The 55,191-nt window shown below is 71.8% G+C and carries 52 protein-coding genes, 2 tRNA genes, 1 pseudogene and 1 riboswitch; of the genes and pseudogenes, 21 read left to right on the top strand and 34 right to left on the bottom strand.

What is annotated here, in order from left to right; all coding sequences use genetic code 11:
- Positions 1-61: 61 nt before the first annotated feature.
- The 4 genes from I5Q34_RS35530 (at position 62) to I5Q34_RS16040 (ending at position 2,176) form a co-directional block, all read left to right on the top strand.
- The gene (locus I5Q34_RS35530) at positions 62-184 is read left to right on the top strand and encodes a hypothetical protein (RefSeq protein WP_267911948.1); all 123 of its coding nucleotides are present in this window, start codon (positions 62-64) and stop codon (positions 182-184) included.
- 217 nt (positions 185-401) lie between these two features.
- Complete coding sequence (locus I5Q34_RS16050; protein WP_199892848.1) at positions 402-545, top strand: hypothetical protein; 144 nt, start codon at positions 402-404, stop codon at positions 543-545.
- Positions 546-718: 173 nt separating this feature from the next.
- Complete coding sequence (locus tag I5Q34_RS16045; protein ID WP_199892847.1) at positions 719-1,675, top strand: radical SAM/SPASM domain-containing protein; 957 nt, start codon at positions 719-721, stop codon at positions 1,673-1,675.
- A gap of 141 nt (positions 1,676-1,816) precedes the next feature.
- Entirely contained in the window at positions 1,817-2,176 is a 360-nt protein-coding gene (locus I5Q34_RS16040) for a hypothetical protein (RefSeq protein ID WP_199892846.1), read from the top strand.
- Between the two features lie 69 nt (positions 2,177-2,245).
- Here I5Q34_RS16040 and I5Q34_RS16035 read toward each other — a convergent pair.
- Positions 2,246-2,458: pseudogene (locus I5Q34_RS16035) on the bottom strand (XRE family transcriptional regulator); the annotation flags it as partial.
- Between the two features lie 131 nt (positions 2,459-2,589).
- Here I5Q34_RS16035 and I5Q34_RS16030 point away from each other — a divergent pair.
- The 3 genes from I5Q34_RS16030 to mctP all read left to right on the top strand — a co-directional run bounded on the left by I5Q34_RS16030 (position 2,590) and on the right by mctP (position 6,008).
- The gene (locus tag I5Q34_RS16030) at positions 2,590-4,005 is read left to right on the top strand and encodes an MFS transporter (protein ID WP_234428781.1); all 1,416 of its coding nucleotides are present in this window, start codon (positions 2,590-2,592) and stop codon (positions 4,003-4,005) included.
- 120 nt (positions 4,006-4,125) lie between these two features.
- Positions 4,126-4,386, top strand: coding sequence for a DUF3311 domain-containing protein (locus I5Q34_RS16025; protein ID WP_199892843.1), 261 nt, complete (start codon positions 4,126-4,128; stop codon positions 4,384-4,386).
- Entirely contained in the window at positions 4,383-6,008 is a 1,626-nt protein-coding gene (gene mctP, locus I5Q34_RS16020; RefSeq protein WP_199892842.1) for a monocarboxylate uptake permease MctP, read from the top strand. The genes I5Q34_RS16025 and mctP overlap by 4 nt, the downstream gene beginning before the upstream one ends.
- A gap of 53 nt (positions 6,009-6,061) precedes the next feature.
- Here mctP and I5Q34_RS16015 read toward each other — a convergent pair whose 3' ends face one another.
- Positions 6,062-6,595, bottom strand: coding sequence for a hypothetical protein (locus I5Q34_RS16015; RefSeq protein ID WP_199892841.1), 534 nt, complete (start codon positions 6,593-6,595; stop codon positions 6,062-6,064).
- A 336-nt stretch (positions 6,596-6,931) separates the two neighbouring features.
- Positions 6,932-7,075, top strand: a riboswitch (cobalamin riboswitch).
- 157 nt (positions 7,076-7,232) lie between these two features.
- Here I5Q34_RS16015 and I5Q34_RS16010 point away from each other — a divergent pair.
- The 3 genes from I5Q34_RS16010 (at position 7,233) to I5Q34_RS16000 (ending at position 11,137) form a co-directional block, all read left to right on the top strand.
- A complete protein-coding gene (locus I5Q34_RS16010; RefSeq protein WP_199892840.1) occupies positions 7,233-9,632 on the top strand; it encodes a ribonucleoside-diphosphate reductase subunit alpha in 2,400 nt (799 codons plus the stop codon).
- Positions 9,623-10,657 carry a ribonucleotide-diphosphate reductase subunit beta gene (locus I5Q34_RS16005; protein WP_199892839.1) on the top strand — a complete coding sequence of 345 codons (1,035 nt, stop codon included), beginning with the start codon at positions 9,623-9,625 and terminating at the stop codon, positions 10,655-10,657. Before I5Q34_RS16010 ends, I5Q34_RS16005 begins: the two co-directional genes overlap by 10 nt.
- Before the next feature lie 114 nt (positions 10,658-10,771).
- On the top strand, positions 10,772-11,137 hold the full coding sequence (locus I5Q34_RS16000; RefSeq protein ID WP_199892838.1) for a YciI family protein: 366 nt from the start codon (positions 10,772-10,774) through the stop codon (positions 11,135-11,137).
- Here the strand turns inward: I5Q34_RS16000 and I5Q34_RS15995 are convergent.
- From I5Q34_RS15995 to I5Q34_RS15930, 14 genes are all read right to left on the bottom strand, one after another.
- Positions 11,098-12,405: an MFS transporter gene (locus I5Q34_RS15995; RefSeq protein WP_199892837.1), complete on the bottom strand. Its 1,308-nt coding sequence runs from the start codon at positions 12,403-12,405 to the stop codon at positions 11,098-11,100. The genes I5Q34_RS16000 and I5Q34_RS15995 overlap by 40 nt on opposite strands.
- 109 nt (positions 12,406-12,514) lie before the next feature.
- Entirely contained in the window at positions 12,515-13,027 is a 513-nt protein-coding gene (locus tag I5Q34_RS15990) for a hypothetical protein (protein WP_199892836.1), read from the bottom strand.
- Entirely contained in the window at positions 13,024-14,313 is a 1,290-nt protein-coding gene (locus I5Q34_RS15985) for a hypothetical protein (protein WP_199892835.1), read from the bottom strand. Before I5Q34_RS15985 ends, I5Q34_RS15990 begins: the two co-directional genes overlap by 4 nt.
- Before the next feature lie 84 nt (positions 14,314-14,397).
- Positions 14,398-14,553 carry a hypothetical protein gene (locus I5Q34_RS15980; protein WP_199892834.1) on the bottom strand — a complete coding sequence of 52 codons (156 nt, stop codon included), beginning with the start codon at positions 14,551-14,553 and terminating at the stop codon, positions 14,398-14,400.
- Positions 14,554-14,681: 128 nt separating this feature from the next.
- Positions 14,682-16,166 (bottom strand): SulP family inorganic anion transporter, encoded by a 1,485-nt coding sequence (locus I5Q34_RS15975; protein ID WP_199892833.1) that lies wholly within the window; start codon positions 16,164-16,166, stop codon positions 14,682-14,684.
- A 35-nt stretch (positions 16,167-16,201) separates the two neighbouring features.
- Positions 16,202-16,831, bottom strand: coding sequence for a carbonic anhydrase (locus I5Q34_RS15970; RefSeq protein WP_199892832.1), 630 nt, complete (start codon positions 16,829-16,831; stop codon positions 16,202-16,204).
- Between the two features lie 390 nt (positions 16,832-17,221).
- A complete protein-coding gene (def, locus tag I5Q34_RS15965) occupies positions 17,222-17,851 on the bottom strand; it encodes a peptide deformylase (RefSeq protein WP_199892831.1) in 630 nt (209 codons plus the stop codon).
- A 129-nt stretch (positions 17,852-17,980) separates the two neighbouring features.
- Positions 17,981-18,967 (bottom strand): tetratricopeptide repeat domain-containing protein, encoded by a 987-nt coding sequence (locus I5Q34_RS15960; protein ID WP_049716869.1) that lies wholly within the window; start codon positions 18,965-18,967, stop codon positions 17,981-17,983.
- Positions 18,968-19,277: 310 nt separating this feature from the next.
- Complete coding sequence (locus I5Q34_RS15955) at positions 19,278-20,501, bottom strand: metal-dependent phosphohydrolase (RefSeq protein ID WP_277965660.1); 1,224 nt, start codon at positions 20,499-20,501, stop codon at positions 19,278-19,280.
- Complete coding sequence (locus tag I5Q34_RS15950) at positions 20,498-21,805, bottom strand: HD-GYP domain-containing protein (RefSeq protein ID WP_199892830.1); 1,308 nt, start codon at positions 21,803-21,805, stop codon at positions 20,498-20,500. Before I5Q34_RS15950 ends, I5Q34_RS15955 begins: the two co-directional genes overlap by 4 nt.
- Positions 21,806-22,013: 208 nt before the next feature.
- Positions 22,014-22,346, bottom strand: coding sequence for a mycothiol system anti-sigma-R factor (gene rsrA / locus I5Q34_RS15945; RefSeq protein ID WP_199892829.1), 333 nt, complete (start codon positions 22,344-22,346; stop codon positions 22,014-22,016).
- Positions 22,343-23,041 carry a sigma-70 family RNA polymerase sigma factor gene (locus I5Q34_RS15940; RefSeq protein ID WP_199892989.1) on the bottom strand — a complete coding sequence of 233 codons (699 nt, stop codon included), beginning with the start codon at positions 23,039-23,041 and terminating at the stop codon, positions 22,343-22,345. Before I5Q34_RS15940 ends, rsrA begins: the two co-directional genes overlap by 4 nt.
- 251 nt (positions 23,042-23,292) lie before the next feature.
- The gene (locus I5Q34_RS15935) at positions 23,293-23,958 is read right to left on the bottom strand and encodes an alpha/beta family hydrolase (RefSeq protein WP_374193020.1); all 666 of its coding nucleotides are present in this window, start codon (positions 23,956-23,958) and stop codon (positions 23,293-23,295) included.
- Positions 23,955-24,773 carry an SOS response-associated peptidase gene (locus I5Q34_RS15930; RefSeq protein ID WP_199892827.1) on the bottom strand — a complete coding sequence of 273 codons (819 nt, stop codon included), beginning with the start codon at positions 24,771-24,773 and terminating at the stop codon, positions 23,955-23,957. Before I5Q34_RS15930 ends, I5Q34_RS15935 begins: the two co-directional genes overlap by 4 nt.
- Before the next feature lie 171 nt (positions 24,774-24,944).
- Between I5Q34_RS15930 and I5Q34_RS15925 the strand changes: the two genes are divergently transcribed.
- The 4 genes from I5Q34_RS15925 to I5Q34_RS15910 all read left to right on the top strand — a co-directional run bounded on the left by I5Q34_RS15925 (position 24,945) and on the right by I5Q34_RS15910 (position 28,538).
- Positions 24,945-25,658 (top strand): M50 family metallopeptidase, encoded by a 714-nt coding sequence (locus I5Q34_RS15925; RefSeq protein WP_199892826.1) that lies wholly within the window; start codon positions 24,945-24,947, stop codon positions 25,656-25,658.
- An 84-nt stretch (positions 25,659-25,742) separates the two neighbouring features.
- A complete protein-coding gene (gene aroA, locus I5Q34_RS15920) occupies positions 25,743-27,104 on the top strand; it encodes a 3-phosphoshikimate 1-carboxyvinyltransferase (RefSeq protein WP_199892825.1) in 1,362 nt (453 codons plus the stop codon).
- 18 nt (positions 27,105-27,122) lie between these two features.
- On the top strand, positions 27,123-28,127 hold the full coding sequence (gene rsgA, locus I5Q34_RS15915) for a ribosome small subunit-dependent GTPase A (protein ID WP_199892824.1): 1,005 nt from the start codon (positions 27,123-27,125) through the stop codon (positions 28,125-28,127).
- Positions 28,128-28,214: 87 nt separating this feature from the next.
- Positions 28,215-28,538: a multidrug efflux SMR transporter gene (locus I5Q34_RS15910; RefSeq protein WP_199892988.1), complete on the top strand. Its 324-nt coding sequence runs from the start codon at positions 28,215-28,217 to the stop codon at positions 28,536-28,538.
- A 47-nt stretch (positions 28,539-28,585) separates the two neighbouring features.
- Here the strand turns inward: I5Q34_RS15910 and I5Q34_RS15905 are convergent, their stop codons facing one another.
- Positions 28,586-29,218, bottom strand: a complete 633-nt coding sequence (locus I5Q34_RS15905; protein WP_199892823.1) for a TetR/AcrR family transcriptional regulator — start codon at positions 29,216-29,218, stop codon at positions 28,586-28,588.
- 109 nt (positions 29,219-29,327) lie between these two features.
- Here I5Q34_RS15905 and hisN point away from each other — a divergent pair, with 109 nt between their 5' ends.
- Positions 29,328-30,143, top strand: a complete 816-nt coding sequence (hisN, locus tag I5Q34_RS15900) for a histidinol-phosphatase (RefSeq protein ID WP_199892822.1) — start codon at positions 29,328-29,330, stop codon at positions 30,141-30,143.
- Between the two features lie 89 nt (positions 30,144-30,232).
- Here hisN and I5Q34_RS15895 read toward each other — a convergent pair whose 3' ends face one another.
- Positions 30,233-31,723 (bottom strand): catalase, encoded by a 1,491-nt coding sequence (locus I5Q34_RS15895; protein ID WP_199892821.1) that lies wholly within the window; start codon positions 31,721-31,723, stop codon positions 30,233-30,235.
- Positions 31,724-31,889: 166 nt separating this feature from the next.
- On the opposite strand from I5Q34_RS15895, the gene I5Q34_RS15890 reads away from it, so the two are divergent.
- Positions 31,890-32,306: a Fur family transcriptional regulator gene (locus I5Q34_RS15890; protein ID WP_199892820.1), complete on the top strand. Its 417-nt coding sequence runs from the start codon at positions 31,890-31,892 to the stop codon at positions 32,304-32,306.
- A 56-nt stretch (positions 32,307-32,362) separates the two neighbouring features.
- On the opposite strand, the gene I5Q34_RS15885 is transcribed toward I5Q34_RS15890, so the two are convergent.
- The 4 genes from I5Q34_RS15885 to I5Q34_RS15870 form a co-directional block, all read right to left on the bottom strand.
- Positions 32,363-32,436 (bottom strand) — tRNA-Met (locus tag I5Q34_RS15885).
- 72 nt (positions 32,437-32,508) lie between these two features.
- Positions 32,509-34,482, bottom strand: coding sequence for a tetratricopeptide repeat protein (locus I5Q34_RS15880; RefSeq protein ID WP_199892819.1), 1,974 nt, complete (start codon positions 34,480-34,482; stop codon positions 32,509-32,511).
- Positions 34,483-34,741: 259 nt separating this feature from the next.
- Positions 34,742-34,815, bottom strand: a tRNA-Met gene (locus I5Q34_RS15875).
- A gap of 41 nt (positions 34,816-34,856) precedes the next feature.
- Complete coding sequence (locus I5Q34_RS15870; RefSeq protein ID WP_199892987.1) at positions 34,857-37,715, bottom strand: UPF0182 family protein; 2,859 nt, start codon at positions 37,713-37,715, stop codon at positions 34,857-34,859.
- A 144-nt stretch (positions 37,716-37,859) separates the two neighbouring features.
- On the opposite strand from I5Q34_RS15870, the gene I5Q34_RS15865 reads away from it, so the two are divergent.
- On the top strand, positions 37,860-38,453 hold the full coding sequence (locus I5Q34_RS15865; protein ID WP_234428779.1) for a PPA1309 family protein: 594 nt from the start codon (positions 37,860-37,862) through the stop codon (positions 38,451-38,453).
- A 69-nt stretch (positions 38,454-38,522) separates the two neighbouring features.
- Here I5Q34_RS15865 and I5Q34_RS15860 read toward each other — a convergent pair whose 3' ends face one another.
- From I5Q34_RS15860 to I5Q34_RS15845, 4 genes are all read right to left on the bottom strand, one after another.
- Positions 38,523-39,614 (bottom strand): PDZ domain-containing protein, encoded by a 1,092-nt coding sequence (locus tag I5Q34_RS15860; protein ID WP_199892818.1) that lies wholly within the window; start codon positions 39,612-39,614, stop codon positions 38,523-38,525.
- 80 nt (positions 39,615-39,694) lie between these two features.
- Complete coding sequence (locus tag I5Q34_RS15855) at positions 39,695-39,901, bottom strand: hypothetical protein (protein ID WP_199892994.1); 207 nt, start codon at positions 39,899-39,901, stop codon at positions 39,695-39,697.
- Between the two features lie 180 nt (positions 39,902-40,081).
- Entirely contained in the window at positions 40,082-40,516 is a 435-nt protein-coding gene (locus tag I5Q34_RS15850; protein WP_234428778.1) for a molybdenum cofactor biosynthesis protein MoaE, read from the bottom strand.
- 175 nt (positions 40,517-40,691) lie between these two features.
- On the bottom strand, positions 40,692-41,813 hold the full coding sequence (locus tag I5Q34_RS15845; protein WP_199892816.1) for an SDR family oxidoreductase: 1,122 nt from the start codon (positions 41,811-41,813) through the stop codon (positions 40,692-40,694).
- A gap of 203 nt (positions 41,814-42,016) precedes the next feature.
- Here I5Q34_RS15845 and I5Q34_RS15840 point away from each other — a divergent pair, with 203 nt between their 5' ends.
- Together I5Q34_RS15840 and I5Q34_RS15835 are read left to right on the top strand one after the other, a co-directional pair.
- Positions 42,017-43,471 carry a zinc-dependent metalloprotease gene (locus tag I5Q34_RS15840; RefSeq protein WP_199892815.1) on the top strand — a complete coding sequence of 485 codons (1,455 nt, stop codon included), beginning with the start codon at positions 42,017-42,019 and terminating at the stop codon, positions 43,469-43,471.
- The gene (locus I5Q34_RS15835) at positions 43,468-44,007 is read left to right on the top strand and encodes an NUDIX hydrolase (protein WP_199892814.1); all 540 of its coding nucleotides are present in this window, start codon (positions 43,468-43,470) and stop codon (positions 44,005-44,007) included. The genes I5Q34_RS15840 and I5Q34_RS15835 overlap by 4 nt, the downstream gene beginning before the upstream one ends.
- A 7-nt stretch (positions 44,008-44,014) precedes the next feature.
- Here I5Q34_RS15835 and I5Q34_RS15830 read toward each other — a convergent pair whose 3' ends face one another.
- The 5 genes from I5Q34_RS15830 to I5Q34_RS15810 all read right to left on the bottom strand — a co-directional run bounded on the left by I5Q34_RS15830 (position 44,015) and on the right by I5Q34_RS15810 (position 51,213).
- Positions 44,015-44,632: a M48 family metallopeptidase gene (locus I5Q34_RS15830; protein ID WP_199892813.1), complete on the bottom strand. Its 618-nt coding sequence runs from the start codon at positions 44,630-44,632 to the stop codon at positions 44,015-44,017.
- Between the two features lie 268 nt (positions 44,633-44,900).
- Entirely contained in the window at positions 44,901-46,820 is a 1,920-nt protein-coding gene (locus tag I5Q34_RS15825; RefSeq protein WP_199892812.1) for a TniQ family protein, read from the bottom strand.
- 3 nt (positions 46,821-46,823) lie between these two features.
- On the bottom strand, positions 46,824-48,113 hold the full coding sequence (locus tag I5Q34_RS15820) for a TniB family NTP-binding protein (protein WP_199892811.1): 1,290 nt from the start codon (positions 48,111-48,113) through the stop codon (positions 46,824-46,826).
- On the bottom strand, positions 48,110-50,377 hold the full coding sequence (locus tag I5Q34_RS15815; RefSeq protein WP_199892810.1) for a transposase: 2,268 nt from the start codon (positions 50,375-50,377) through the stop codon (positions 48,110-48,112). Before I5Q34_RS15815 ends, I5Q34_RS15820 begins: the two co-directional genes overlap by 4 nt.
- On the bottom strand, positions 50,377-51,213 hold the full coding sequence (locus tag I5Q34_RS15810) for a TnsA-like heteromeric transposase endonuclease subunit (protein ID WP_199892985.1): 837 nt from the start codon (positions 51,211-51,213) through the stop codon (positions 50,377-50,379). The genes I5Q34_RS15815 and I5Q34_RS15810 overlap by 1 nt, the downstream gene beginning before the upstream one ends.
- 380 nt (positions 51,214-51,593) lie before the next feature.
- On the opposite strand from I5Q34_RS15810, the gene I5Q34_RS15805 reads away from it, so the two are divergent.
- Both I5Q34_RS15805 and I5Q34_RS15800 read left to right on the top strand, forming a co-directional pair.
- The gene (locus I5Q34_RS15805; protein WP_199892984.1) at positions 51,594-52,718 is read left to right on the top strand and encodes a ThiF family adenylyltransferase; all 1,125 of its coding nucleotides are present in this window, start codon (positions 51,594-51,596) and stop codon (positions 52,716-52,718) included.
- 41 nt (positions 52,719-52,759) lie between these two features.
- The gene (locus tag I5Q34_RS15800; RefSeq protein ID WP_199892809.1) at positions 52,760-54,136 is read left to right on the top strand and encodes an AarF/ABC1/UbiB kinase family protein; all 1,377 of its coding nucleotides are present in this window, start codon (positions 52,760-52,762) and stop codon (positions 54,134-54,136) included.
- Positions 54,137-54,176: 40 nt separating this feature from the next.
- Here the strand turns inward: I5Q34_RS15800 and I5Q34_RS15795 are convergent, their stop codons facing one another.
- From I5Q34_RS15795 to I5Q34_RS15785, 3 genes are all read right to left on the bottom strand, one after another.
- A complete protein-coding gene (locus I5Q34_RS15795; protein WP_277965663.1) occupies positions 54,177-54,386 on the bottom strand; it encodes a hypothetical protein in 210 nt (69 codons plus the stop codon).
- A gap of 117 nt (positions 54,387-54,503) precedes the next feature.
- Positions 54,504-54,806, bottom strand: coding sequence for a hypothetical protein (locus tag I5Q34_RS15790; RefSeq protein ID WP_199892808.1), 303 nt, complete (start codon positions 54,804-54,806; stop codon positions 54,504-54,506).
- Entirely contained in the window at positions 54,803-55,165 is a 363-nt protein-coding gene (locus I5Q34_RS15785; RefSeq protein WP_199892807.1) for a WhiB family transcriptional regulator, read from the bottom strand. The genes I5Q34_RS15790 and I5Q34_RS15785 overlap by 4 nt, the downstream gene beginning before the upstream one ends.
- Positions 55,166-55,191: the final 26 nt, after the last annotated feature.

Below are 55,191 nucleotides of genomic sequence, written 5' to 3'. Positions count from 1 at the left end.
CACCGACACGTCAAGTGGCCGTATCGGCAAGGTAGTTGCATGGGACGGGTCGTTGGGCAGGGTGACACTCCGTCCCCTGGTCGGCGGGGAGTTGTGGCACACCGCCGAGTACCGCCCCGCCAACAACAACGACCGTCTGCGCGCCCGCGTCGTGGTCCTCAACCGTGAGGGGCGCGGGTGGTGACCCGTTCGGTTTCCCGGATCGTGGACCACACGATCACCATTCACCCAGACCACGTGACCTATGGCGCTGACTGCCTCGGGTGCGACTGGAAAATCAAGGGCGAGTCCGAACCGGAGCCCGTACAGGACGCCTGTATGAAGCACACCGGGAAGTCTGGTCACCGCCAGTTCCGCCTGATCTGCCAGTCCCTCGCGTTCGTGGTCAGGAAGGGGGAGCGGTGACCCGCCGACGGCACCGGACGCCCCGCCCCTGGTTCGACTGGGCGGGCCTGGGCGAAGGACTGATCATCGCGGGCGGTCTCGTGTTCGCCTGCTGCGTGGTCGTCTGGCTGGCCGTCCACGGCAGACCCAGCCACTTCTAGACCCCTGCCTCTCTGTCGGCGCCACCTTCCCACACCCCTTCCGCAGAGGGGCAGGAACCACGCCCGTCCGGTCGTCCTCGTGGCAGAAGTCGGCCGGACGGGTGCACCATCGATCGGCAAGCAGAAGAGCACAGCAGCAAGGGCAACATACGATCTCTCACTCAGGAGGATCTATGAGCGCGCTCCCTCTCCGGCTGATGTTTGCATGGCTGGAGATCACGGGGTTTTGCAACCTTGAGTGCGTGCAGTGCTACGCGAATTCGTCCCCGCAAGGCGACCACGGCACTATGACCGACGCCGACTGGTTCCGGGTCATGGACGAACTGGCGGCAACCGGCGTCCGCGATGTGCAATTCATCGGCGGTGAACCGACGTTGCACCCAAGCTTTCCCGCCTACGTGCGTCACGCCCGGACGAAGGGCATGCGCATCGAGGTCTTCTCGAACATGACCCACATCCGGGATGAAGCGTGGGAAGTGCTCCAACTACCCGAGGTGCGGCTAGCGTTCAGCTACTACTCAGACTGGGCACAAGACCACGACGACGTAACGAAGTCGAAGGGGTCGCACGCCCGGACGCGCGCCAATGTCGAAAAGGCAAAACAACTCGGCATCCCCATGCGCGGCAGCATCATCCGCGTCCTGACAGACCAGCGCAGCAAGCCAGCCGAAACCGATCTCTTGGAGATCGGAATCCGTGACGTGCGCACGGACAAGCTCAGGCCCTTCGGGCGAGGGGCGGCAGGAAAAAACCCCGACATCAAGAAACTCTGCGGGCGTTGCGGCCGGGGCAAAATCGCTATCGGCCCGGACGGCGACGTATGGCCCTGCGTCTTCGCCCGATGGATGAGCATCGGGAACGTGCACGAAAAGAACGTCGAAGAAATCTACTACGGCGTTCCGAACCGGTTAGTGCGCGCCGAACTCGAAGAGGCATTCCCTCACACAATTGTCGATGGCAAGCCGAAGTGCCTGCCCGACTGCAACCCGTCCTTTGAGACCTGCTCTCCGCAGACGGTCTGTGCGCCTGACGCGGCATGCGGTCCCACGAAGAAGAAGAATGAGGTCCAACTATCGCCGACGCGATCTGTCCGGTACGCCAACCCCGGGGTATCCGGCACGGACTGCTGACCTGAGTCCGTGAGTGCTCGTGAAGCTGCACAGGCGGGGGAACTACGCCCATACGCCGGTGATCAAGGGGTGGGCGCCGGTAGCGTGGCGACGCCCGAGCCAGACGGGCTCAAAGAGGCTCACCGAGTACGGAGTAACCGCATGCTCGAAGCACCAACCGTCACGCTCTACCTCGCACGCCGTGACGCGTACGCCGAATTCCTCTCTGCCGCAGACACCGAATCCCAAGTCGCCTGGTTCCGCAGTGACGGCCGGTACAAGGATGAAGTAGAAGCCATCGCAGCAGTGGACGCGGCTTACGCGGCAACGCGCACCAAATTCAACGTCATCGACGTTGAAGGCGTGGGCCCCATCAAAGAGGCTCGCGCGGTTCTCGAACAGCTGCAAGCCATGCACAAAGACGGCGGGAAGTCCCCGGACTGGCACGACTTCAAGCAAGCACGCGAAGAGTTCGTGAAGTCGGCCGGGGACTTCCTCCGGGAGATGACGGGAGGGCAGTAGCCTCCCCGTCCAGCCCCGTCCGTGCATCCTCCCCCGAGGCGTGCGGACGGGGCTTCCTGCTGTTCAGGCGACCGCTTGCCCTGTCGTATCCCGAGGGGTGTACCGTTCGATCCACGTGTACCAGGTGATGCTGACACCGGAGAGCAGCGCGGCCTCCTCGCGGCGCAGCCCGGGCGTGCGGCGGCGCGGTCCGGCCGGCAGGCCGACGTCGGACGGGCGGAGCCGCTCGCGGCGCGAGCGCAGGAAGTCCGCGAGCGCGCGGCGCTGTTCATGCTCCGCCATCGCATTCCTCACGCCTCGTCCGTCCGCCCGGGGGCTTGGGCCCCAGGACCGGCCGACCCCACGGGGGTACCGCCGCCACCAGCATAAATTCCGTCTGGAGCGGACCGGTTGCCCGGGCGAGCGTCATGGTCATGAAACGGACTCCACGCTCTCCCGCCGCCGCCCTCGCCGTCCTGCTCACCGGCGTCTTCATGGCCGTCCTCGACACGTTCGTCGTCCTCGTCGCCGCTCCCGCGATCCAGCGGGACCTGCGCGCCTCCGACGCCGACGTGCAGCTGGTCCTGGCCGGCTACCAGCTCACCTACGCCGTCGCGCTGATCACAGGCGCCCGGCTCGGCGATCTCCTGGGCCGCAGACGGATGTTCCTGACCGGCATGGCCGTCTTCACTCTGGCCTCGGCGGCCTGTGCCGCCGCCCCCGGGGCCGGTGCCCTGATCGCCGCCCGGCTGGTGCAGGGGCTCGGCGCGGCGGTGATGTTCCCCCAGGTCTTCTCGCTGATCCAGGTGCTGGTGCCGGCGGAGCGGCGCCCCCGGGCGCTCGGGGCGCTCGGCGCCGTGATCGGCGCGGCGGGCGTGGCGGGCCAGCTGCTCGGCGGACTCCTCGTCGCGGCGGACCTGTTCGGCACGTCGTGGCGCCCGGTCTTCTGGGTGAACGTACCGGTGGGCCTGGCCGCGCTCGTCCTCGCCGCCGCGTACGTACCGGAGTCGCGCGCCCCGGAGGCCGGGCGCCGTCCCGACCTGCCCGGCGCGGCCGTGCTGACCGTCGCCCTGTCCCTGCTGGTGGTGCCGCTCGTCGAGGGGCGGGAGCGCGGGTGGCCGCTGTGGACCTGGCTGAGCCTGTGCGCGGCGGCGGGGGCGTTCGCGTGCTTCGCCGCCGTCGAGCGGCGGGCCCGTACGCCGCTGCTCCGCCCGGGCCTGCTGCACGAACGCCCCTTCGCCGTCGGCATCGTGCTCGTCCTCCTCGTCTACTCGGGCGTCAACTCCTTCTTCCTGGTGCTCTCGCTGACCGTCCAGGACGGTCTGGGCATGGGCACGCTCGGCGCGGGCCTGGTGTACCTCCCCTTCGCCGCCGCGTTCTTCGCGGGGAGCGTCGCGGCGGGCCGGCTCGCGCGGCACGGGCGGCGGCTGCTGTCGTACGGCGCGCTGGTCTCCGCCCTGGGCCATGCGGCCGGCATCGCGACGGTCCTGCTCGCGGGTGCCGCGCTCTCCCCCTGGCAGCTGGCCGCCGCGCTGACCCTCGTCGGCGCGGGCAACGGCCTCCTGGTCACGCCGCTGATCGGCACGGTTCTCTCCCGCGTGGCCCCCGCCGAGGCCGGCATGGCCTCGGGCGTCCTGTCCACGGGCCAACAGGTGGGCGGTGCCGTCGGCGTGGCGGTGGTGGGGGTGCTGTGCTACGGGACGCTGGGCGGCGCGGGGCGCGGGGACGCGATGGCGTACGGGCACGGCCTGATCGCCGCGTCGGTCTTCGACGGGGTGCTGTGCGTCGTCGTGTCGGCCCTGTTGCCGTTGTTGCGTGAACGGCCGGCGATCGCGCCCCGGGCGACTTGACGTTCTCATTCCGATATCCGGACGGGGGGTGACGCCCGGAGGGTCCCTCCCCTAGATTTCGTGCGCATTACGCGAGTGATCGCGCCATGCACGCTCACCACACGGGGACGGAGCCATCGCATGTCCGAACCACCTGCCGGGGACAGGCGCAGACCTGTCGTGACCCTCCCACTGATCGTGGCGGGCGTCTGCCTCGCCCTGCCCTTCGGGGCGATGCTCTGGGTCGGTTCCTACGCCCGGCTGACGCCGGAGTTCATCGGCATTCCGTTCTTCTACTGGTACCAGATGCTCTGGGTGCTCATATCCACGGCACTGACGACTGTCGCCTACGTCCTCGTCCGCCGGAACGAACGGACGCGGAAGGGCGGTGAGCCGCGATGAGGCACGGCGTCAACGGAGTCGCCCTGACCGTGTTCATCGTCTTCTTCCTCGCCGTCACGGTCATGGGGTTCATGGCCGCGAAATGGCGGCGGGCGGAGAACGCGGACAACCTCGACGAGTGGGGGCTGGGCGGGCGTTCCTTCGGAACCTGGGTCACCTGGTTCCTGCTGGGCGGCGACCTGTACACCGCGTACACCTTCGTCGCCGTTCCGGCGGCCGTCTACGCGGGCGGGGCGGCGGGATTCTTCGCCGTTCCGTACACCATTCTCTGCTATCCGCTGGTGTTCACCTTCCTGCCGCGGCTGTGGTCGGTCTCCCACCGGCACGGCTACGTCACCTCGTCGGACTTCGTGCGCGGCCGGTTCGGCTCCAAGGGGCTTTCCCTGGCCCTCGCCCTCACCGGCATTCTCGCGACGATGCCGTACATCGCGCTCCAACTCATCGGCATCCAGGCGGTGCTGGACGTGATGGGCGTGGGCGGCGGCTCCAACTGGTTCATGAAGGACCTGCCGCTGCTCATCGCCTTCGGCGTACTGGCCGCCTACACCTACTCCTCGGGGCTGCGGGCGCCCGCGCTCATCGCCTTCGTCAAGGACGCGCTGATCTACATCGTCATCGCGGTGGCCATCATCTACATCCCGATGCGGCTCGGCGGATTCCACGACATCTTCGCCAAGGCGGGCGAGGCGTTCTCGGCGGAGAATCCCGCGACCGGGAAGCCGCGCGGCTCGCTCGTCTCCGGGCCGGACGCGCAATGGGCCTACGCGACCCTCGCGCTGGGCTCGGCGATGGCGCTGTTCCTCTATCCGCACTCGGTGACGGCGGTCCTCTCCAGCAAGAACCGGAACGTCATTCGCCGCAACACCACGATCCTGCCGCTCTATTCGCTGATGCTGGGCCTGCTGGCCATGCTGGGATTCATGGCGGTCGCGGCCGGGATCAAGGTGAAGAACGGCCAGCTGGCCATTCCGCAGCTCTTCGACGACATGTTCCCCGACTGGTTCACGGGCGTGGCCTTCGCGGCCATCGGCATCGGCGCCCTGGTCCCGGCCGCCATCATGTCCATCGCCGCCGCGAACCTCTTCACCCGCAACATCTACAAGGACTTCCTGCGCAAGGACGCGACGCCCGCACACGAGGCGAAGGTCTCCAAGCTCGCGTCCCTCCTCGTGAAGGTGGGCGCCCTGGTCTTCGTCCTCACCATGGACAAGACGGTCGCCATCAACTTCCAGCTGCTGGGCGGCATCTGGATCCTCCAGACCGTCCCCGCCCTGGTCGGCGGCCTGTTCACCCGCTGGTTCCACCGCTGGGCCCTGCTGGCCGGCTGGGCGGCCGGCATGGCGTACGGGACGTGGCGGGCCTATGACACCCCCAGCGCCACCCAGGACCACTTCGGCAACACCAACCTCATCCCCTTGATCGGGGAGAAGGGCTACATCGGCCTGACGGCCTTCGTCCTCAACGTCGCGGTGGCCGTCGTCCTGACCCTCGTCCTCAAGGCGTTGAAGGCCCCGGACGGCGTGGACGAGACCAAACCGTCCGACTACACGGCCGACGCGGGCGACCCCGCCGTCACCGTGGACCTGCCGCCCGCCACGGCGGGCTCACCCGGCGGCCACTGACGCGCCCCCGCGCGGCGGGCGGACCACCCTCCGGTCCACCCGCCGCCGGGCCCTCAGAAGGGCAGGCTCATCCCGACGCAGACCAGGAAGCCGTACGCCGGGACCGAGGCCACCGCCGCGAGCAGCAGCGTCCGGAGGACGAAGCCCACGGTCAGGGGACGGCTCGCCCGCGTCGGGCACTCGGGGTCGTAGCTGAGCGCGACCTCCGCGCCGGGGGATCTACCGCGGGACAGGCACCAGATCGTGACGACCGACGGGACGTCACGCACCCGCCGCCCGTCCAGCGTGGTGAAGGACATCGTCGAGAACTCCCACAAGTGCCCGCCCTTGTCCCAGATATGGACGTGGCCGGTCACCCGGCCCACCACCCCGATTCCCCGCTCCCGCAGCAACCACAGCGCACGCACCCGACGCGCCACCCACACCAGCGGGACACCCCCGGCCAGGCCGAGCGCACCGCCCACGCCCAGGAGGAAGCCGACGCCGTCCTCACGCGGGCTGACCAGGGCGAGCAGCGCCAGGGCCGGGGCGTACCACCGGAGCGCCCGGGCGATCCGCATCGCCTCCTGGGCACGCGGGCTCAGCACGGAGGGCATCCAGGTGCGCCGCGCCCGCGTCTCCACCCGGACCAGCGCGTGCCCGTCCGCCCCCGGACGATCCGCAGCCGCGCCCCGTCGAAGCGGGCGAGCGTCCCGCCCCTCGCGAGGACCACCTCGGGCCCGCCGTTCATCGATCTCCCGTTCGACATGCCCGGATCATAGGCGGCCCCCTCGCCACCACCCCCTACGCTTCCGTGAAGCCGGCCGCCCCTCCCCCGTGCCCGGCCGCGCCCCCGCCCGTCGCACCCGCGAACACGCCCCGCCGTTAGCACATTCCGCGACCGCCCCATGACGCCACGACACAACATGTGGGGGCACGCGCGACCGTCGCCACTAGATGTATGCTCGTCCTCGCTGTCGCCGCAGGGGAATCCGGTGGAAGTCCGGAACTGTCCCGCAACGGTGTACGTGTAGGCACATAACGCCCACTCTGCAGTCCGAGGACCTGCCGACAGCACGCCCTCGCCGGTCCACCGGCGTGCGGTGTCGAACACGTCCGGGCCTCGAGGGTTGGGCCGGTGGACGCCTGCGCGCATGCTCCCGTACGGCTCGTACGGCGCGCATGCCCGTGCGCGGCCCCGTGCGCCTCCCGAGCGGCCTCCAGCCGAGTGAGGGAGAGCAACACGTGACGATCGCGCCCGTCGATCCGGTCTCAGCGCAGGCGGCGGATTCCGCCGACGGCCCCGGGACCGCGCTGCTGCGCACCCTGACGGAACTCACCGTCGATCTCCCCGCCACCGACCCCGGCAAGGTCGCCGCCGCCGCGCTGCGCGGCCGGCACGCCGGGTCGGACGAGGCCGAACTGCGCTCGCTGGCCACCGAGGCCGCGGCCGGGCTGATCGGCGAGGAGCCCGAGTACTCGCGGCTCGCCGCGCGCCTCCTCACGCTGGCCATCGCCGGGGAGGCGGCCGGGCAGGGCGCGGTCTCCTTCTCCGCGTCCGTGGAGACCGGGCACCGCGAGGGCCTGATCGCCGACGGCACCGCCGCGTTCGTGCGCGCGCACGCCGAGCGGCTGGACGCCCTCGTGGACGCCGCCCTCGCCGACGGCGCCGACGACCGCTTCGGCTACTTCGGACTGCGCACCCTGCACAGCCGCTACCTGCTCCGCCACCCGATCACCCGGAACGTGATCGAGACGCCGCAGCACTTCCTGCTGCGCGTGGCCTGCGGTCTCGCGGAGACCGCAACCGATTCAAAAGAAGCCTCCGTCCGCGCGCTGGAGGACGTCGCCGAGCTCTACCGCCTCACCAGCACGCTCTCGTACCTCCCCTCCTCCCCCACGCTCTTCAACTCCGGTACGCGGCACCCCCAGATGTCGTCCTGCTACCTGCTGGACTCGCCGCTGGACGAGCTGGACTCGATCTACGACCGCTACCACCAGGTGGCCCGGCTGTCGAAGCACGCCGGCGGCATCGGCCTGTCGTACTCGCGCATCCGCTCGCGCGGCTCGCTGATCCGCGGCACCAACGGGCACTCCAACGGCATCGTGCCGTTCCTGCGCACCCTCGACGCCTCGGTCGCGGCCGTCAACCAGGGCGGCCGGCGCAAGGGCGCGGCCTGCGTCTACCTGGAGACCTGGCACGCGGACATCGAGGAGTTCCTGGAGCTGCGCGACAACACGGGTGAGGAGGCGCGCCGCACGCACAACCTCAACATCGCGCACTGGATCCCGGACGAGTTCATGCGCCGCGTCGAGACGGACGCCGAGTGGTCGCTGTTCTCGCCGGCGGACACCCCGGACCTGGTGGACCTGTACGGCGACGAGTTCGACGCCGCGTACCGCAGGTACGAGGCCGAGGGCAAGGCCGTCAAGACCATCCCGGCGCGGGTCCTCTACGCCCGGATGATGCGCACCCTGGCGCAGACCGGCAACGGCTGGATGACGTTCAAGGACGCCGCCAACCGCACCGCCAACCAGACCGCCGAGCCCGGCAAGGTCGTCCACTCCTCCAACCTCTGCACGGAGATCCTGGAGGTCACGGACGACGGCGAGACCGCGGTCTGCAACCTGGGTTCGGTCAACCTGGCGGCGCACCTGGGCGAGGACGGCGACATGGACTGGGAGCGGCTGGACCGCACCGTCCGCACCGCCGTGACGTTCCTCGACCGCGTCGTGGACATCAACTTCTACCCGACCGAGCAGGCGGGCGCCTCCAACTCCCGCTGGCGGCCGGTCGGTCTGGGCCTGATGGGCCTCCAGGACGTCTTCTTCCGGCTGCGCCTGCCCTTCGACTCCCCCGAGGCGAAGGCGCTGTCCACCCGGATCTCCGAGCGGATCATGCTCGCGGCGTACGAGGCGTCGGCCGACCTCGCCGAGCGGCACGGCCCGCACGAGGCCTGGTCCGCCACCCGCACCGCGCGCGGCGTGCTGCACCCCGACCACTACCCCAACACCGAGCCCACCTGGGCGGGGCGCTGGGACGCGCTGCGCGCCCGGATCGCCTCCGTGGGCATGCGCAACTCGCTGCTGCTGGCCATCGCGCCGACGGCGACGATCGCGTCCATCGCGGGCGTCTACGAGTGCATCGAGCCGCAGGTCTCCAACCTGTTCAAGCGCGAGACGCTCAGCGGTGAGTTCCTCCAGGTCAACACCTACCTGGTGGAGGACCTGAAGAAGCTCGGCGTGTGGGACCGCACCACGCGCGACGCGCTGACGGACGCCAACGGCTCGGTCCAGGACATGCGGTGGATCCCGCAGGAGGTGCGCGACCTCTACCGCACCGCCTGGGAGGTCCCGCAGCGCGCCCTGATCGACATGGCCGCGGCCCGCACGCCGTACCTCGACCAGAGCCAGTCCCTGAACCTGTTCATGGCCGCGCCCACCATCGGCAAGCTCAGCTCGATGTACGCGTACGCCTGGAAGCAGGGCATCAAGACCACGTACTACCTGCGTTCGCGCCCGGCGACCCGGATCGCGCGGTCGGCCGGCTCCGCCGCCGCCGTCCCCGTGCAGCAGTCGGCCCCCGACGCCGACGCCATCGCCTGCTCCCTGGAAAACCCCGAGTCCTGCGAGGCATGCCAGTAATGTCCACTGCTCCTGAGCGCACCACGAAGAACCTGCTCGACCCCGGCTTCGAGCTCACCCTCCGCCCCATGCGGTACCCGGACTTCTACGACCGCTACCGTGACGCGATCAAGAACACCTGGACCGTGGAGGAGGTCGACCTCCACTCCGACGTGGCCGACCTCGCCAAGCTCTCCCCGGGCGAGCAGCACCTGATCGGCCGTCTCGTCGCGTTCTTCGCGACCGGCGACTCGATCGTGGCCAACAACCTGGTGCTCACCCTCTACAAGCACATCAACTCCCCCGAGGCGCGGCTGTACCTGTCGCGGCAGCTCTTCGAGGAGGCCGTGCACGTCCAGTTCTACCTGACGCTGCTGGACACCTACCTGCCCGATCCGGACGACCGCGCCGAGGCGTTCGCGGCGGTGGAGAACATCCCGTCCATCCGGGAGAAGGCCCAGTTCTGCTTCAAGTGGATGGACTCGGTCGAGAAGCTCGACCAGTTGGAGTCGAAGGCCGACCGCCGTCGCTTCCTGCTCAACCTGATCTGCTTCGCGGCCTGCATCGAGGGGCTGTTCTTCTACGGCGCCTTCGCCTACGTGTACTGGTTCCGCTCGCGCGGTCTGCTGCACGGCCTGGCGACGGGCACCAACTGGGTGTTCCGCGACGAGACCATGCACATGGACTTCGCGTTCTCCGTGGTGGACACCGTCCGCGAGGAGGAGCCGGAGCTCTTCGACGACGAACTCCAGAAGCAGGTCACGGACATGCTCGCGGAGGCCGTCGAGGCGGAGCTCCAGTTCGCCCGTGACCTGTGCGGCGAGGGCCTGCCGGGCATGAACACCGAGTCCATGCGCGAGTACCTCCAGTGCGTGGCCGACCAGCGCCTGATGCGCCTGGGCTTCGCCCCGGTCTACGGCTCGGAGAACCCGTTCTCCTTCATGGAGCTGCAGAACGTCCAGGAGCTGACCAACTTCTTCGAGCGCCGCGCCTCCGCGTACCAGGTCGCGGTCGAGGGCACGGTCGCCTTCGACGACGAGTTCTGATCCCGTCCCGCCTCGCGGAGCCCCGCCGGACCCGGTCCGGCGGGGCTCCGCGTTTGTCGCCGTACGTCCGGTAAAGGTGGGAGCTGTCAGGACCGAGCGACGCCAGGAGGGCCCATGCGGGTCATGATGATCGTCAAGGCGACCGAGGACTCCGAGGCCGGCGTGCTGCCGACCCGGGAGCAGTTCGCCGAGATGGGGAAGTACAACGACGAACTCGCCAAGGCGGGCCTGCTGCTCGCCGCCGACGGGCTGCGGCCGTCCTCGGAGGGCGCGCGAGTGGTGTTCGCGGGCGGCGCGCCGAGCGTGATCGACGGGCCGTTCTCCGAGATCGGCGAACTGATGGCCGGCTACTGGGTGATCCGGGTGGATTCGATGGACGCGGCCTTCGACTGGGCGAAGCGGATCCCCTTCCGGGACGGGGTCGTCGAACTGCGCAGGATCTACGAGGAGTCGGACTTCCCCGCGGAGTCCGCCGAGTAGGCGGGGACGGGGCGGGGCCCGGCCGGGGCGGGGCGGTCCCGCACGGTCAGCACGGCCAGCGGCACGATCGCGAGGGCGACGGCGCCGCCCACGGCGGCCAGGACCGGGAAGCCGGCACCCGCCACGACCGGGCCGGAGACCAGGGCGCCGGTGGCCCCGGCGACGGAGATGCCGACGTCGACCATGCCCTGGGTCGAGGCGCGGCGGGCGAGCGGCACCGCGTCCGTGACGATGGCGGTGCCGCTCACCAGGGCGAAGTTCCAGCCGAGGGCGAGCAGGACGAGCGCCGCTCCGAGGAGGAAGGCGTCGTCCGCCGGGGCGAGGGCGACGAGCAGGCAGGACACGAGCAGGGTGAGGCCCGAGGCGACCGCCGTCGGCACCTGGCCGTACCGGTCCACCAGCACCCCGGTCAGCGGCGAGGGCAGGAACATCGCCCCCACGTGGACGGCGATGACCATCGCGGTCGCCTGGACGCCGTGGCCGTGCGCGTTCATGTACACGGGCGTCATGGTCATGATGGCGACCTTGACCAGCTGGTTCAGGACGAGCACGGAGGTGCCGAGGGCGACGCGCCGCCCGGCCGCCCGGGGCTCGGTACGGCCGGAGGCGGCCGGGGACGCCTCCGCCGGTGCCGCCGGCGCCCGGTCCGCCAGCTCCTTGGCCAGCCGGAGGGGGTCCGGGCGGAGGCCGGCGAAGAGGACCAGCGCGGCCACCGCGTAGACGACGGAAGCGAGGAGGAACGGTCCCGTGAGCCGGGGAAGGCCCCAGTCCCGGGCGAGGTCGCCGGTGACCGTGGCCAGGGTGGGGCCGACCACCGCGCCCAGGGTCATGGCGAGCAGGACGGCGCTCACCGCGCGGCCCCGGCGCTCGGGCGGGGCCAGGTCGGCGCCCGCGTACCGGGCCATGAGGTTGGCGGACGTGCCGGCTCCGTAGACCAGGAGCGAGAACATCAGCGGCGCCACCAGTTCCGCCGTGGCCGAGAGCACCACGCCGACACTGCCGAGGGAGGCCAGCGCGTGGCCCACGGCCAGGCCCGGCCTGCGGCCCCAGCGCTCGCACATCCGGCCGACGGCCACCGCCCCGAAGGCGGACCCGCCGGTGAACAGGGCGCTGGGCAGCCCGGCCAGTCCGGTGGAGCCGAGGACCTCCTCGGCCAGCAGGGCGCCCACGGTGATCCCGGCGGCGATCCCCGCGCCGCCGATGATCTGGGAGACGGCCAGCACCATGAGGGTGCGTTTCTGCACGGCCGCGACGCGCGTCATGGTCATGGGCTAGTAGGACTTCGTTAGCTCTTCCCGATCAAGCGTTCCGGTAGCACGTTGAACGCCACCCGCCAACGCGAACGCACCAGAACCAGCCCGACCTAACGGAGTCCTACTAGGCCGCCTGCGGGACCCCGAGCGCGGAGATCTCGTCCAGGGACATGTCCATCCGCTCGCGGAGGAAGCGGACGACCGTCCAGTGCGGGAGGACGCCCTCGTCGAAGGGGCCGAACTCCCGGCAGTAGAGCGGGATCCAGCGCAGCGCCTCCTCGGCGGCCCGCTCGCGTCCGGGCTCCTCCTGGTAGTCCTCGTAGGCGATGCTGCGGTGGTGGATGAAGAAGCGTCCCGGCAGGCGCTCCTCGCACAGTTCCCGGTACTCGCGGGTCTGCAGGATCAGGTAGTGCCAGATCTCGTCGATGTCCTGCTCGACCGGGAGGAAGAGCCCGCCGAGCCGCTCGCGGTGGCGGGAGACGAGATAGAGGTAGCGCAGGGCCTCCAGCACCTGTCGCTCGGCGTACGCGCGCTCGACGCCCGTGCGGTCCATGGCGTACCGCACCACCTCGTCGTGGAGCCGCTCGCCGAGCAGGGCCCTGAGGTCGTCCGGGGAGACGGCCGGCCGTGTGGTCATCGTTGTCCTGTCGTCTGGTCGGTTGCCTGGTCGGTGGCCTGGTCGGTTGCCTGGTCGGGGACGAGCCAGGCGTACTTGCCGGATCTGCCGATGGCGATGTGCTCGCGGTGCTCTGCCGTGCAGCGCAGCCCGGTGAGCCGGGAGACGGCGTCCTCCAGGGCGGCGGTCTCCGCCGGGGTGAACGTTTCTCCGTCGAAGGTCGTGCAGAGCAGCCGCGCGGTGCCCGGTTCCGTCGGCCGCAGTTGGTGGAGGAAGACCCGGGGCGAGGCGGCGGCGACGGTGTCGTCGAGGTCGCCCTGGGCGACGGGGCCGTGCGGGGCGGCGAGCAGTTCCTTCTCCCGGCCGCAGAAGCTGCGGATCGCGGTGGGGTCCGGGGTGCCGTCGAGGGTGCGGACGCAGTCGCCCGAGCGGTAACGGACCAGCGGCATATGGGGGTTGCGGACGCTGGTGACGATCAGGGAGAACAGCTCGCTCCCCGGCGTGACCGGCAGCAGCTCGACGCTCATCCCGTCCAGGTACGGGCGGTAGCGGCCGTGCCGGTCGGAGAAGTAGAGGTAGCCGAGTTCGGTGCTGCCGAAGAGGTCGACGACCGGGCAGTCGAAGTGCTCACGCAGGTACCGGCGGACGTTGTGCGGGGTGTACTCGTAGGCGTGGATGATGCTGTCCGGCCGGGGGAAGTCGCCCCACAGGCCCCACTGTTCGGCCTTGCGCACCAGATGGGCCAGGTGGTAGCCGGAGCAGTCGAGGTGGTAGCGGCCCCGCGGGTGGGCGCGGCGGGCGGTGTCGATCTCCGCGATCATCCGCTCGACGTCCTCGCGGGTCCACAGCGCCGGGTCCAGGCGGAGGTTGAGGTAGAGGGTGCGCTCGTCGAGCCGCCGGTCCTCCAGGGACGGGAGCGGGGCGGGATCGGTGCCGCGCTTGCGGGCGTTCACCCGGGCCACGTGCTCGGTGGCGAGCACCGTGGTCAGCGAGAGGCGGGGACAGCCCTCGTGCCAGGTGCGGGCGATGTCGGGGTGCTCGCTCCAGAGCCGGTAATAGGACCTCAGCAGGAAATAGGGCGGCCGGATGAGCTGCATGCGGGCGTGATTGGTCCCGGTGGACAGGACGTACTCCGCCTCACCTGCCTCCAGCGCCTCGGCGAGGGCCGGCGTCATCCAGTTGTCCGGGAATCCCCGGGCGATTTCGGGCTTCTCGAGTACGGGGAAATAACCGCGCTCGACGGAGGCACGGTACAAGGGAATATGCCTGACCCGCTCGACGACGTCGGCCGTCGGCTGACCGTCCATGAACACCTTCCGGTGGACCGGGGATGAATGCACGGAAACGGGAAGCGGAAGCCCCGGCAGAAAGGGGCTTCCGCTTCCCGGATTTCAGGAGATACAGCCCGACTTGGGCGCCGCGCTGATGCAGCCGCCCTTCGGGGCGGCGCTGATGCATCCGTTCTTCGCCTCGGCGGACGCCGAGTTGGCGGCGACCCAGCCGCTCCAGTACTCGTCCTGGGTCATCTTCTTGATCAGCTGTTCCATGACGGACCTCCGGCATTCGCGGGGTGACGGCGACGGACGCCGCGCACCGTTTGACAGCGGTGCACGGGACCGTAAAGCGTTACCCAAGGGATTGTCAACGGTTCGCCATGTGCGGCCGGTTGGGACGGTCAGGCTCCGGCCACGGTGGACGCCGCGTGCCGCAGCAGGACGGGCTCCGTGTCGGCGTCGTTGTGGCGGGCGGCCCAGTTCTCCAGGGCGGTGCGGCAGGCGTGGTCCACGTGCCGCAGCCCGGAGAGGTCGAGCTCGATCGGACGGTCCTTGGGCAGCGCCTCCAGCGGTTCCAGGATGCGCGGCAGGCGCAGGAACGTGGCGTTGCCGGTGAGGCGCACCCGCACCTTGTCGCCGGCGTCGTGCACCTCCACATGGACCTTGGAGGTCTCCCAGGCCGACTTCACGACCGCGAGGAGGATGCCCAGCAGCACGCCCTCGAACATGCCGGTCGCCACGATGCCCACCGCCGTGACCGCCAGGACGGTCAGCTCGCCGCGGTGCTCGCGCCACAGCCCGGGAATCTCCTTGACCGGGATGAGCTTGCAGCCCGCGTGCACCAGGACGCCCGCCAGCGCGGCCATCGGAAGGACGCCGATGGCCGCCGGCAGCGCCGCCACGAACACCAGCAGCCATACGCCGTGCAGGACACGGGAGAGCTTCGTGCGCGCACCCGCGTGGATGTTGGCCGAACTGCGGACGATGACCGCGGTCATGGGCAGCGAACCGAGCACGCCGCACACCATGTTGCCCACGCCCTGGGCCAGCAGCTCCTTGTCGTAGTGGGTCCGGGGGCCGGAGTGCAGCCGGTCCACCGCCGCGGCGCTGAACAGCGTCTCGGCCGAGGCGATCAGCGTGAAGGTCAGGATGGTGAGGAGCAGCGCTCCGCTGCCGATCGACGAGAAGTCGTCCAGGCCCGGCACCTGGATGGCGTCGCCCAGGCCGCGCACCTGGACGGTGGCCACGTCCAGGCCCGTCATCACGGTGACGAGGGTGGCCAGGGCGACCGCCGCCAGGGGCGCCGGGAGCAGCTGGGCCACCGCCGGCAGCTTCTTCCACAGGACCAGCACCGCGATGGTCCCCAGCCCGACCGCGAAGGCGGCCAGGGCGTCGCGGTCGGCCAGGACGTCCCCGATGAACCCCGGGGTGCCGGCGATCTTCTCGATGCCGGTGCGCGGCGCCTTGAGCCCGGCCATGGTGTACATCTGGCCGAAGATCAGGACGAGTCCGATGCCGGCCAGCATGCCCTGCACGACCGAGACCGAGATGGCCCGGAACCAGCGGCCGAACCGCAGGAATCCCAGGATGAGTTGGAACATGCCGGTGGCCAGCACGATGACACCGAGCATGCCGAGGCCGAACTCCCGCACGGCCTCGAACACGAGCACCGTCATACCCGCCGCCGGACCACTGACCTGGAAGGTGCTGCCCGGCATGCAGCCCACGACGATGCCGCCGACTATGCCGGTGATCAGGCCGAGCTCGGCCGGTACGCCACAGGCCACGGCCACGCCGACGCACAACGGCAGGGCCACGAGGAAGACGACGAGAGAGGCGAGGACGTCCTGGCGCAGGACGTCTGGTTGTTTCAGGGCGGAGAACATGGGTGAGGGTCCCTTGTCTGTCGCTTCCGGGCGGTTCACAGGGGTGGGAACGGCAGGACGCCGTCCTCGGGTCGGTGCGCGCTGACGACGCCCGTGTGGACCTCGTAGTACCAGGCGTGCAGGGAGAGTTGGCCCCGCGCGAGGCGCCGCTGGACGCAGGGGTAGGAGCGCAGGGTCTCGAGCTGGGCGACGGCGTGCCGCTGCGCGGCCTCCGTCACGGCTTCCGTGAGGTCGCCCGAGCCACGCCCCACCGTACGGGCGGGGGCGTCGGACGGCAGGGCGTGTTCGAGCCAGCCCCGCACGGCCGGCACGGAGGAGAGGTCGTCGCCCCGGACGACAGCTCCTATGGCGCCGCACTGCGAGTGCCCGCAGACGACGATGTCGCGGACGCCGAGGACACTGACCGCGAATTCCACGGTCGCGGCCTCACCGGTGGGGCGGTCACTGCGATACGCGGGAACAATGTTGCCCGCGGTGCGCAGTTCGAAGAGTTCACCGGGGTGCGCTCCGGTGATGAGCGCCGGCACTACGCGGGAATCCGCGCACGAGATGAAAAGGACTTCCGGGGACTGTCCTGACTCCAGAGCCCGGAAGCGCTCGGCGCGCTCGGGGTCTGCAACGAGTGCAGTCGCGAAGGATCGGGCGTTGTCGACGAGTGATTTCATAGTGGCCTGCCTCGTGGGGCACCACGGCCTGTCGGCCTGATGCGACGCGTGGTCGGGTCATCGTTCGAGCTTGTCGAGCCTGGGAAGCGGCATACCGGTGCCCGGCAGCGCCGCAGGGACACCGGCGGTCCGCAGTATTCTGCGCAGCCGCTGGAGACCATTACTTTACCCGGGGATTACCGCTTCGTAAAGCCATGAATAATTCCCCAAAAATGGGACATTGAACGTTACTTGACCGCGTTTGGTACAGCGTTACACCGTTCGATTCCCTGGAAGAAATCATTCCAAGGAATACGGGATTTACTCCCGGACATTCCTGGGAAAAAAGAGCGGCCGGCCCGCACACCATGCGGTGTGCGGGCCGGCCGGCTCGGTCTGACTGAAGACCCGTCAGTCGTTGGCGACCACGGGATAGCGCGGAGTGCCCTCCGCCATCTGCCGCAGCGCGTCCTTGCGGTCGCGCTTGGAGAGGCGGTCGATGTAGAGGTAGCCGTAGAGGTGGTCCGTCTCGTGCTGGAGGCAGCGCGCGAAGTAGCCCGTGCCCTGGACCCTGACCGGGTTGCCCTTCATGTCCTGGCCGCGGACGACCGCGTAGTCGGGGCGGGCCAGCGACGCGTAGGCGGTCGGGACCGACAGGCAGCCCTCGTTGGAGTCGTCGAGGATCCGGCGGTCGGCCGGCAGGTCCTCCAGGACCGGGTTGCAGACGTGGCCCACGTGCCGGACGCCCTCGTCGTCCATGCAGTCGTAGACGAACACCTTGAGGTCGACGCCGATCTGATTGGCCGCCAGGCCGACGCCCTCCGCGGTGCGCTGGCTGGCGAACATGTCGTCGATCAGCTGGGCCAGCTTCTCGTCGAACTCCGTCACGTCCTTGCACTCCCGGTGCAGGACCGGGTTGCCGTGGACGGTGATCGGGCGGGAGGTGCCCCGCTCCCGGTGCGCGGTCTCACGCTCCTCGCAGTCCTCGGTGTCCACGATGAATTCGTCGTTCACCGACTGGTCGGTGTCTTGCTGCGCCATGACCGCCGTAAGCCTCTCTCACAACCCGAATGCCGTATCGGCCCCTGGATCCCGTGCCGGCCCCGGGTCCACCGGGATCGTCCCCGGGTCCGCAGGGCCGTTCCAGGGTAAGGGGACGCCGCCGGGCGCTCAGCAGACCTCTTCCAGATCGCGCCACTCGCGGGTGTCGGGACTGTCCGCGACCCAGCCGTCCAGCAGGCCGCGCACCAGCCCGGCGGGCGCCGCGATGCCGCACTCCCGCTCGGGCACCCACAGCAGCCCGGAGCCGGCCGTGCGGTGGCCGAGCGGGCCGGGGTGACCGGGCTCGCTGTGGTCGTGCGGGTCCAGGTGCTCGCCGTCGCCCTCGTCGCTGGGCATCCGGCTCTCCGAGCACGTGCGGCACAGCAGCCGCACCGAGGACGACCAGTCCTCGGCGGCGAAGCCGGCGTCGGCGGCCAGCCGCTCCAGGGCGTCCCGGTCGGCCTCGGTGGCGGCCTCCAGGAGGACGACCCAGGTCGGCACGGGGGACGGGGCCCACAGCTCGATCTCGTCGAAGACCGGGTAGGACGGCCCGGCGGCGGTCACCCGCTCGCCGTGCGGGACGCCGTCGTGCAGCACGACCTCGCCCCAGCGCCGGCCGGACGACGGCAGCGGGATGGACAGCACCTCCATGCGGGCCGGGTCCAGTCTGCGGCCCCAGACCACCTCGGCCTCGCCCTCGGGCGAGAGCCGCACGGCCGCGCTGCCCAGCTCCATGCCGGCCGGCTCCCCGGCCGGGCCGCCCTCACCGGGCACCCGCAGCCCGTAGGCCTGCCAGGCCCGCCGGGCCAGCGGCCAGTCCTGGAGCGCGGTGGCGGCGATGCCCACGTTCCACCAGTCGGGCGCGCCCGCCTCACGGTCCAGCAGCGCCACCGCCCGCAGCCCCGCGGCGCGGGCCTGCTCCCAGTCGTGCCGGAACTTGTGCAGCAGCGCGAGATTGAACCACGACTCGGACAGCCACGGCTCCATGTCGGCGGCGCGCGTCAGCAGCGCGCCGGCGTCCTCGTACCGGCCGTCGCCGATGAGAGTGAAGGCACGGTCGGTGGCCTGCCGCCACGAAGGGGAAGGCCGGTGCCGCACCCTGCCGAAGATCCTCACGATGTCCGCCTGCTGTTTTCTCGACGTCCCGCGTGCACCCACGCCGGATGGCCCAGGTGGCCGGCCCCGTCCTCCCTGACGGCGGCCCGCCACTCCTTGCTCACGACCCCGCCCGTGAGCCGGGTCGTCTCCTCGGGGAGCCGTGCCCGCCACGACCTGACATCCGCGACAGCGCTCATGACACCCCCCGGTTCCCGCGTCCTCGTCATGTTCTTCGTCGCTCTTCTTCTCTTCGCATCCAACCATGCCCCGTCGGACGCCCGCTCATTACCCGTGGGTTAGCCGCGGTACCCGCGCCTCGCCGGGCGGCTCACGCCTCCGCCCGCCCCGGCGCCTCCCGCGCGAGCACCCGCGCGAGCGCCTCCACCACCCGGGGCTCGTGGTCGTGGCTCCCCGCGGAGACGGCCCGGCGCAGCAGCTCCAGCGCGGCCGCCGGGCCGCGTCCCGCCCCGCACGCGAGGTCCTCGTAGGCGTTGACCGTGCGCACCACGCGGGCGGCGAGCGGCTGCTCCCGGTACGGGTCGGCCTGGCGCTCCACCGCGGCCGCGACCTCGGCGGCGTCCGCCCCCTCCAGCGGGGCCAGCCGGGCCACGGCCCCGCCCAGCCGGGCGAGGCGCCGGCGTTCCTCGGGCGGCAGCGGCTCGGTGGCCCCGGCGGGCACCGGGTCGACGAGCGAGAGCTGACCCACGTCGTGCATGAGCGCCGCGTACTCGACGACGCTGAGACCGGACTCCGTCATGCCGAGCTCACGGCCGACGGCACGGCTGAGCCCGGCTACGCGTCCTGCGTGACCGGCGGGTGTGCACCCGGCGAGCTCCGTCGCCCGGGCCAGCGAGGCGGCGGTCCGCCCGCAGGTGCTCCGGGCCGCCTCCCGGCGGCGCGCGGACAGCTGGACGACCAGCAGCGGCAGGCAGCACAGCGGCAGCACCCACAGTCCTGCGACGGCCGGCGCCAGCGCGGCGGTGACGCCGGTCGCGCAGACCGCGGGGCCGACGCCGGGCAGGGCGCGCAGCTCGGCCCGCAGGGCCGCCCCGTAGCGGCCGCCGGCCCGGGAGCGCTCCAGCGCGGCGGCCAGCGCGGCGTCCGAGACGGCGGTCAGCGCGAGCAGGAGCAGCAGCGAGAGCACGTAGTACGGGCACGGTCCGGCGCAGTGCAGCGACTGGAAGCAGACGGCGGCCAGGGCGGTGCCCGCCATGCGGCGCGCGAGCCGGTCGGGCGCGGGCGGGCGGCCCGCGGCGCCGGCCAGGGTCGCGCCGAGCACCACGGCGACCACCTGCGGCACGCCGTGGGTGGCGGGCTCGCCGCCGACCTCGCCGAGGAGGGCGTAGGCGAGCGCCCCGGCGGCACTGACGGGGGCGGCCTCGCGGACGTCTCCGTGCGCTCCCGGCCGGTGGCGCATGGCCTCGCCCACGGCGATCAGCACGCCGTAGGCCACGGCGACGCCCGGCTGGGCGACGCCGTGCCGGGCGGTCCAGCCCAGCGCGAGCAGCGCGCCGGCGGCCGCGGCCAGGTGCACGGCACGGGCGAGGCTCACCGGTCGCCCCCGCGGAGGGGTGCGGGCAGCGCACGGTCCGGCCGTACGCCCGGACCGTGATCAGGAGGGACGTTTCCGCAGTCCGGAACTGCGGTTTCCCACGTCCCGTCGACCGTCTCCCAGCCCACCCGGGCGATCGCCCGGGACAGCGCCGCGACCATGCGCGGGTCGAAGTGGGAACCGGCGCAGCGGCGCAGCTCCGCGAGGGCGGCGGGGACCGGGCGGGCGCGGCTGTAGGTGCGGGTGGAGGTCATCGCGTCGAACGCGTCGGCGACGGCCACGATCCGCGCCGCCTCCGGGATCTGATGACCCGTCAGACCGTACGGGTAGCCGGTGCCGTCCATGCGCTCGTGGTGGTGGAGGATCGCCTCCCGCGCCTCGCCGGGGAAGCCGATGCCGCGCACCAGCTCGTGCCCGTACTCGGGATGGCGCTGGACGATCCGCCGCTCCTCGGCGGTCAGCGGGCCCGCCTTGCGCAACAGCCGGGTGGGGACGCCGAGTTTGCCGAGGTCGTGCAGGACGCCGGCGATGCGCAGCGCCTCCAGCCGCTCGCCGCTCACGCCCAGTTCGCGGCCGATCAGCACCGCGGCCCGCCCGACGCGCTCGCCGTGGCCGCAGGTGTAGTGGTCCTTGAGGTCCACCGCCCGCACCAGCGCGTGGACCGCGGCCCGGCGGTCGGCGCGGTCCCGGCGGAGACGGTCCAGCAGCCGTGGGGAGAGGGTGACGGGGAGCAGCACCAGCAGCGCGGCCGGCGGCCCGTAGACGCTGTTCCACAGGACCGCCGCGAGCAGCGCGGTGGTGCCGTGGACCAGCGCCGGGGCCAGGGCGGCGGGCCACGGGCCGGGGCGGACGCCGCGCACCCCGGCGTCGAGGACGGCGACGACGGCGGCCAGCGCCAGCGCGGCGGCGAGCGCGGCGGGCAGCGCCCCCGCCGGGCCGGCCGGCAGGAGGTGGCGGGCGCCGGCGAAGACCCCGGCGGCGCAGGCCGCGGCGAGGGAGTACAGCGCGGCGTGCCACAGCCGGCGCAGCCACGTGGGACGTCCGCCGGGCGGCCCGGCGAGGGCCCCGGGCACGGCGGCCAGTCCGGCGGCGGCCGGCGGCAGGAGAAGGGCTCCGGTCAGCAGCACCGGAAGCACCGACGAGCGGTGGGGCAGCCGTTCGCCGGCGACGAGGACGGCGGCGATCAGGGCCGCGGTCGCCCAGTCGACGGTCCGGCCGGCCCACAGGGCGGGTGCGTCGCACACGGCCGCCGCGGCCACGGCGCACGCGATCCAGCCGCGCGCGGCCACCGGAACTGCCTCCATGACATGTCCTCCCCATCCGAAGCTCCCTGCCGGGATGGGGAGAATAGGGTGGCCGACGGCCCGCGTCGGCCGCATCCGCCCGAACCGCCGTCCGTTCGGGTGACGTTCGGGCGACGGCCGTTTTGATCCACGGAAACCACGAAGACGCGGGAAACACGAAAACGCCGCGGGGAACGGCCGCGGCGGGACGGGAGGGCCGGCCTCCGGGCTAGTCCCGGTCCGCGCCCCGCGCGTCGGCGCGCTCGGCGACGGCCTCGGCCACCACGTCCTGCTCGGGGACGGGCTGGCCGGTGCGGATGAGCTCGATCCGGCCCATCACCTTGGACCGCAGGTCGGCGGGGACGTCGTCGTGACCGCAGCAGCGCTTGACGAGCTTCTTGACCGCCTGCTCCAGGCCGTAGGTCTCCAGGCAGGGCGAGCACTCGTCGATGTGCACCTCGAACTTGGCGCACTCGCCGTCCGGCATCTCGCGGTCGAGGTACTCGTAGAGGTGGTCGAGGACTTCGGAGCAGTCCGTCTCGTGCGGGTCACCGCAGCTCATGAGTCCGAGCCCTTCCGATTGTGCGACGCGTCGGAACCGTTCGGCGCGGCGGCCCCGGCCGGGACCAGGCCGCGCTCGCGGGCGTAGTCCTCCAGCAGACCGCGGAGCTGTCGCCGGCCCCGGTGGAGACGGGACATCACCGTGCCGATGGGGGTACCCATGATGTCCGCGATCTCCTTGTAGGCAAACCCCTCGACGTCCGCGAGGTAGACCGCTATCCGGAATTCCTCGGGAATGGCCTGAAGGGCCTCCTTGACATCGGAGTCGGGCAGATGGTCGAGCGCCTGCGACTCGGCGGACCGCAATCCCTGGGACATGTGCGACTCGGCACGCGCCAGCTGCCAGTCCTCGATCTCCTCGGACGCGCTGCGCAGCGGCTCCCGCTGCTTCTTGCGGTACGAGTTGATGAAGGTGTTGGTCAGGATGCGGTAGAGCCACGCCTTGAGGTTCGTGCCGTCACGGAACTGGTGGAAGGACGCGTAGGCCTTGGCGTACGTCTCCTGGACCAGGTCCTCCGCGTCCGCCGGGTTGCGGGTCATCCGCAGGGCGGCCGAGTACATCTGGTCGAGGAAGGTCAGCGCGTCACGCTCGAAGCGCGCGTTGCGCTCCGCCGTGCTCTCCGCGTGCCGGCTCTCCTGGGCGGGAGGGAGCCCCTCGCCGTTCGACCCCGCGTCGGTACCCGCGACCGGACCCACCTCCTCCAGAACCTTGGCCGGGCCCTTGTCGGACCCGCTCGTTTCGGAGAATAGACGACGATCGGCCAGGCCCGCCGCTCCAGCCGCGGCCGCCCGGCCCATACCCATGGGCAGCAGGCCCCGGTCGGCCGTGTTCGGGCGGGACAGGCATGCGATCGAACCCATTGCGCGGGTCTCCCGTTCCTTTGTCATGTGCCGGTGCGTTGTCGTACGAGTACGTGAACAGCGAAGGACCCCCGCGCATTCCCGGATCAGGGCAGGTCGGCGAGCCGGTCCCCCACCGCGTCGGTGATCAGGGCGAGTGCGTCCTCCTGGGTGACGCCCGCGGACCGGGCCACCGCGAAACCGTGGTCCGCGCCCGGCACGGCCACCGGCTCGAAGCCCGCCGGGAACTCCTCGGGCCGCCCGAACGGATCCCGCGCGCCCTGCACGACGAGCACCGGGACACCCGCACCGAGCAGCTCCTCCGCCCTCGTACGTTCCGGCTTCCCCGGCGGATGGAGGGGGAAACTCAGCGCGAGGACGGCCACCGCGCCCAGCTCCGCGGCCGTGCGGCAGGCGACCCGCGCCCCGGCGCTGCGCCCGCCGGCCACCACGGGCAGGCCGGGCGCCGCGAGTTCGGGCCACAGGGCGCGCCACGCCTTGTCCAGCGTCGCGGGCGCGGGGGCCACCTTCTTCCCGGCGACGCGCCAGGGCTGTTCGACGAGGGCGACGGTCACGCCGCGCGGGGGCAGGGCGGCGGCCAGCGCCGCGAGGTCGCGGGCCTCGACGCCGCCGCCGGCGCCGTGCCCGAGGGCGAGGACGAGGCGGGGCTCGCGGGCGGGGTGCCAGTGGATGCGGGCGTCACCGGCGGGGGTCGGTACGGTCTGCGTGCTCACCCGTCCATCCTCCCGCGCACCACTGACAGTACGGCTCAGAACAGCGTCGACTCCTCCGGCGCCGCCAACTCGGTCAGCAGCTCGGGCCCGTTGTTGCGGACGTCGCTGACCGCCGTCGTCACGGGGTGGGCCCGCACCAGGCCGGGCGGCGGCGGGGCGAGCAGCGGGTGCAGCTCCTCCGGGTCGGTGCGGGCCGGGTCGAGCCAGTCCGCCCACCGGTCGGGGGTGAGGACGAGCGGCATCCGGGGGTGGATGTCCGCGAGCGCGCGCGGGCCGCCCTCGGTCCCGCCGCCCGCGAAGGGCTCCGGTTCGGCCTCGGTCGTTATCACCGAGCAGGTCGCCCACCAGGCCTGCGGGTGGTCGTCGGGCAGCGTCCGGTCGCGCCAGAACTCGTAGAGCCCGGCCATCGCCATCACGGAACCGTCCGCCGGTGTGACGAAGTAGGGCTGTTTCCTGGGCCGCTTCCTGCGCCCCTGGACCTCCAGTTCGCGCTCCTGCGCGCCGGTGACCCACTCGAAGTAGCCGTCCGCCGGGAGCAGGCAGCGCCGCGCGGCGAAGGCCCGCCGGTAGGACGGCTTCTCGTGCACCGTCTCCGCCCGGGCGTTGATCATCCGGGCGGCGCCCTCCGGCGAAGTGGCCCAGGGCGGCACCAGCCCCCAGCGCAGGGTGCGCAGCTGACGGACCGGGCGCGGGTCCCCGGACCCCTTCAGGGGGCGTTCGAGGATCGCGTGGACGCTCTTGGTGGGCGCCACGTTCCAGTCGGGCGCCAGGGTCTCCCGCGGCTCCCACACCTTGACGTCGAAGAGCCCGACGAGGTCCTTTGGCCTCCGGCTCGCCGCGTACCGCCCGCACATGTCCGACCGCCCCTCGGTTCACCCTCGCGCTGACCATGGTGCCCCATCCGCCCCACCCGTCCATGAAACCTTCCGGAACCCCGGCCCGGGGAACCACCGTCGAGTTCCGGCCGTCCCTCTGCACGAACCACGCAGCGCAGATCAGAAAAACGTGCGAGGAGCGGCACAGCCATGGACAGCACCAGCACCGCGGGACTGTGGGACCGGCTGGCCGGCTCCCAGCCCGGGCCCTCCCTGTGGACCGTCGTGGTGACCGGGCTGCTCGCCCTCGCCGCCGTCGCCCCGCCCCGGGTCTGGCGGATGACGCGCAACGCCGTCACCATCGCCCACGAGGGCGGGCACGCCCTGGTGGCGCTGCTCAGCGGGCGGACGCTGAGCGGCATCCGGCTGCACTCGGACACCTCCGGACTGACCGTCTCGCGCGGCCGGCCCACCGGAATCGGCATGGTCCTGACCGCCGCGTCCGGCTACCCGGCCCCCTCGCTGCTCGGTCTCGCGGGAGCGTGGGCGCTGTCCACCGGGCACGTCACGGCGCTGCTGTGGGGTGCCACCGCGCTGCTGGCGGCGATGCTGGTGATGATCCGCAACGCCTGGGGGGTGCTGACCGTGGTGGTCTCCGGCGGCGCCTTCGCCCTGGTCTCGTGGCTGGCGGGCGCGGAGCTGCGGGCGGCGTTCGCGTACGGGGTGGTGTGGTTCCTGCTGCTGGGCGGCGTGCGGCCGGCCTTCGAGCTGCAGCGCAAGCGCCGGCACGGCCACGCGTCGGACTCGGACGCCGACCAGCTGGCCCGGCTGACCGGCGTCCCGCCGCTGCTCTGGCTGCTGCTGTTCCACCTCGTCTCGCTGGTCTGTCTGGTGGCCGGCGGGCGCTGGCTGCTCGGGACGTGAACCCTGGTGGACGGGCGTCAGGGGTCCGTTCACCTCCACCGGGGAGCCCGTTCGCCGCGGGCGGCGAGGCCGTAAGGTAAGGGCATGACCCAGAGCCCCGCGCCCACCGACCTCTGGCCCGCTCCGACCGCGACCGGGGCCGTTGACGCGACCGTCACCGTGCCCGGCTCGAAGTCGGTCACCAACCGCGGCCTCGTCCTCGCCGCACTGGCCGCCGAGCCGGGCTGGCTGCGCCGCCCGCTGCGTTCCCGCGACACCCTGCTGATGGCCGAGGCGCTGCGCGCCATGGGCGTCGGCATCGAGGAGACCGTCTCCTCCAGCTCCGAAGGCGACCACGACGGCACCGGCGAGGCCTGGCGCGTGATCCCCGCCCAGTTGCACGGCCCGGCCACGGTCGACGTCGGCAACGCCGGCACGGTCATGCGCTTCCTGCCCCCGGTGGCCGCGCTGTCCGACGGCCCGATCCGCTTCGACGGCGACCCCCGCAGCTACGAGCGCCCGCTGCACGGCGTGATCGACGCCCTGCGCGCCCTGGGCGCCCGCATCGACGACCAGGACCGCGGCGCCCTGCCGCTGACCGTGCACGGCTCCGGGGCGCTGGAGGGCGGCCCGGTGGAGATCGACGCGTCCTCGTCCTCCCAGTTCGTCAGCGCCCTGCTGCTCTCGGGCGCGCGCTTCAACCAGGGCGTCGAGGTCCGCCACGTCGGCTCCGCGCTGCCCTCGCTGCCGCACATCCGCATGACCGTGGACATGCTGCGCGCGGCCGGTGCCCAGGTGGACACCCCCGAGGCGGGCGGCGAGCCGGACGTCTGGCGGGTCTCCCCCAGCGCCCTGCTCGGCCGCGACCTGGTCGTCGAGCCGGACCTGTCCAACGCCGCGCCGTTCCTGGCGGCCGCCCTGGTCACCGGCGGCCGGGTCACCATCCCCGACTGGCCCGAGCACACCACGCAGCCCGGCGACGCGCTGCGCGAGATCTTCACCGCCATGGGCGGCACCTGCGAACTGACCGACGCCGGGCTGACCTTCACCGGCACCGGCCGGATCACCGGCCTCGACGCGGACCTGCACGAGGTCGGCGAGCTGACCCCGGTCATCGCCGCCGTCGCCGCGCTCGCGGACTCCGAGTCCGAGCTGCGCGGCATCGCCCACCTCCGCCTGCACGAGACCGACCGGCTCGCCGCGCTCGCCAAGGAGATCAACGAGCTCGGCGGCGACGTCACCGAGACCGCCGACGGCCTGCACATCCGCCCGCGCCCGCTGCACGGCGGCGTCTTCCACACCTACGAGGACCACCGGCTGGCCACCGCCGCCGCGGTGCTCGGCCTCGCGGTTCCGGGCGTCCAGGTGGAGAACGTGGCGACCACCGCCAAGACGCTGCCGGACTTCCCGGAGCTGTGGCACGGAATGCTCGGGTCCGTCGCGGAGGCGGCGGCACCGAGAGCCTGAGAGACCCGGGAACAACCCATGCGCCGCTACGGCAAGCACACCGACGAGGACGACGTCCGCGTCCGCCCCAACCGCAAGGGCAACCGGCCGCGGACGAGCATCCGGCCCAAGCACGAGGACGCCACCGAGGGCTTCGTCCTCACGGTCGACCGCGGCCGGCTGACCGTCCTCGTCGAGGACCGCGCCGTCACGGCCATGAAGGCCCGTGAACTGGGCCGCAAGAGCGCGGTGGTCGGCGACCGGGTCGCGGTGGTCGGCGACCTCACCGGCAAGAAGGACACCCTGGCCCGGATCGTCCGGGTCGAGGAGCGCCGCTCGGTACTGCGCAGGACGGCCGACGACACCGACCCGTTCGAGCGGGTCGTGGTCGCCAACGCCGACCAGCTCGCCATCGTCACCGCGCTCGCCGACCCGGAGCCGCGTCCCCGGCTGATCGACCGCTGCCTGGTCGCGGCGTACGACGCGGGCCTCGAACCACTGCTCGTCCTGACGAAGTCGGACCTGGCCCCGGCCGAGAAGCTGATGGAGTCCTACGGTTCGCTGGGCGTGCCCTACGTGGTCACCAACCGCGAGGAACTGACCGAGGGCGCCGCGGCCGACCGGGTCCGGGAGCGGCTGGCCGGCCGGATCACCGCCTTCGTCGGGCACTCCGGCGTCGGCAAGACGACCCTGGTCAACTCGCTCGTCGAGCGGCAGCGGGCCACCGGCCACGTCAACGCCGTCACCGGCCGCGGCCGGCACACCACGACGTCGGCGCTGGCCCTGCCGCTGCCGGACGGCTCGGGCTGGGTGATCGACACCCCGGGCGTCCGGTCGTTCGGGCTCCACCACGTCGACCCGTCCCGGGTCATCCACGCCTTCCCCGACCTGGAGCCGGGCACCGAGGGCTGCCCGCGCGCGTGCAGCCACGACGAGCAGGACTGCGCGCTGGACGCCTGGGTGGCGGAGGGCCACGCCGATCCGCAGCGCCTCTACTCGCTGCGCAGACTTCTGGCCACCCGGGAGCGGCGCGAAGGCGATTGATCGCCTACGTTTGCGAATGACCGTCGGCGGCAAGTGCACCCAGCACACCGGACGCGCGTGGCGGTCCTCGACACGGGAGGCAATCTGATGGCGTGGCTGCTGGTCGTGGTCGCCGGACTTCTGGAAACGGGCTTCGCCGTCTGTCTGAAACTCTCGCACGGCTTCACCCGGTTGTGGCCGACGATCGCCTTCGCGGCTTTCGCCCTGGGCAGCTTCGGCCTGCTGACGCTCTCGCTCAAGAAGCTGGACGTGGGGCCGGCGTACGCGGTGTGGACGGGGATCGGGGCGGCGGGCACCGCGATCTACGGCATGGTCTTCCTGGACGACCTGGTCTCCACCCTCAAGCTGGTCTCGATCGCCTTCGTGATCGTCGGCGTGATCGGGCTCCAGCTCTCCGGATCGGCGCACTGACTCGGTGCACTGAGGGGGCGCGCCGAGGGGCCGCCCGGCGCCCGGGCTCAGCGCACGGGAGCGTCCAGCAGCGCCCGCACGAGACGCGCGACCTGTCCGGCCGCCTCCACATCGGACGCGGCCGGGGCGACCACGTACGACAGGGTCACCCGCACAGCCGCCTCGCAGGCCCGCCGTATCGCCTCCGCGTCCGCCGCGTCCGGCCCGGCCGTCCTGCCGACGGCCTCGGCCGCGCTGTCGCGGATGCGCTCCACCAGCACGGCGGGCACCGGGGCGCCCCGCGCCGCGGAGGGCGGCGGGGTGCGCGGCACGGGCACGGCCGGGGCCGCCTGGGCGGGCAGCCGCTCGCCGCGGCAGCCGGTGAGGGCGGCGCGCACCAGCGGGTTGGCCCGCGCGGCGCGCAGCGTCCACACGGCGGCGGCCGCGCAGCAGTCCCCGGCGTCCGCGTCGCCCCGGTCGGCGACGTCCGCCAGCGACCGGTCCACGCCGGCCAGGAAGGACTCCGCCTCGCGCCGCACCAGCGCGCGGGCCAGGCCGTCCTTGCTGCCGAACTCGTTGTACAGGGTCTGCCGGGACACCCCGGCGGCGGCCGCCACGTCGACCATTCGGACCCCGTGCCAGGGCCGGGTGCCGAGGGCCGTGAAGGCCGCGTCCAGCAGGAGCTCTCGTGCCGCGGGCATCGTCGCCTCCCGGGCCTTGCGGCCGCACGACGGTTGTGGCCACAGAATTGACGCACCACCAGACGGTGTCAAGAGCCCGGGGAGACCGATCGCGGGTAGTGTTCCGGTTATGTCCGACTACCACGATGATCTGCGCCTGGCCCACGTCCTGGCGGACGCCGCCGACGCGGCGACCATGGACCGGTTCAAGGCCCTTGACCTCAAGGTCGAGACCAAACCGGACATGACCCCGGTCAGCGAGGCCGACAAGTCGGCGGAGGAACTGATCCGCGGCCAGTTGCAGCGGGCCCGCCCGCGGGACGCCGTCCTCGGCGAGGAATTCGGCAGCGAGGGCCTGGGTCCCCGCCGCTGGGTGATCGACCCGATCGACGGCACCAAGAACTATGTGCGCGGCGTCCCGGTGTGGGCGACGCTCATCTCCCTGATGGTCCAGGTCGAGAGTGCCGGCCGGGTCGAGTTCGAGCCGGTGGTGGGCGTGGTCTCCGCCCCGGCGCTGGGCCGCCGCTGGTGGGCGGCGAAGGGCTCCGGCGCGTACACCGGGCGCAGCCTCTCCTCCGCGAGCCGCCTGGGCGTCTCGCGGGTCGAGCGGATCGCGGACGCGTCGTTCGCCTATTCCTCGCTCTCGGGCTGGGAGGAGCGCGGGATGCTGCCGGGCTTCCTGGATCTGACCCGGGACTGCTGGCGCACCCGCGGCTACGGCGATTTCTGGCCGTACATGATGGTCGCCGAGGGCACCGTGGACATCTGCGCCGAGCCGGAGCTGTCGCTGTGGGACATGGCGGCGAACGTCGTCATCGTCGAGGAGGCGGGCGGCCGCTTCACCGGCCTGGACGGCCGGCCGGGCCCCCACAGCGGGAACGCGGTCGCGTCCAACGGGCTGCTCCACGACGAGCTGCTGGGCTACCTGCGCCCGAGCCGTCCCTGAACGGCCGGAGCTGAACGGCCGTCCCTGAACGGCCGGAGAGGCCGGAGCCCATTGGCGTCCGGCCTCTCCGGTTTCTTACGGCAAGCGCCCTAGCCGCGCAGGGCCTGGACCGCGGCCTCCAGCCGCTTGCCGTAGTCCTCGTCCGCCTTGCGGAAGTTGTCGATCGCGCGCTCGGCGATGTCGTCGCGCGACACCTTGGCGATGAAGCCGGCGAGGTTGGCGATCAGGCGCTCCTTCTCCCCCTCCGACATCAGCCGGTAGAGGTTGCCCGCCTGGACGAAGTCGGTGTCCTCGGCGTGCGAGGGGGCCACGTGGTTGCCCGTCGCGCCGGAGACGGCGCTGGACTGCCACAGCGGGCGGTCGGTCTGCGCCGGGCCGCCGAAGCTGTTCGGCTCGTAGTTCTTGGCCCGGCCGTGCCGGCCGTCGTACAGGTGGCCGTCGCGGCCGTAGGTGCGGGCCTCGGTGGCGTGCGGACGGTTCACCGGCAGGTGGTCGGCGTTGATGCCAACGCGGTAGCGGTGGGCGTCGGCGTAGGCGAAGAGCCGGCCCTGGAGCATCTTGTCGGGGGACGGGCCGATGCCGGGCACGAAGTGGGCCGGCGAGAAGATCGACTGCTCGACCTCGGCGAAGATGTTCTCCGGGTTGCGGTTGAGCTCGAGCTTGCCGATCTCGATCGGCGGGTAGTCCGCGTGCGGCCACACCTTGGTGAGGTCGAACGGGTTGAAGCGGTAGTTCGCCGCGTCCTCGGCGGGCATGACCTGCACCTGCACGGTCCAGGTCGGGAACTCGCCGCGCTCGATGGCCTCGCGCAGGTCGCGCTGGTGGCTGTCCGGGTCCTCGCCGGCGAGCTTGTCGGCCTCGTCCTGGGGGAGGTTCTTGATGCCCTGGTCGGTCTTGAAGTGGTACTTGACCCAGAAGGCCTCGCCGGACTCGTTGGTCCACTGGAAGGTGTGCGAGCCGTAGCCGTTCATGTGGCGGTACGAGGCGGGGATGCCGCGGTCGCCGAACAGCCAGGTCACCTGGTGGGTGGCCTCCGGGCTCAGACCCCAGAAGTCCCAGACGTTGTCCGCCTCCTGCGAGCCGGTGTACGGGTCGCGCTTCTGGGTGTGGATGAAGTCCGGGAACTTGATGGCGTCCTTGATGAAGAACACCGGGGTGTTGTTGCCGACGAGGTCGTAGTTGCCCTCCTCGGTGTAGAACTTCAGTGCGAAGCCGCGGGGGTCGCGCACCGCGTCGGGGGCACCGAGGTTGCCCGCGACGGTCGAGAAGCGCAGGAAGACCTCGGTCTCCTTGCCGATCTCGGCCAGGAAATTCGCCCGGGTGTACTTCGTGACGTCCGCGGTCACGGTGAAGGTGCCGTAGGCGCCGGCGCCGCGGGCGTGCACCACACGCTCCGGGATGCGCTCGCGGTTGAAGTGCGCGAGCTTCTCCATCAGCAGCTGGTCCTGCACCAGGACGGGGCCGCCGATGCCCGCGGTCTCGCTGTTCTGGTTGTCCGCGACCGGAGCACCGGACTCCGTGGTCAGCGGGCCCGTCGTCGTCTTGACCTCGTCCTGAACCGACACGTACGCCTCCGTCATTCCATCGTCTCGCCCTGCCGCGCCAGGCCCTCGGCCTTGGCAGGAACCGAAACCGATCCTACATTGGACTTTGTCCAAGTCAAGATGCGATCGACGGGAGAATCCTCTCCATTGATGGACAAAACGCGCTGCTAGGCTGGGGTTATCTGACTGATGGGTGAATGGCATGAGTGATCTGCTGGATCGACTCCGGGGGCGCGGCTGGCGACTGACCGCGCAGCGGCGCGTCGTCGCCGAGGTCCTCGACGGGGACCACGTGCACTACACGGCCGACGAGGTGCACGCGAAGGCGGCCGAGCTGCTGCCGGAGATCTCCCGGGCGACCGTCTACAACACCCTCGGGGAGATGGTCACGCTCGGCGAGGTGCTGGAGGTGAGCACCGACGGCCGGGCCAAGCGCTACGACCCCAACGCACACCACGCGCACCAGCACCTGGTGTGCTCGCGCTGCGGCACCATCCGCGACGTGCACCCCTCGGGGGACCTGCTCGCCGGCCTCCCGGCGGAGCAGCGCTTCGGCTTCCAGGTCTCGGCGGTCGAGGTGACCTACCGCGGCCTGTGCCCCGGCTGCACGGCGGGGTGAGGACGGGCGGGAAAGACATCGGGCCCGGATCCTGAGGATCCGGGCCCGATGATCAGTAGCGGGGACAGGATTTGAACCTGCGACCTCTGGGTTATGAGCCCAGCGAGCTACCGAGCTGCTCCACCCCGCGTCGATGGGCCAACTGTAACCCGGTTACGTCACATCGTGCAAACTCGGTGCCTTCCGGGACGGCCGGGACACGCTATGCCGACAGCTCCTGCTGGAGCGCGTCCCGCAGCCGCGCCGCCCGCTCGGCGACCTCGGCCGGGCCGTACTCGACGGCTTTCGCGCACCACAGCTGAGCCTGCGTCAGTTCGCCGTGCCGGGCGGCCAGCAGGGCCAGCCGCAGGGCCGCGCGGCCGTGTCCCGCCTCGGCCGCGCGGGTCCACCACAGCGCCGCCTCCGGCTCGCTGCCCTCCCGGGCCAGGAGCAGTCCGAGGTTGAAGGCGCCGTTGCTGCTGCCCGCCTCGGCGGCCTGGCGGTACCAGCGCGCGGCCTCGACGACGTCGCCCCGCGCCGCGACCAGCATGCCGAGCCGCACCTGGGCCCGCCGGTGGCCCTGGCGGGCAGCCTTGGCGTACCACTCCTCGCACTCGGCCGCGGACGCCGCGTCGTGATCGTCCCCGGCTTCCCTGTCGAGCAGGGAGCCCAGCCGGAAGGCCGCCTCCGCGCTGCCGCCCCGGGCGGCCACCCGCAGGTGGCGCTCGGCCTCCTCGGCGTCGTCCGGACCGCCCTCGCGCAGCAGGACCATGGCGACCTGGAGCGCCGCCTCGGTGTGCCCGGCGGCGGCGGCCCGCTCGTACCACTGCAGCGCCGCGCGCTCCTCGTTCCGCCCGGCGTGGAGGATGCCGAGGTTGAAGGCGGCGTCGACGCTGCCCGCCTCGGCGGCCTTGGAGAACCACGGCTCCGCGCCGGACGCGTCGCCCGCCTGCAGCAGCAGGACGGCCAGCGCGTTGGCGGCCTCGCGGTGGCCGGCGTAGGCGGCGCGGCGGTACCACTGCTCGGACTGGGCGGTGCGGCCCTGCTCGGCGCACAGCAGGGCGAGGTTGTACGCGCCGTTGACGTCCCCGGCGTCGAGCGCGGTGCGGTACCAGCGCTCGGCCTGCTGCGACTCGCCTCGGTCGGCGTGCAGGGCGCCCAGGGCGTTGGCCGCGTTGCCGTCGCCGTCCTGGGCGGCCCGGCGCCACCAGACTGCGGCGCTGTCGCCGTCGCCGGCGTCGCGCAGCAGGAAGCCGAGGGCGCACGCGGCCCGGGACTCGCCGTCCTTGGCCGAGGTCAGGTACCAGCGCGCGGCTTCCTGGATCTCGCCCCGGGCCTCCAGCAGGGTGCCCAGATGCAGGGCCGCGCGGCGGTGCCCGCGGGCGGCGGCCTGGCGGTACCACTGCTCGGCCTCGTCGGCCGGGCCCTTCTCCCGGCCGGCCGCGGCCGCCCGCAGGTCACGCACGGAGGTGTCGCCGCCGCCGACGGACGCGCGGCGGGCGCCGGTGGCCGGGCCGAGCCCGGCGGCCAGGCCGCCGGAGCGGGCGGCCGAGCCGGGCGCCCGGCCGTCGAGGATGCGGGCCAGGCGGTACGCCGCCTCGCGGTGCCCGCGCTCGGCGGCCGAGCGGAACCAGCGCTCGGCGCCCACGTCGCTGCGGTGCTCCAGCAGGTCGGCGAGGGCGTACGCGCCGAGGGCGTGCCCGGACTCGGCGGACTGCCGCAGCCAGTACTCGGCGGCCGGCTCGTCGCCGCGCTCGCGGTGATAGCGGCCCAGCGCGTGGGCCGCGGGGGCGGAACCGGCGACGGCGGCCACCCGCCACCAGCCGGCCGCCTCGTCGGCGTAGCCGCGCTGGTGGAGCAGGACGCCCAGGTTGTTGGCCGCGGAGCGGTCGCCCTCGGCGGTGGCGGCGCGCAGGTGCTTCTCGGCCCCGTCGAGGTCGCCGCGGCGCAGCAGCAGGGCGCCGAGCATGCTCAGGGCGGCGGGGTCGCCGGACTCCTCGGCGCGGCGGCGGGCGGTCTCGAGCTCCAGGTCGGCCGCTTCCGCGGCGACCGCGGAGGGCGCCGGTGCCGGGGCCGACGGGGCCCGCGCAGGGTCGTACGGCGCCGGAACCCGTACCTCCGGAACGCTCCCCGTGGCGGGAGCCTTTACAAGCCGACCTGTCTCCACCAGCCTCGCCTTGTCCCCCATACGTCCCATCGTCGCACTCCCGCAACCTGCGTACACCTGGAATACCGCAGCCAGTGAGGTCACTTCAGCGTTTTGTCGACTTCCCGACTTCCCGACACAACGGTGCTCCAAACTCTAATCAAAAGCCCCGCACATAACCCGCACAGAGCAGCGTGGCGTCCGATGCGAACAGTGGTCCCGCCGGTCACTCCGGCAACGGGTGCGTCCCGTCGGCGACTTGGAAGCACGACAAGGCCCGGAGTCCGAGACTCCGGGCCTTGTCTTCCAGTAGCGGGGACAGGATTTGAACCTGCGACCTCTGGGTTATGAGCCCAGCGAGCTACCGAGCTGCTCCACCCCGCGCCGTTGTGGAACAACCGTACCACGGCGCGGGACGGGCGGGGTCAGCTCCCCGGTTTGCCCCCGTTCTTCTCCTCGGCCTGGGCCTCGGCCTTCGCCAGCCGGTCGAGGGCGTCCTTGAGGTCCTTCTGGGCCTTGCCGTACGCCTCCCAGTCCTGCTTCTCCAGCGCCTTCTGCCCCGCGCTGTAGGCGTCCTGAGCGTCCTTCACGGCCTGCTTCACCGTCGGGTTGCCGGCCGGTGGCTGCTTCGTCCCGTCCGGCGGCTGCTTGCCGCCCGGCTTCTGCTGCCCGCCGAACACCTCGTCCAGAGCCTCCCCGAGGGTGTCCTTGAACGCGATCTTCTCGCCGTAGGTGACGAACACCTTCTTCAGCAGCGGGTAATTGGTGCGCGCGCCGCGGACGTAGACCGGTTCCACGTACAGCAGGCCGCCGTTGACCGGAACGGTCAGCAGATTTCCGTACTCGATCTCCGAATCGCCGCCCCTGAGGAGTTTGATCTCGCTCGCGGCCGCCGGATCGCTGTTGAAACTGCTCTGTGCCTGCGACGGGCCCCAGATCGTGGCCTTGGGCTGGAGGATTCTGATCCGGCCGTACTCGTCGCTCCGCGCGTCGGCGTCGACGGCCATGAACGCGCCCAGGTTCAGGCGGTTCTTCGGCGTGAACGTCGTGGTCAGCGAGAACGTCTGCTTCCGCTGGTCCGGCATCTTCATGCTCAGGTAGTACGGGGGAACCGCGTTGCCCTTGTTGGTCGGGTCGTCCGGCACCTCCCAGCGCTGGCTGCCGGTGTAGAACGCCCCCGGGTCGGTGACGTGGTACCGGGCCAGCAGTTCGCGCTGCACCTTGAACAGGTCCTGCGGATAGCGCAGATGGTCCTTGAGCTTGGAGCCGATCTCGCTCTTGGGCTTCACCGTTCCCGGGAACGCCTTCATCCAGGTCTTGAGCACCGGGTCCTCGGTGTCCCACTGGTAGAGCTTGACGCTGCCGTCGTACGCGTCGACCGTCGCCTTCACCGAATTCCGGATGTAGTTGACCCGGTTCTGCTGGGCCACCACCGCGCGCTGGCCGGTGGTCAGCGAGTCGGCCGTGGTGTCGCCGAGGGTCGTGCGGGAGGCGTAGGGATAGCCGTTGGTCGTGGTGTAGGCGTCCACGATCCACTGGATGCGGCCGTCCACCACCGCCGGGTAGGCGTCGCTGTTGATCGTCAGCCAGGGGGCGACCGCCTCGACGCGGGCCTTGGGGGTCCGGTTGTAGAGGATCTTCGAACCCTCGCCGATGGCGCCCGAGTAGAGGATCTTGGGCTCGCCGAAGGCCACGGCGTACGCGGCGCGGTTGACCGGGTTCGACAGGTCGACCCCGCTCTTCCCCCCGTAGCTGTAGCTCTCCCTGCCCTCGTCGCCGGGCTTGTCCAGCTCCTTCTGCGGGCCGCCGACGATGGAGTACTGCGTGGTCTTCTCGCCGTAGTACACCCGCGGTTCGTACGGGCCCAGCACCTTGTCGTCCTGGAAGTCCGGGCCGCCGCCCTTGGGCACGGAGTCGCCCTTGGCGGTCACCGCCCCGTATCCGTGGGTGTACTTGAAGTGGTCGTTGATCCAGTTGCGCTCGGGGATGCCCTTGATGTTGAGCTCGCGCAGACCGATGACGGTGTCCTGGTCCTTCCCGTCGACCTTGTAGCGGTCGACGGCCAGGGTGGACGGGAACTGGTAGTACCCGCGGTCCTGGCGCTCCTGCTGGAAGGCGGGCGAGACGATGTTCGGGTCGAGCAGCCGCAGGCTGGCCGTGGAACTGGCCAGGTCGCGCAGCGCGTTCTTGTCCGTCGAGGCGTTGCCCTTGCCCGGGTAGGCGTCGTCGACCTTGGTCTTGTCGATGCCGTACGCCTCGCGGGTCGCCTTGATGTTCTTCGCGATGTACGGCGCTTCCTTGGTCTGCTCGTCGGGCGAGACCTGGAACTTCTGCACGATCGCCGGGTAGAGCCCGCCGATCAGGATCGCCGAGAGCACCATCAGGCCGAAGCCGATCACCGGCAGCTGCCAGGTGCGCCGCCACAGCGTCGCGAAGAAGAGCACCGCGCAGATCAGCGCGATGATGAACAGGATGGTCTTGGCCGGCAGATAGGCATGGGCGTCCACGTACCGCAGGCCCGTCCAGCCGTCCGTCGACTTCAGGCCGCTCGACTTGACCGCCAGCCCGTACCGGTCCAGCCAGTAGGCGACGGCCTTGAGCGTCACGAACAGGCCCAGGAGCACGGCGAGATGGCCCGTCGCGGCGGCGGTGGCCCGGTGGCCCGGGCTGGTGAGCCGGAGGCCCCCGTAGAGGTAGTGCACCAGGGCGGCGGCGATCAGCGACAGCACCGCGGCCGCGAAGCCGAAGCTCAACAGGAAGCGGTACCAGGGGAGATCGAAGGTGTAGAAGGAGATGTCCTTGTGGAACTGCGGGTCCTTCTGGTGGAAGGGGACCCCGTTGATCCACTGGAGCCAGGTGCGCCACTGGCCGGCCGCGGAGGCGCCGGCGACCAGGCCGACGAGCGCGGTGACCGCCAGCAGCACCCACTTCTTGTACGGCGCGATGCTCATCCGGTAGCGGTCCAGGGACTGCTGCTCCGCCGACATCGCGCTCAGCGGCGGCCGCAGCCGGTGCGCCAGCCAGATGTTCGTCCCCACCGCCAGGGCCATCAGCACGCCGAAGACGGCGAACAGGCCGATCTTGGTGCCGAGCGTGGTGGTGAAGACCGAGGAGTAGTGGACGGAGCGGTACCACAGCCAGTCCGTCCAGAATCCGGCGAACATGACGAAGAGCATGGCCAGCGCCGCCAGCACACCCAGGGTCGTCATCAGGGTCCGGACGCGGCGGGACGGCCGTCCGACTCTCATCCGCGGCCCTGTCGGGCCTCCGCCGCGGTCCGGCATCTGGAAAGCCAAGGTGCGCACCTCGAAGTTCGCTGTCAGTGGAGCTGTCGATCAGGCCCTGGCGATAGTAGGACCCACTGTGGCAACTTACCGAGGCTTTACTCGGTTCCCGATTTCGGCCCCGGTCAGGGCACGATATTGAGCATGTCCAGCAATGCCGGCTCCCCGAGCCACCCCGACCAGCCCGTTCCGGGCACGCCCCCCATGGCCGCCAGCCCGCTGACCCGCGCGGTGCTCGAGATCGACGAGTACGCCTCCGGGCTCGGCTGGGACCAGCCCGCCCGGCTCTTCGCCCTCGTCGACACCGCGAAGCTCCGCGCGCAGGCGCCCGCGCTCGCCGCGCAGCTCGGCCTCGAGGGGGCCCCCGGCTCCTCCGCCCCCTCCTACACCCCCATCGAGCAGGACAAGCTGCCCGCCGGCGCCGCCCTCGACAAGTTCCTCGGCACGGTCGCCTGGCCGGACTCCGTGGCGGGCTGCGCTCTCACCGTGGAGCGGCTGATGCTGCCGCCGTCGGCCGAGGGCTCGGTGCCGCACGGGATGAACGAGAAGCAGCTCGCCAAGTGGGTCGCCGGCCACCCGGACCGGCAGGAGGTCCGGATGACCGTCGCGGTGCTGCGCGACGGGGCCCGCGAGTCGGCCGTCCGGCTGCGCGAGAAGGATTCGCCGACCGAGGTGCTCACCGGCCCCGACCTGGTGCCGGGCCTGGCCGAGGCGCTCGCGGCCACCTTCGCCGACTGAGCCGGGACGGAGCCCGGGCCTCGGCCGGGGCCCGGGCCGGCCGCTCGGGGGCCGCGGTGCGCGCGGGCGTCACCTGCCCGTCGTGCACTGCGGCAGGCCGGCCGCGTCCCCCTTCCGGATCTTCTCCAGGGACTTCAGCGCGTCGCCTATCGTGTCGACCTTGACGAGGGTCAGCCCCTTCGGGATGTCCTTGGCGGCGGCCGCGCAGTTGTCCTTGGGGGTCAGGAAGTACTGCGCGCCCTTGTTCCGCGCGCCGACCGTCTTCATCTCGATGCCGCCGATCGGGCCGACCTTGCCGCTGTCGTCGATCGTGCCCGTGCCGGCGATGAACTTGCCGTCGGCGATGTTGTCCGGGGTCAGTTTGTCGACTATCCCGAGGGCGAACATCAGGCCCGCGCTCGGCCCGCCGACGTCGGCCAGCTTGATGTTGATCGAGAACGGGAAGGTGTGCGCCATCCCCGCCTGGATGCCCACGACGGCCCGCTTGTCGCCCGACGCCTCACGCGTCACCAGGGTGACGGTCTCCTCCTTCTTCGGCTGCCGCTTCTCCTTCTCCGCGGCGGCCGCCTCCTTGGCCGGGACGACCCGGAAGGCGACCTTCTCACCCGGCTTGTGCCGGGTGACCAGCTTGGCCACGTCGCCGGGCTGCTTGACCTCCGTGCCGTCCACGGACTTGATCACGTCGCCGGCGTGCAGCAGGCCCTCCGCCGGGCTGGCCTTGACCACGGACGAGACCACCACGCGGGTGCCGACCGGGATGTCCAGCTGCTTGAGCGCCGCCACCTTGGCGCTCTCCTGGGACTGGCTGAACTCCTCGGCGGTCTCCTGGTTCAGCTGGTCCGGGGTCTTGTCGTCGGGGTAGAGGGTGCTGTGCGGGACGACCAGCTTGTCGTGGTTCAGCCAGCCGTAGACCGCCTCGACCATGTTCATCCGGTACTGCGAGCCCGTCACCCGGACCGTCGTCATGTTGAGGTGACCGGTGGTCGGGTATGTCTTGCGCCCGGAGATCTGGAGCACGGGCTCTCCGCCGTGGTCCCCCAGGGTGTTCACCGTCGGGCCCGGCGACATCTCCGAGTAGGGCACGGGGATCAGCACGCCGGCGCAGAGCAGCGCGATCAGCATCAGCAGGGAGGCGAGCATCGTCGCAGTGCGGCGGGGCATGGAACGACAGTACGGGACAGGTCCGACAGTCCACTCCCGGGGCGGTCCGTACGGGGCGAAGTGCCTGGTCGGGGCGGGTGTCAGGCGGATCCGGTCCCGGAGTCCGAGCGCTCCATGGTCTCCGGGCGCCCGGTGGCCTCCCGGCGCTCCATGGCCTCGCGGAACTTCTCGTACCCCGCGAGCTCCGAGACATCGCCGGCCTTGCGGTTCCGGGCCGCCCAGCTCCCCCACAGAGCGGCGACCACGGCCGCGGCAACCGGAATCAGCAACCAAGCGAGCGCCGCCATAACGGCCTCCGACCCCTTACTCCTCGCGACTTACCGATGAGCACATTAATCGTCTGCCGTCTCAACGCTCACTTCAGGGACCTGGTTACGCAACCGGTGGCGGCCCGTTCCGGGCATGGCCACCGGCTAAACCCCCACCCGCCCTCCCGTCGCCCGGCCACCGCCCCCTCATCGACGGCGCTACGCGCCGACCCACTCCTCCGTCCCATCCGAGAACACCTGGTGCTTCCAGATCGGCACCTCGCTCTTGAGGTCGTCGATCAGCCGCCGGCAGGCCGCGAACGCCTCGGCCCGGTGCGGGCAGGACACCGCGACCACGACGGCGAGGTCCCCGACGGCCAGGTCCCCGACGCGGTGCACGGCGGCCAGCGCCCGCACCGGGAAGTCGGCGGCCACCGCCTCGGCGACCCGCCGCAGCTCACCCTCGGCCGACGGGTGCGCGGAGTAGCCGAGCCCGGCCACGTCCGCTCCCCCGTCGTGGTCGCGCACCGTGCCGACGAAGAGCGCGGTGCCACCGGCGGCGGGGTCGCCGACGGCAGCGAAGACCTCGTCCAGGGAGAGGGGGGTGTCGCGGATGGCGAGGAGGCGTATGGGGTGCTCGTTGGCGGCGGACATGCGGACCATGGTGCCGCACGGGGAGATGCGCCCCGGACCCTCCCCCAGAGGGGGCACCCCCACTTTCACCGTTTCTCGCCGCGCTCCGGGCGGTGCAACGCGGCTACGCCGCGTTTGAGGACTGGGGGTGCCCCCTCTGCGGAAACGGTGAAAGGGCGGGGCGGGGAGAGACCCCCTACCGCCGCCGCGCCTTCCGCGCCCGCCGCACCAGCGCCGCCGTGCCCAGCAGCGCCACCGTCGCCCCCGCCGCCCCCGCCGCGGTCGCGTCCTTCCTCCCGAGGCGCCGCCCGGCCACCGTGTGCCGCCCGGCGACCTCCTCCAGCAGCTCCGCCAGGACCTCCTCGTTGGTCCAGCGCGGCCGCCAGCCCGCGGCGTGCAGCCGGTGCCCGCTGACCACCCACGGGTGCATCGTGTACGCGAGGTCGCCAGCCGGGGAGGGGGTCAGACCCAGGCGGTGCAGCCGGGAGGCGGCGCCGAGCGCCACCGCCGAGGGCAGCTCCATGCGGCGGATCCCGCTGAGCTCCTCGACCTCCTCCTGCTCCAGCCAACCGTCGCAGCCGACCACCAGCTCGCCCTCGGCCTTCTCCAGGGCCGCGAACTCCAGCGCGCTCACCAGGTCCTCCACGTGGCAGAACTGCCACACGGGCCGGGAGCCGGCGACCACCAGCAGGCGGGGCGATTCGAAGTAGCGCGTCAGCGCGGTGTCCGTGCCGCCGACCAGCACCGCGGGCCGCAGCACCGTGACGTTCAGGCCGGGGTGCGCGCGGGGCGCCCGGCGGGCCAGCCGCTCGATCTCCAGCAGGTCGCCGACGCCGGTGGCCTCGGCGGTCGCCCGCAGCTCGGCGTCCTCGTCCAGCGGCACGTCGTTGTCCGGCTGCGCCCCGTAGACCATCGCCGAGGTGCACAGCACCACGCGGTGCACCCCGGCCGCGGCGGCGGCCGTCAGCACGGTCTGGGTGCCGCGCACGTTGTAGGCGGTGCGGGCGGCGGGGTCGGTCTCCAGATCGAGGTCGAGCGCGAGGTGGACGACGACGTCGGCGCCGCGCAGCTTCTCCGCGATCGCCGGGTCGCGCACGTCCAGCACGTGCCACTGCGCCTCGCTCACGTCACCGCGGCGCTCGTCGATCGCGAGGACGTGCTTGACCTCCTCGCACGCGGCGAGCCGCCGGGTGAGCAGCGCGCCGACGCCGCGGGCGGCACCGGTCACGGCGACCACGGGCCGTCGGCCGGGCAGGCTCGTACTGTCTCGCGCGGAACCGTTTCGCGCTGCGCGAACTTCTCGGTCGGGGGAACTCACCGGGCGTCTCCAGCGGTTGTCTTCAGTACGTATGCGTCATCACCTGTGTCATGACCCGTACGTACCAGGTGACGTCCATCCTGCCGCAGGCCCCGAGCCGGTGGAGCACCAAGCCCCGATACCGGGGAGGTGTCTACGCTGGGTGGTGTTGTCGGGCATTCGCCGCCGGCCCGAGCCGGCGGCCCTACGAGCCGAGGAAACCCGTGAGTGACACCCCATTCGGATTCGGTCTTCCGCCGGAGGAGCCGGAGGACGGCGACAACGGCAAGAAGAAGGGCGGTGACCAGGGTGGTGGCCAAGGGCCGGCGAACCCGTTCGGGTTCGGCCCGGGGGCGGGCGGCGGGGACAACCCTTTCGCCGCGCTGTTCGGCGGGGCCATGCCCGGTATGCCCGGAGCGGGCGGGATGAACCCCCAGGACCTGGGCGCCGCCTTCCAGCAGCTCGGCCAGATGCTCTCCTACGAGGGCGGCCCGGTGAACTGGGACATGGCCAAGGACATCGCCCGGCAGACCGTCGCGCAGGGCACCGCCGACGGGAGCAAGGACGCCAGCGTCACGGACGGCGAGCGGGCTGCCGTCCAGGAGGCCGTGCGCCTGGCCGACCTGTGGCTGGACGGCGTCACCTCGCTCCCCTCCGGCTCCGGCACGGCCGTGGCCTGGAGCCGCGCGGAGTGGGTCGAGGCGACCCTGCCGGTCTGGCGCGAGCTGGTGGACCCGGTCGCCGAGCGCGTCGGCTCGGCCATGGGCGACGTGCTGCCCGAGGAGATGCGGGCCATGGCCGGCCCGCTGCTCGGCATGATGCGCAGCATGGGCGGCGCCATGTTCGGCACCCAGATCGGCCAGGCCGTGGGCGTGCTGGCGGGCGAGGTCGTCGGCTCGACCGACATCGGCCTGCCGCTCGGCCCGGCGGGCAAGGCGGCGCTGCTGCCGGTCAACATCGCGGAGTTCGGCTCCGGCCTGGGCGTGCCCCAGGACGAGGTCCGCCTCTACCTGGCCCTGCGCGAGGCCGCCCACCAGCGGCTCTTCTCGCACGTGCCGTGGCTGCGCTCGCACCTGTTCGGCGCCGTCGAGGGCTACGCCCGGGGCATCAAGGTGGACACCTCCAAGCTGGAGGACGTGGTCGGCCAGCTCGACCCCACGCACCCCGAGCAGATGCAGGAGGCACTCCAGCAGGGCATGTTCCAGCCGGAGGACTCGCCGGAGCAGAAGGCGGCCCTGGCCCGGCTGGAGACCGCGCTGGCGCTGGTCGAGGGCTGGGTGGACGCGGTCGTGCACGCCGCCGCGGCCCCGCACCTGCCGTCCGCCGGGGCGCTGCGCGAGACGCTGCGCCGGCGCCGGGCGACCGGCGGCCCCGCCGAGCAGACCTTCGCGACGCTGATCGGCCTGGAGCTGCGTCCGCGCCGGCTGCGCGACGCCTCGCGGCTGTGGGCCTCCCTGACGGACGCGCGCGGTGCCGAGGGCCGCGACGCCCTCTGGGAGCACCCGGACATGCTGCCGACCGCCGCCGACCTGGACGACCCGGACGGCTTCGTCCACCGCGAGCACCTGGACTTCTCCGAGCTGGACAAGATGCTCGGCGAGGCGGCCGGAGGCACCGCCGGACCGGACCTGAAGAAGGACGACAAGAAGGACGAGTCCGGCGGCGAGGGCACCGAGTGAGCCTGCGCGCCGACGCGGAGCGGGTCCTCAAGGAGTGGTCCGCCCCGGAGGGCGACGCCCGGCAGGAGACCCTGCGGCTGGCCTACCTGGACCACCTGCGCGACCGTCCGGACGGCATGTGGAAGGCGTGCCGGGAGGGCCACGTCACGGCGAGCGCCCTGGTCGTGGACCCGGCCGCCGGGCGGGTGCTGCTCACCCTCCACCGCAAGCTGGAGATGTGGCTCCAGATGGGCGGGCACTGCGAGCCGGAGGACGCCACGCTGGCGGCGGCCGCCCTGCGCGAGGCGCGCGAGGAGTCGGGCATCGCCGAGGGGCTGACGCTGCTGCCGGGCGGTCCCGTCCGGCTGGACCGGCACCACACGCCGTGCGCCTGGCACCTGGACGTGCAGTACGCGGCGCTGGCCCCCGCCGGCTCGGAGGCGGCCATCAGCGACGAGTCGCTGGACCTGCGCTGGTTCGGCTACGACGAGGTGGCCTCGGTGGCCGACGAATCGGTGGTGCGCCTGGTGAGCAGGGTGCGCACGCTCCTGGGGTGACCCCGGGTCACTCGCTGCGGGCCGCCGGCAGGTACGGGAGCCGGTCGGCGGCGACCACACCTTCGAGGTACCCCCGCGCCCGCTCGGTGCGGGGGTACGCGTCCAGCAGCCGCCAGAAGGCGGGGCCGTGCCCGGGCACGAGCAGGTGCGCCAGCTCGTGGAGCAGCACGTAGTCGATGACGTACTCGGGCATGCCCTTCAGCCGGTGCGAGAGGCGGATGCTGCCCTCGGCGGGGGTGCACGAGCCCCAGCGGGTGTTCTGGTTGGTGACCCAGCGGACCGTGGCCGGCCGCGCCCGGCCGTCGAGGTACTGCCCGGAGAGGCGCCCGGCCCGCTCGGCGAGCTCGGCGTCCCCGAGTATCCGCTTGCTCTCCTGCGCCGCGAGCCGGTCGAGCATCACGCCCACCCAGCGCTTCTCCTCGGCGTCCGACATCCGGGCCGGGATGAGGACGACCGTGCGGTCGCCCTCGCGGTACGCGGAGACGGTCCTGCGGCGCCGCGCGCTCCTGCGGACCTCCACCGCGTCGGCCCCGGCCGCCGTCGGCGCCCTCTCGACGGACGGGCCGCCCGGGCTCGGGGCGCCGCGCGGTGTTCTGGGGGCACTGTGCAGGGGATCGACGGGCACGGGCCCGACGTTACCGGGTGGCGGCACCGGAAGTCCCGCGCCCGCCCGGTTGACGGCCGATCCCCATCGGGCACACCACTAGTACGACAATCACCCCCTGTCTGTGGACAACTCCGGGCAGCGACGATCGCGGCCGGGCATCCTGGGCGTTGTGACCGGGATTCATAGTTTGCGGATCTTGGTGTGTTTGGGGCAGGTGGAGGAGGTGATGGGGAGTGCAGTTTGCGGATCTTGGGGGCGATAGTTTGCGGATCTGTGTCCTGGGGGGTCACCGTGTGTGAGGTTCGGTGCCGGTGATCTGATCGGCGAGTGCGTCGAGGGTTTCGAGGAGGCCGGGGAAGGACACGTAGCGATTCCGCCGGTCCCAGCTCCAGAGGAGTGTCATCTGCGCTGAGGTGGCGGTCAGGCGCCGGTCGGGTGGAGACAGCGGCGGTTGGAAGACGGGTGCGAGGGAGTACTCGCTGCTGGTGACGCGGCTCCAGGCGTAAGCCGAAGCGGATTCGCGGGTTGCGGCGGTCGGTTTCCGGCTCGGCCGCCCGTGGCTGTATTGCTGGCGGAGCCGGTCCCAGGTCTGGTCGTCGAGGTGCCAGTCGGCGAACCGGGTGCGGCGGGCCCGGTAGTCGATCTTCTCCTGGCCCGCGATGTGCCGGGCGAGGTGTTCCAGGGTGTCCGGGAGATCGTGTCCTTTGAGGTCTCGCTGGGGGACGAGCGGTTGGAGCCGCAGGGGCTGTTCGGTGATCCAGGAGAGGGGGACGCCGAGGAACTCGGCGGCTTCCAGGAAGTTCATGCTGCTGAGGGCTTGGACCAGGTGGACGGGCAGGACCCTTCGGAGGTGGCGGCTTTCTGCAAGGCGGGGGTCGGTGTTTCCGAGGACGGCCGCGAGCCAGGAGCTGGGCAGGGTCTGTGGGATGTATTCGGCGTCGAGACCGAGGTCCTTGAGAGTGTGGGTCGGGGCGAAGAGTTTCCGGGCGGAGTTGGCCTTGGTGATCCGTTGTGTCGGGGCCCCCTGGCGGAGCCAGTCGGAGGGGAGCATGCGCCGGAAGACCTGGTCGATGTGGTGCCGGAACAAGGGAGAGGACTCGTAGGACAGCGTGCGCCAGGTCGTGTCCCAGCGGGGGTCCTGGCGTGTGGGCAGGTGTCGTAGCAAGTCGGGCAGGGTGTTGTGGGACGTGCTGGGGTCTTGTGCGAGCAGATGGTCGGCGGCGGCGAGAAGGGCTGCGGTGGCGACCGCGTCGCCGGGTGGTGTGGTCCAGGTCGGTGCGGTGGGAGGGGGCAGGGCCCTGTCCGTCTGCCGGGGGCTGCGACCGGCGTGCTGTGGCGGGGCGAGATGTGCTTCCAGGGCTGCCCGGGCTCCGGTGGGGGCGAGGTCTGCTGCGGCCGGCCAGCCCGCCTGGATCAGGGCGGTGGCAACTTGCAGGTCGGCGAATCGGCGGAACGCGTGCTCGGGCGGGGCATTGCTGACCAGGAGGTCCAGAAGTCTGCGTTGCAGGTCCGCCAGGTGCGGGGTGAGGGGGATGTCGGGTGGTTCGGCGCTGTCCAGCCGGTGACCGCAGACGCCGGGACGTACTGTCGAGGAACGGTCCTGGGGGTTGCGGCACTGAGCGGGGTGAAGCCCAGGGGTGCTGGGAAAAGGCAGCAGGGCCAGGTGGCCGGGCCGGCCGCCGAGTGCGGGGAGCCGGCAGTCCGGGCAGTGGTTGCGCAGGAACACCTGGTGATCGAGACAGGCGAAGGTGATGGCCAGTCGCCACTGCCGTTTCCAGGGGCCGCCGTGGCGGCGCTGGATGAGCGTGTCGTCTCCGGCGAGACAGGCGGGGCAGTAACGGGAGTAGGACATCAGCAGCCAGGGCGGGAACACCTTCCGGGGGCGGGGTGTGCTTCCCGGGCGGACCAGTGCCTGGGTGAGGGCCGGGTAACGGTCGGTGTAGGGACGCAGCGTCAGCGCGTCAGCGTCGACCGGCGCGAGGCGGGCCGACCGGGCGAAGGCGTGCAGCGGCCTGGACTCCAGCATCAGCAGGCAGGAGGCGGGGGCCTTTGCCGAGGGGGAGTCCGTGTTGACCAGACCGGCCCGCCAGGCAACTTGGCGGGGTGTCAGATCGAGACGGTGGGCCAGGCGGAGGAGGAACCCGGGCAGGCTCTCGTCGGGCAGCGGCTGAAGGCTCCTGGGCAGCGGGTCTGTGGTGACGTTCACGACTCAGCCCGTCCGGTCTTCGGCGGCGAGAGGACCGCGGTCGTCGAAGACGGTGTTGCGGGGCCGACGCTTCGCGCGGGACGGCCGACGGGAGGAGGGCGGTGTGGCGGGGAGGACCGGCTCGTCGGGGGCTTCGGTCATGTCGTCCCGCCGCAGGACGATCTCGTCCAGGAGGTCCTCGTCGAGTACTTCCCTGCCGCTGTCCATGGCTTCCTGGGCGCCGTCCTCGATGAGCCGCCCGAGCAGCCCGACGACGCCGCCGGTGCGGCGCATCAAGTACTCGGGCATGACCCCGTCGGTGAGCATGCCCTTCTTCGCGTTCAGCAGCCGAAGGTGGACCTCGATCCCCCGCAGGTGGTTGAGGAACGCTCGGATCTGGTCGTCGGTGATGTAGCGGAACCGGTCGAGCTCGACCAGTTCGAAACGGTGCTCGGTCTGGGTGACCTCCAGGCCGTGAATGCGGGTCGACTCCAGCTGCGGCATGACCCACTGGGCCGTCGCCTTGTCCCACTTCGCTTCGCGCAGCAGCCCCGTGGCGGGAATGTTGACGCCGGTGAGGATCAAGGTGACGTCCAGGCTCATGAAGGCGCGGATGAGGTCGAGGACGTCCTGGTCGTCCGCGCGGTGCATCCGCAGCCGGCTGATGTCGTCGAGAACGAGCACCTTGACGCCGTGATCCCGCAGCGAGTCGGCGACCAGGCGGACCAGCTCGGGAAGCGTCGCCGACCTGCGGAAATCAGCGCGGAAGAAGTTCAGGATCGACACGCAGGTGCTTTTGGGCGTCGCGGTGACCGGGGTGGAGACATAGACGACCGGCGCATGGAGATCCACGGTTCCCGCGACGGCGCCCGGGATCAGGAAATCGTGCAGCTGCAGCCACTGGTCCTCGAAAGCTGCGACGGCCGAACAGACGGTTGCGGTCTTGCCGTAATTGCCCCAGCCGCTGACCATGATCCCGGCCAGGGTCGGGTCGTCCTGCTTGAGGGTATTGCCGTTCAGCCGACGCCGGATGAGCCGGGTGACCTTCTCCTGCATCGGCGTCCGCTGCAGCGGCAAATTGACGTTCGTCATCCGGCGATAGAGGTCGTAGCCGGTGCGGCGGGCGGCCGGGACAGATCGCCACTGGCCCGGCGTCAGCAACGGCGGCGGGACGAGGCGTCCCCGGTTGGCGCGGTAATGCTGCCAGCCGGCGTAGGTGTCGCGGTGCGGGCGCCCCCGCAGGATCAACTCGGCGATCTCGGACTGTGAGGGCAGGCCGGCCAGCGGATCACCGGGGGACGGGGCCTGGCTCACGCGTTCTCCTCGAGGGACGGGGCGGATTCGTCGTCAGGGCCCAGCGGAAGAAGGAACAGGTGCTGGCGACGCAAGGAGTCCTCCAGCAGCGGCGGCGCGACCGGTTCGTCCCGGACCGCCCCCTCGCGCCGCCGGCGACGGTCGGAGTCGACAGCGGCGTCGATCGTGTGGGCCTGCTCGGCCCATGGCCCCGGCATCCGGGCGGGCAGCGGCGAAGGGCCTGCGCGATCCGCGGCGGCGGCCTGCGCGTGGGTGTCCTCGCGGGCGCGGGCGACCCGCCGCTTCTTCTCGGCCTTCTTCTTCGCCTGCGTGGGCCATTGGTCGACCGGGGTGACCGAGTTCAGGATGTCCAGCAGGGCCGGCAGGAGTTCCTCATCGGAACGGGCGGCGATCTTGTTCGCTCTCACGTGCTCGAGGAGAGCGTCGGCGCTCTTGTCCGAGAACGCCGGGACCTCTCCTTCGGGCGGAAGGCCCCGCCAGCGCAGGACATGCCACTTCTCGTGGTCGGCCAGATCCTGCAAGAACACCTGCCGCCGGTCCCGGCGGTCACTGCGGACCACCCACTTGCCGGCGTGCCGGCCGCCCCGGTCCGAGGGCTGCCAGAACCGCGGATCGTCCAGGACGTCGTCGTGATACCAAAGGCCGAGGATCTTCACCCCGCGACGGGGATGGACCTTGACGTGGTGCTTGCGCAGGAGCCGGTAATAGAGGCTCGGCTCGGGGAAGTCCAGGTCGAAGCCGCCCTGCTGCATGGCCGCCGCGAACAAAGTGTTCGGGCTGTGGCCCTCACCCGGTGCCCAACTCGGCCCGTATTCACCTAGTTTGCGGTTCTGCCAGATCTGGACGATCCAGGTCGCGATGACGTGCTCGGCCTGGGCAAGGGTCAGACTCGCGTCGCGTTCCGGGTCGGCCCCGCGGTCGGCGGTGTCGGTGCCGGTGAACCCCAGCAGATGCTCGAGCAGCATCGTTTTGATCGTGGAGAACTGCCGCTCGACCGCGAACTTGTCCGTCTGCCGCAGAATCCGGGCAGGCAGGATGTTGCAGCCGAGCTCCCTCTCGGCCTCCACCAGGTCATGGTTCTTGTAGGGGCCGCCGTGATCGGTGGTGACCGTCTCCGGCGCGAAGAACGGCAGGGCCGCGACCCGGTGGCCGGTGAACTCGGCGATGACGTCGGCCGGGACGCCCGCGTAGGGCCACTCCATCTCCTCGCCCCAGCCCTCCCGCATGGGCAGCGGCAGCATCACGTCCCGCAGCAGCATCGCGACGTCGACGGAGGTGTCGGACTGCAGCGTGAGCCGGAAGGCCGGCAGCCCGTGCGTGTAGAGATCCAGGGCCAGGGTGAGCGTCGCGGTGACCGCCTCGCCGAAGACGGTCTCCCGCAGTTTGACCGGCAGCGGAGTCGAGTCCAGCGCGAGAACCTGACCGGGCCGGTGAACCACCACCCGGCCCGAGACGCCGGCCTCCGCGGCGTCGTCCGCCGTCCGCTGGTAACGCGGCCGGGCCCCGCCGGACCCGAACCACTCCTCCCAGACCACCGCCAGCGTGTAGCGGGAGGGGATCTTCTCGGTGGGGAAATCCGGGAAACGCTCGCGGACATACTGGTGCATCAACCGGTGCCTGGCCGCCATCGTGATCCGGGCCCGCTCTCTGCACTCCTCCTTCACCGCGAAGATCGCCTCACGGATCTCCGCGGTGATACTCCGGTGACCTGATCGCCGACGGGTCCACCGCCCGTCCGCGCAAGCCAGCAACAGGCTCTCCCCGGACAGCTTCGTCAGCGTCTCCAGGGTGCGGACCCCCAGTCCCTTCAGCCCGAGCAGAGCCGCTTCCTGCGCGGGAATCGCCTTCACCTCGGCGGCCTTCGCGTGCCGCCGCGCGGTCAGCGTCGTCAGATCGGGGTCGTAGGCAGGCCGCGGCTCGCCCGGCGCCGCCCGGGCCGGATGCCCGCCCCGGAAGCCGGTCGCCGTCTCCAGCACATGCTCGGCCCGGACCCGGGCCCGCTTCAGCTGGTTCGACGTCAGATCCGCCAGCGACCTCGGCTGACGGGACGATCCCGGACGGGGCACTTCCTCCGCATCCCGCAGTGCCCGCAGGTCAGGATGATTGATCAGCCATCGGAACGAGCGGACCTCGACCCGGCCGGTCCCGTCGGCCAGCACCAGCCTGCCGGCATGGGCCTCGACGGACTCGATCGTCCACTCGACCCCGTTGAGCGCGATCCGCCGGCCCGGCGACACCTGCAGCAGCCCCTTCGAAGACGCCATCACACCCGCCTCCGCGAACCGGTCGTCGCCCAGACCAGCGAGCTGTCGAGCAGCGGTCTGCCCAGATCGACTCCCAACTCGCGCCGCCAGAGCAGCCGGACGATATGGGCGCGGGCAACCGCCGGCAGGCTCGTCGCCTCCGCCAGCTCGCCGAACGCAAGGACCCCGCCCCCGACCGCGGCGAGCACCTGATCCCTCATGCCCAGCAAGTCTCTTGCCGGCCGCCGCCGCGACGACAGATGATCCAGCACGCTGAAAACGTGCGGGCGCCAGCCGGAAACCACCGAATACCGCCAGCCGCAGGCAGCAGCCGTCTCCCGGGAGGCCGCGAACTTCAGCGCGTCGCTCGCCTTGATCAAATGCGCCGGACGGACATCCAGCAACCACATCCCGCCGTCGACCACGGCCAGGAAATCCGGAACGTGCCAGCTCTTCCCGTCCGCGTGCTCGAAGTCCAGGCGGAACGGCTGGGACAGCACCTCCGACGCCCCGAGGAAGTCCAGCGCGACCAGCAGACGTGATTCCGCGATCGATTCGAAGCCATGAGCCCGGCCGGTCGACACCATGTACTCCAGCCCCGGGTGATGCCGCTGGGCGCGCTGCCACGTGAACCCGCGGGTCGGTCGGGACGACCGCACGGGAACACCGGCCATGTCACGCACCGGCCAGCTGACCTCACCGCCGCCGACCTTCCACGTCGTACTCCACCGGCGCAGCCACTCCTCCCCGAGCCGGAGCAGACCCCGGGCTTCTCCCACGTCCCCCTCGTACCGGGTGACCAGCTCCTCCAGCTGGCACACGTCCGACGCGATCACCGCCTCCGCCGCTGCTTCCACGTACCCAGACCAGCAGAAACGGCCCCCGGAGAAGATGCGATCTTCGAACTTGATCACAACGCAGCGTCACCCGATCAAGATCCGCAACGTGTCGACCCCGTTCGCAAACTACGAATCCCGGTCACAGGCGTGCCGACCCGCAGGGCACCGGGCCCTGCCGGGGGCGACGGCGCGGTGCGCCGGGCCGACGAGGGGGAGTCATGGGGAGCGGACGTACGTGCGGGGCGACGGTGGCCGTGGCGGAGGACGGGGCGCCGCCGCGGGGGCCCGAGCCGTCCGTGTGCCAGGAGTCCGCCGGGGGCGGGGCGCCCGCGCGGGCGAGCAGGGGCTCGGCGCCCCGGGACGGCGGCTGGGAAGCCGGTGGCGGGCCCGCGCATCCGATGGTCAAGCCGGCGCTGCGGCGGGCCTGGCGCAGCCGGGACACCCTGCAGCTGGGAATGACGGGCGCGCACGCGTCGGTGATCGGCCCGGTGGACACGGCGACCGCGTCGTTCCTCGCCCTGCTCGACGGCACGCGGAGCCTGCCGCTGCTGCGGGCGGAAGCCACCGCGCTGGACCTCCCGGAGGGCCGGGCGGATGCGCTGGTGGAGCGCCTGGCACGGGCGGGCCTGCTCGACGACGCGCGCGGGGCCGGTGCGGCCGGGGACGCCCTGCGCGGCCGGGGCGGCGCCTCCCTGGAGCGGCTGCGGCCGGATCTGGCATCCCTCTCGGTGCTGCATCCCGAACCGGGCGCGGCGATGCGGCTGATGGCCGCGCGGCAGGAGGCCCGGGTGCGGGTCCGGGGCGCGGGCCGGGTGGGGGCGGCCGTCGCCGCGCTGCTGTCGGCCTCGGGGGTGGGGCGGGTGGACGTCGTGGACGGCGGCTGTGTCGAACCGTGGGATGTGAGCCCATGTGGGATGGACGCGCGGCGGACGGGCGAGCGGCGGGACGTGGCGGCCCGCCGGGTGGTGCGCGAGGCGGCGCCGCTGCCCGTGCCCCGGTCCCGGGCCGGCCGCCCCGAGCCTTCGCCGGCGCTGACGGTGTGCGTCCCGCGGGACGGGGTGGCGGTCTGGTCACCGGACCCGGCGGAGGCCCGGGAGTTGGTGTCGTCGGGGACGCCCCACCTGTACGCGGGGGTGGCCGAGGCGACGGGCGTGGTGGGCCCGCTGGTCCTGCCCGGCCGGTCGGCCTGCGCGGGATGCCTGGACCTGGACCGGGCCGAACGGGACGCGGCATGGCCCCGGATGCTCGCCCAGTGGAAGTCCGGCCGACGTGCGGGGGTACCGTCTTGCGACATGGCACTGGCCACGGTCGTGGCGGGGCTGACCGTGTCGTGGGCGCTGGCGTTCCTCGACGGTGGGTCCACGGCGGGTGCGGGGCACCGCCTGGAGCTGGCACTGCCGGGTCCGGGATGGTCCTCGCGCCCCGTCGAGCCGCACGCGCGGTGCCCGTGCGGTGCGGCGCGTCTTCCGGAGGAGGGGCGTGACCGGGCCGCGGGGGCTCCGCACGGGACAATGCACGGGTGACCGCCGTCGCGGCCTGGCTGCACAGCTAGTTGGAGGGGCGCATGTCTGATCTACCGCGCAAGGCGGTCGCTCGTACCGCCAAATTGGCCGCGCTGCCGTTGGGGTTCGCCGGGCGCACCGCGCTGGGGCTGGGCAAACGGATCGGCGGCCGGCCGGCGGAGAAGATCGCCGCCGAGTTGCAGCAGCGCACGGCGGAGCAGCTGTTCGCGACGCTCGGTCAGCTCAAGGGCGGTGCGATGAAGCTCGGACAGGCCCTGTCCGTCTTCGAGTCGGCGCTCCCGGAGCAGGTCGCGGGCCCTTACCGGGCGGCGCTCACCAAGCTCCAGGAGGCGGCGCCGCCGATGCCGGTGAAGTCGGTGCACGCGGCGCTGGCGGAGCGGCTGGGGGCGGACTGGCGGGATCTCTTCGAGGAGTTCGACGACAAGCCGGCCGCCGCGGCCTCGATCGGGCAGGTGCACCGGGCCGTCTGGCACGACGGGCGCGAGGTCGCGGTCAAGGTGCAGTACCCCGGGGCCGGGGAGGCACTGCTGTCCGATCTCACCCAACTCGGCCGTTTCGCACGGCTGCTGGGGCCGCTCATCCCCGGGATGGATCTCAAGCCCCTCATCGCCGAGCTGCGGGACCGGGTGTCCGAGGAGCTGGACTACGGGCTGGAGGCGAGCGCCCAGATCGCCCACGCCGAGGAGTTCGCCGGGGACGCCGACGTCATGGTGCCGGCTGTGGTGCACCACAGCGATCAAGTGCTGGTGACGGAGTGGCTGGAGGGGGTGCCGTTGTCCGAAGTGATAACGGACGGCACCCAGGAGCAGCGGGACCGGGCAGGTCAGTTGCTGGCCCGCTTCCTGTTCTCGGGCACCGCCCGCACCGGGCTGCTGCACGCCGACCCACACCCGGGCAACTTCCGTCTGGTGACCGGCGCCCACCCCGACGGCCCACCGGAGAAATGGCGGCTGGGCGTGCTGGACTTCGGCACGGTGGACCGGCTGCCGCAGGGGCTGCCGGCCGAGATCGGGACGGCACTGCGGCTGACGCTGGAGGGCGAGGCGGAGGCGGTCCACGAGCTGCTGTGCGACGAGGGGTTCGTCAAACCGGAGATCGAGCTCGACCCGGGGGCGGTGCTCGACTATCTCCTGCCCATCATCGAGCCCGCCCAGGTGGAGGAGTTCACCTTCACCCGCGACTGGATGCGCTCCCAGGCCACACGGATCGCCGACCCCCGCTCCCCCGCGTACCAGCTCGCCCGTCAGCTCAACCTGCCCCCGGCGTACTTGCTCATCCACCGGGTGACCACGAGCACCATAGGGGTGCTCTGTCAGCTGGGTGCGACGGTACGGCTGCGTGACGAGATGGAGGCGTGGGTCCCGGGCTTCGCGGCCGGCAGACCCGCCGAGGACTGCGGTCAGGGGACACCCGCCTGAGGAGGTGGGGCGGGCCCGCCGGGGCGCGGGCCCGTTCCGCTCACCACCAGGAGGAGTCGAGGCGGCCCTCGATCGCTCTGATGTTGGCGCGGGCGCAGTCGTCACAGAAGTAGTGGCGGCCGCCGTTCTCCACGGAGCAGGTCCAGGTCGGCGGGAAGCCGTCGGCGGTGGTTCCGCAACGGGCACACGTGAGGGTGGTGCCGGTGGCCTCAGGGTCCAACTGCGCTGAATCAGGCGTCTTCTGGTCCACTCCCAGACGATATCCCCGTGAACGGTTCGTGAGGGTTCAACGCACCCGAACGCACCGGGGGCCGGTCCTTTCGGACCGACCCCCGGTTCACCAAGTCGCGTTCGGCCGACGGAGCGGCTAGTGCATCACTGCCATGGCCAAGGCTCGTCGGGCACGCAGCGAGGCCCGCTCGGCGCGGCGCTGCACGCGCCGGGCCGCCGCGAGCCGGAGGGCCCTGCCGTCGTGCATATGGGCTCGGGCCAGGACTTCTGGGATGAGTTGCATTTCGAGGTTCCTGTTCTGACGCGAGGTGATCGCGCCGGAGGTGGTGCGGGCGGGAAGGGCGGAGCCGGAGGGCTCGGGGGACGCGTGGTGCATCGTCGGTTCCTGCTTCGTGGGGTCGTGCGCGAGGGGGAGGTCGATCGTGCCGGGGAGACTCATGCGGCGACCGGGTTCTTGCGCGGGCGGCCACGGGGGCGCTTGCGGGCCACGACGACGCCCTGGACGAAGAGCTCGCCGCCCCAGACGCCCCACGGCTCGCGGCGGTCCTTGGCGCCGGCGAGGCAGGCCTCGCGCAGCGGGCAGGTCTGGCAGAGCGACTTGGCGTACTCCACGTCCGCCGGCGACTCGGCGAAGAAGACCTCCGGGTCGTAGCTGCGGCAGGGGACCGGGGTGCCCAGGTTCTCGATCGCGTCGTCGAGGTCGGTGAGCGCGGTCAGGGGGGTCAAGGTGTCCTCCGTGGGGACGGGCGGGGGGATCAGGTCGGTGGCTACTGACGGGGTGTGTGCCTTGATCTGCACGGTTTGGTGTTCCTCGTCTGTTGTTC

This window comes from Streptomyces sp. AV19 (assembly GCF_015999245.1).
Taxonomy (GTDB): Bacteria; Actinomycetota; Actinomycetes; order Streptomycetales; family Streptomycetaceae; genus Streptomyces.
The sequence above is the reverse complement of the archived record's forward strand: the minus strand, read 5'-3'. Positions and strand labels throughout refer to the sequence as shown.

What these genes read in the sequence shown, in the direction of transcription:
- I5Q34_RS15880 (WP_199892819.1), bottom strand. Translation starts at nt 34,482, where the DNA reads ATGGGACGTATGGGGGACAAGGCGAGGCTGGTGGAGACAGGTCGGCTT.
- I5Q34_RS15865 (WP_234428779.1), top strand. Translation starts at nt 37,860, where the DNA reads ATGTCCAGCAATGCCGGCTCCCCGAGCCACCCCGACCAGCCCGTTCCG.
- I5Q34_RS16030 (WP_234428781.1), top strand. Translation starts at nt 2,590, where the DNA reads ATGAAACGGACTCCACGCTCTCCCGCCGCCGCCCTCGCCGTCCTGCTC.
- I5Q34_RS15850 (WP_234428778.1), bottom strand. Translation starts at nt 40,516, where the DNA reads ATGTCCGCCGCCAACGAGCACCCCATACGCCTCCTCGCCATCCGCGAC.
- I5Q34_RS16000 (WP_199892838.1), top strand. Translation starts at nt 10,772, where the DNA reads ATGCGGGTCATGATGATCGTCAAGGCGACCGAGGACTCCGAGGCCGGC.
- I5Q34_RS15895 (WP_199892821.1), bottom strand. Translation starts at nt 31,723, where the DNA reads ATGACGGAGGCGTACGTGTCGGTTCAGGACGAGGTCAAGACGACGACG.
- I5Q34_RS15975 (WP_199892833.1), bottom strand. Translation starts at nt 16,166, where the DNA reads ATGTTCTCCGCCCTGAAACAACCAGACGTCCTGCGCCAGGACGTCCTC.
- I5Q34_RS15790 (WP_199892808.1), bottom strand. Translation starts at nt 54,806, where the DNA reads ATGAGTCTCCCCGGCACGATCGACCTCCCCCTCGCGCACGACCCCACG.
- rsrA (WP_199892829.1), bottom strand. Translation starts at nt 22,346, where the DNA reads ATGAGCTGCGGTGACCCGCACGAGACGGACTGCTCCGAAGTCCTCGAC.
- I5Q34_RS16005 (WP_199892839.1), top strand. Translation starts at nt 9,623, where the DNA reads ATGCCAGTAATGTCCACTGCTCCTGAGCGCACCACGAAGAACCTGCTC.
- I5Q34_RS16025 (WP_199892843.1), top strand. Translation starts at nt 4,126, where the DNA reads ATGTCCGAACCACCTGCCGGGGACAGGCGCAGACCTGTCGTGACCCTC.
- I5Q34_RS15890 (WP_199892820.1), top strand. Translation starts at nt 31,890, where the DNA reads ATGAGTGATCTGCTGGATCGACTCCGGGGGCGCGGCTGGCGACTGACC.
- I5Q34_RS15995 (WP_199892837.1), bottom strand. Translation starts at nt 12,405, where the DNA reads ATGACCATGACGCGCGTCGCGGCCGTGCAGAAACGCACCCTCATGGTG.
- mctP (WP_199892842.1), top strand. Translation starts at nt 4,383, where the DNA reads ATGAGGCACGGCGTCAACGGAGTCGCCCTGACCGTGTTCATCGTCTTC.
- hisN (WP_199892822.1), top strand. Translation starts at nt 29,328, where the DNA reads ATGTCCGACTACCACGATGATCTGCGCCTGGCCCACGTCCTGGCGGAC.
- aroA (WP_199892825.1), top strand. Translation starts at nt 25,743, where the DNA reads ATGACCCAGAGCCCCGCGCCCACCGACCTCTGGCCCGCTCCGACCGCG.
- I5Q34_RS15855 (WP_199892994.1), bottom strand. Translation starts at nt 39,901, where the DNA reads ATGGCGGCGCTCGCTTGGTTGCTGATTCCGGTTGCCGCGGCCGTGGTC.
- I5Q34_RS15860 (WP_199892818.1), bottom strand. Translation starts at nt 39,614, where the DNA reads ATGCCCCGCCGCACTGCGACGATGCTCGCCTCCCTGCTGATGCTGATC.
- I5Q34_RS15925 (WP_199892826.1), top strand. Translation starts at nt 24,945, where the DNA reads ATGGACAGCACCAGCACCGCGGGACTGTGGGACCGGCTGGCCGGCTCC.
- I5Q34_RS15990 (WP_199892836.1), bottom strand. Translation starts at nt 13,027, where the DNA reads ATGACCACACGGCCGGCCGTCTCCCCGGACGACCTCAGGGCCCTGCTC.
- I5Q34_RS15870 (WP_199892987.1), bottom strand. Translation starts at nt 37,715, where the DNA reads ATGCCGGACCGCGGCGGAGGCCCGACAGGGCCGCGGATGAGAGTCGGA.
- rsgA (WP_199892824.1), top strand. Translation starts at nt 27,123, where the DNA reads ATGCGCCGCTACGGCAAGCACACCGACGAGGACGACGTCCGCGTCCGC.
- I5Q34_RS15950 (WP_199892830.1), bottom strand. Translation starts at nt 21,805, where the DNA reads ATGGAGGCAGTTCCGGTGGCCGCGCGCGGCTGGATCGCGTGCGCCGTG.
- I5Q34_RS15800 (WP_199892809.1), top strand. Translation starts at nt 52,760, where the DNA reads ATGTCTGATCTACCGCGCAAGGCGGTCGCTCGTACCGCCAAATTGGCC.
- I5Q34_RS15910 (WP_199892988.1), top strand. Translation starts at nt 28,215, where the DNA reads ATGGCGTGGCTGCTGGTCGTGGTCGCCGGACTTCTGGAAACGGGCTTC.
- I5Q34_RS15930 (WP_199892827.1), bottom strand. Translation starts at nt 24,773, where the DNA reads ATGTGCGGGCGGTACGCGGCGAGCCGGAGGCCAAAGGACCTCGTCGGG.
- I5Q34_RS16040 (WP_199892846.1), top strand. Translation starts at nt 1,817, where the DNA reads ATGCTCGAAGCACCAACCGTCACGCTCTACCTCGCACGCCGTGACGCG.
- def (WP_199892831.1), bottom strand. Translation starts at nt 17,851, where the DNA reads ATGGCGCAGCAAGACACCGACCAGTCGGTGAACGACGAATTCATCGTG.
- I5Q34_RS15815 (WP_199892810.1), bottom strand. Translation starts at nt 50,377, where the DNA reads ATGGCGTCTTCGAAGGGGCTGCTGCAGGTGTCGCCGGGCCGGCGGATC.
- I5Q34_RS15970 (WP_199892832.1), bottom strand. Translation starts at nt 16,831, where the DNA reads ATGAAATCACTCGTCGACAACGCCCGATCCTTCGCGACTGCACTCGTT.
- I5Q34_RS16045 (WP_199892847.1), top strand. Translation starts at nt 719, where the DNA reads ATGAGCGCGCTCCCTCTCCGGCTGATGTTTGCATGGCTGGAGATCACG.
- I5Q34_RS15805 (WP_199892984.1), top strand. Translation starts at nt 51,594, where the DNA reads ATGGTCAAGCCGGCGCTGCGGCGGGCCTGGCGCAGCCGGGACACCCTG.
- I5Q34_RS15980 (WP_199892834.1), bottom strand. Translation starts at nt 14,553, where the DNA reads ATGGAACAGCTGATCAAGAAGATGACCCAGGACGAGTACTGGAGCGGC.
- I5Q34_RS15905 (WP_199892823.1), bottom strand. Translation starts at nt 29,218, where the DNA reads ATGCCCGCGGCACGAGAGCTCCTGCTGGACGCGGCCTTCACGGCCCTC.
- I5Q34_RS15985 (WP_199892835.1), bottom strand. Translation starts at nt 14,313, where the DNA reads ATGGACGGTCAGCCGACGGCCGACGTCGTCGAGCGGGTCAGGCATATT.